Consider the following 48,666-nt stretch of genomic DNA (forward strand, 5'->3'; position numbering starts at 1 on the left):
GACCCACTACAACACTCGACGCGGCCACTCCGCCCTCGGCGGCCGACCACCCATCAGCCGGCTCGCCGCCTGACACAACCTGTCAGGTCACGACAACTAGGCCTGCTTGTCGACCGAGGCGCGGTAGATCTGCTCGACGGAGCGCTCCAGCTGTGCGGTGAACTCCTCGTCGCTCTGCTGGTCGGTGAGGCCGGCGAGCAGCGCCCGGGAGAAGCTGGCGATCATGGCCGGCTCCTTCGCCAGCCGTGCGCAGGCCTCGTCGCGGTCGTAGCCGCCGGACAGCGCGACCACCTGCAGCACCCGCGGGTCGTCGGCGAGATCGGCGTACCGGCCCGGCTGCGAGGGGATCGTCAGCTTGAGCATGATCGTGGTGTCCTGCGGCAGCTCGGCCAGCCGCTCGGCGATGCGATCGTGCAGCAGGTCCTCGGCCTCGGCCTTGTGCGGGCTGTCGATGCTCACCTCGGGCTCCAGGATGGGGACCAGTCCACCCGCGGCGATCCGGCGGGCGTACTCGAACTGCTGGTCGACGATCGCGGCGATGCCCGACTCGTTCGCGTCCTTGATCACCGAACGCATCTTGGTGCCGAGCATGCCGGCTCGCACCGCCCGCTCGATCAGCTCGTCCAGCGTGTCGATCGGCTTCATCAGCTGCACGCCGTCGGCCTCGTCGGCCAGGCCTTTGTCGACCTTGAGCAGGGGGACGACGTGCTTGGTCTCCCACAGGTAGGTGCCGGTGGGGACGCCGTCGACCTCGCGGTCCATGGTCTGCTCGAACAGGATCGCGGCGATGACCCGGGAGCCGTCGAAGGCGGGGCTCGTGACGACCCGGGTGCGCATCTGGTGCACGAGGTCGAACATCTCGGCCTCGGACGACCAGCGGTCCTCGTCGATCCCGTACTCGCCGAGCGCCTTGGGGGTGCTGCCGCCGCTCTGGTCGAGCGCGGCGAAGAAGCCCTGCCCGGCTCGGAGCTGGTCCCGTTGCGTGGTCTCGAGCGTGGTCGTCATGCCGTCATCCTGCCCACGTCACCGGGCCGGGGAACCGGGCCCGCGGACCGGCCGGCGAACCGGTCAGTCGACCCGGACGACCACCGCGTACGACCCGATTCCGACGAGGTCGGCGCCGGGGATCTCGCGCTCGCCGACGCGCAGCGTCAGCAGCGTGCCGTCCGCGGGGTCGAAGTCGACGTCGGCCACCTTGCCGAGCTCGTCGCCCTGCGCGGTCAGCACGCGCTTGCCCACCGCCCGGTGGTCCTTGCCCACGAGCTCGGCGACGCGGCCCTGCGCCTCGGTGACCGCCCCCGCGTCGGCGACGGTGACGGCGTCGGCCCCGACGGCGGTCAGGGCGGGCCACGCGAGCGTGTCGCCGTCGTCGGTCTTCTTCAGCCGGAACGCGACGACGGCACGGGCCCGGGGATCGACGACGAACTCGTCGACCTTGCCCACCGTCTCGGCCGTCGCGGTGCTGACGACCTTGCGGCCGTGCACGTCGGAGAACAGCATCAGCGTCCCCCTCGCAGCTGGCTGCGGAAGTCGTCGACCGCCGCGCCGAACCCGGCGAGGTCGCTGCCCACGAAGTCCTTCGCACTCGCCGGGACGATCAGGTGCTCGCCGGAGGCGGCGATGGTGTCGGGGAGGGGGATCAGCACCTTGGTGCCGCGCGTGCCGAGGGCCTCGGTGGCCTCGACCTCGTACCCCACGACGTCGCACTGGGCCCGGCCGCCGCCGCCGACCTCGACGACCACGTCGACGACCTCGCCGAGCTCGGTCCCGGCGTCGGTGAGGACGCGGGACTTCAGCACGTCGCCGCCGGAGCCGCCGCTGGCCGCGGACGCGTCGAGCACGGCCTGCTTGTCGCCCAGGGCCGACTCGTCGACGATCATCAGCGCGTCGGCGCCGAGCGCGAGCACCGAGCTCCACAGCAGCGACTGCTTGAGCGGCCCGGCGAACAACCCGCGGCCGGCGAGCGTGAAGCCACCGACCTCGCCACCGCCGGCGGCGAACACGATGTCCTTGACCTGGGCGACGTCCTCGCCGTCCAGCGTGACCACGGGCAGCTTGGTGATCTCCGAGGTGCGCATCAGGCGGCTCATCCGCGACCGCCCGGGCCCCGGGAGCGGGTGGGGTCGACGATGACGCCGCCACGACGCCGGCGCGCCTGCAACGCGATGAACCCGATCGTCAGCACGACGACCACCGCCACGATGACGATCAACCAGACGAGCCAACTCATGGTTCCGCGCTCCCGTGCCGCCCGCGGCGCCCGCCCTGTCGTCCTCGCGCCGTCGGCAGCAGCCTATCCGGATACGGCCGTGCGGAAACCCGGTGTGCGACCCCACGACAAGCTGTGTGCGCCGCGCCGGTTCCGCCGGTCCTCGGTAGTGTCGGTCCGGGATTTTTCGAGGCGAGGGGGGCACCGTGGCCGACGCCGGGTACCGCGTCAGCGGCCGCTACCGGCTCGACCGGCAGCTCGCGGTGGGCGGCATGGGCACCGTGTGGCTCGGCTACGACGAGACGCTGCGCCGGCCGGTGGCGGTCAAGCGGCTGCACCTGCAGCCGGGGCTGAGCGCCGCGCAGCGCGAGGAGGCCGTGGCGCGGGCCATGCGCGAGGGGCGCATCACCGCCCGGCTGCACCACCCGCACGCCGTCCAGGTCTGGGACGTCGTGGACGACACCGACGGTCCGTGCCTGATCATGCAGTACGTCCCGTCCCGCAGCCTGGCCACGGTGGTCACCGAGGACGGCCCGCTGCCCCCGCACGAGGTGGCCCGCATCGGTACGCAGCTCGCGGCCGCGCTGGCCGCGGCCCACCGGGTCGGCATCGTCCACCGCGACGTCAAGCCCGCGAACGTGCTCATCGCCGAGGACGGCACCGCCAAGATCACCGACTTCGGGGTCTCGCACGCGCTCGACGACGTCACCGTCACCTCCACCGGCATGCTCAGCGGCACTCCGGCGTTCCTCGCCCCCGAGGTCGCGCGCGGCGAGGCGTCCGACGCCGCCGCGGACGTCTACTCGCTGGGGTCGACGCTGTTCCTCGCCGTCGAGGGGGCGGCGCCGTTCGGCACCGACGCCAACCCGATGGCGACGCTGCACCGGGTCGCCTCGGGCCGGCCCGCCCCACTGCGGCGGGCCGGCGAGCTCGCCCCGGTGATCGAGGCCATGATGGCGCCGTCCCCGGCCGACAGACCCACGATGGTCCAGATCGCCGCCCGGCTGCCCGACCTGCACCCGCTCGCCGACGACGACGGTGCCGCGCCGGCCGAGTCGCCCACCCGGGTGCTGCGCCGCCCGCCGGCCGTGCCCGTGTCGCCCCCGTCGAGCACGGCGCCGACCGAGCGGACGCCCGCACCGGGGCCCGCCCCGTCGCCGACCCCGTCGCCCACGCCGCCCTCGGCGCCCGCGCCGCGCCCCGCGGCCAGGCCGACCGAGCCGCGGCGGAGCCGGCGCCGGCTGGCGCTGCCGCTCGCCGCGGCGGTCCTGGTGGTGGCCCTCGGGCTCGTGCTCGCCGTCGCGCTGCTGCGCGGCGGCTCGGACGGTGGCGACGACGCGGCCGCCCCGGCCGTCCCGTCGGCCAGCACGCGATCGGCCCCGAGCACCGCCCAGCCCACCGGCTCGACCTCGCCGACGCCGACGCCGACGACGACATCGTCGTCGCGATCGGCCACCTCGCCGGCCGCGACGCGCACGACCCGACCGCGCCGCACGTCGACACCGAGCGATGGGCAGCTCGCCGCCGCGGTGGTGTCGTACTTCCGTCTCGTGCCCGGTGACCTCGACGCGGGGTGGGCGCGGCTGAGCCGCTCGTTCCAACAGGGGCGGGCGAACGGCCGTGCGACGTACGACGACTACTGGGGCAGCGTCGAGCGGGTCGACGTCCGCAACGTGCAGGGCGACGCGCCCCGCTCGGCCTCGGCGATGCTCGTCTACCACTACTCCGACGGCCGGGTCGTCTCGCAGCAGACGACGTTCCGCTTCGTGCGGGAGGACGGCATGCTCAAGATCGACGCGCAGACCTGAGTCACGTCCGGGTGCCCTGGTGGAAGCGGAGCCGCCAGCCGCGCGGCGGGTCGTCCACCCAGATCGAGCTGCGCAGCGAACCGGTGGCGCCGAGCACCCGGTAGGTCAGCAGCACGACGCCGTCGCCCAGCAGCACCGGCCGGAACCCGGTGGCCTCGCCCGAGGCGTCCGGCGCCGCACTCAGGGCGGTGACGATCGCGGCGCGGTCCCAGACGCGTCCGGAGGCGCCGTACTCCACGAAGTCGGGGTGCAGCAGCTCGCGCACCCGGTCCGGTGACGCGCGCCGCGCCGGATCGAGCAGCTGCTGCTCGCGGCGGACGACCTCGGCGAGGGACTCGGCGACAGTCACGGGCGTCATCCTCCCGGCACGGTGGCCGCGCTCACCGCACCGGCGCGTCGAGCAGCGGGCGGTTCACCGCCGCGCCCGGTCCGTCGAAGTGCCACCACTCGCCGCGATACCCACTGATGCCGCCCGTGCGCATGGCTTTGCGCAGAATCGCGCGATGTCGCTCGGCTGCGGCGCCGACCCCCCTGTGGGCGTACGCGTGGGCGCGCGGCGTGAAGTCGTCGAAACCGGTGCCCATGTCGAGCCGGCAGTGACCGCTGATCAGCGGTGTCGCGCAGCGACCACCCGGCCGCGCCCGGGCGAGCGTGACGTCGACCGACCGGCCCGCCTCGTGACTGCGCGCGTACCGGGTGGGACGGGCGACCCACTCCGGGTCGGCGACCACCTCGAACATCCGCACCTGCACCGCGTGCGGGCGGTAGCAGTCCCAGAACACGAGCACGAGCCCGGCGCGCCGGAGGCGGTGGGCGGCCCGCGCGAGACCCGCGGCCAGGGACCGGTGCACCAGGCAGCGGGCGTCGGGCGGGTACAGCCGCACGTGGGTGAAGTTGTGCCGGGTCGCGTAACGCAGGTCGATCACGGCGTCCGGGACGATGCTGCGCACATCGCGCAACCCGGCCGCCCGCGCCCTGGCCGACGGTCGCGGCACGCGGGCCGCGGTGGCGCGGGTGGGTGCAGCCCGGGTGGCTGCGGTGGTGGTCGGTGCGGTGGTGGTCGGGACGGTCGTGCTCGGCACCGGTGCGGTCGACGGGGGTGACGGCGGGTGCCCGCTGCTGCAGGCGCCGAGCAGGGCGGTCGCGGCGAGGACCGTCAGCGACGTGGCGGCACGGCAGCGGCGCATCGGCGTTCCCCTCGTCGGGTGGGTCGCGAGGATCCTGTCATCCCCGCGTTGCAGGATGCAGGCATGGCGTACGACGCGTGGTCCGGGCCGGCCCGGGCGCTGGCCCGCGCGGTCGACACCGCGGTGCGAGCCGCGCTCGCCGACGACCTCGCCGGCTTCACGGACGTCGCCACCGAGCTGCGGCGGGTCGAACCGGAGGTGCTGGCCGTCCTGCTCGGCACGATGACGCAGGCCCTGCTCGAACGCACCCACCCCGACGGCCTCGACTCCGACGACGCGGAGCAGGTGCTGGCGGCCTGCGAACGCGCCGCGGTCTGGTACCCCGGTTACGAGCGCGACGTCGCCGTGCTGGCGCTCGTCGGCGCGCTGGGGGTCCACCCGGGCGACGACGGGCAGTCGGGCGGCACCCCGCGCGTCGCCCCCGCGGCGGTGGCCGAGCACGGCCTGCTGCTCGTCGCGACGCTGCTGCCCGCGCCGCGCGACCTCGCGCCGCTCGTCGACGCCGCGTTGCGCGAGCTCCACCGCGCGCAGACGGTCGAGCTGCCCTGAGCCTCAGACCGTCCGCCGGTCGCGGCCGTCCCAGTAGGGCGTGCGGAGATCGCGCTTGAGGATCTTGCCGGTCGGGTTGCGCGGCAGCGCGTCGAGGAGGTCGACCGAGCGGGGGCACTTGAACCGGGCCAGCGACGCGCGGCAGTGCGCGATCAGCTCGTCCTCGGTCGCGGTGGCCCCGGGGCGCAGGCCGACGACGGCCTTGACGACCTCGCCCCACCGCTCGTCCGGGACGCCGATGACGGCGACCTCCAGCACCGCGGGGTGCTCGGCGAGCACGCGCTCGACCTCGGGGGAGTAGACGTTCTCCCCGCCCGAGATGATCATGTCCTTGAGGCGGTCCTCGACGTAGACGTAGCCGTCGGCGTCGACCCGGCCGAGATCTCCGGTGCGGAACCAGCCGTCGGCGGTGACCGCCTCGGCCGTGTCGTCCGGACGGCCGCGGTAGCCCCTCATCACCTGCGCGGTGCGCAGCCACAGCTCGCCGTGCCCGCCGGGGGCCACGTCGTCGAGCGTGACCGGGTCGACGACCCGCAGCTCGACCCCCGGCAGCGGCCGGCCGGCGGAGACCAGCCGTTCGGGGTGGTCGGGGTCGCGGTGCTCGGCCGGCAGCAGGTGGGTCGCGACCCCGCACACCTCGGTCAGCCCGTAGACCTGGATGAACTCGGTGTCGGGCCACACCTCGATCGCGGTGCGCAGCAGCGGCAGCGGCATGGGGGACGCGCCGTAGGTGAAGGTCTTGAGGCGCCCGAACACCGCGATCGCCTCGTCGCCCGACTGCAGCACCTGGGCGAGCACCGCCGGCACGAGGAACACCCGGTTGGCGCCGGCCAGGATCGCGGCGGCGAGCGACGGGGCGTCGGGGTCGCGCGTCAGCACGCTCGGCACGCCGTCGTGGATCCCGAACAGGACGTAGGACGACCCGCCGACGTGGAACAGCGGCATCGCCACGAGGTTCTTGTCGCCCGGCTCGAACTCCCACCCGTCGTGGGCGGCGACGGTGTGCGCGACCAGGTTGCGGTGCGTGAGCATCACGCCCTTGGGCAGCCCGGTCGTCCCCGACGAGTACATGATCAGCGCGACGTCGTCGGGCTCGACCTCGGCCGACGGCTCGCGCGGCTCGGCCGCCGCCAGCAGCGCCTCGTAGGCGTCGCCGTCGGCGCCGTCGGGGGACACCGCGACGACGTGCTCGACGGCGGGCAGCCGGTCGCGGATCGACTCGACGAGCGGCACGAGCTCGGTGCCGACGACCAGCACCGTGGCGCCGGAGTCGTTGACGGCGTGGTCGACCTCGGCGCCGGCGAGGCGGAAGTTGACGATCGCGTTGGCCGCGCCGAGCGAGGCCGCCGCCAGCGAGAGCTCGACGCCGGCGACGTGGTTGCGGTCGAGGAAGGCGACGACACCGCCGCGGCCGACGCCGAACGCGGCCAGGGCGCCGGCGAGCCGGCGGATCCGCTCGTGCCACTGCCGCCACGTCCACGTCCGGCCCAGGTAGGCGACGGCCTCGGCGTCGGGGGTGCGGGCGGCCCAGTGGGCGACGCGGTCGGTGAGGAGCTCGGCCGGCGGGGCGACGGTCGCGGGAGCGGTGACGGTCATCGGCGGTCCTCTCGGCGGGGTCCTCGCGCGGCGGGGGACCACTGTGACACACCGCACAACGGTGCCGGCTGTGTCCCGGCGCGGCGCCGCCGGCGTCGGACCCCGCCCGTAGCGTGAACGCATGCCCGGACGCCGACTGACACTCATGGCGGTGCACGCGCACCCCGACGACGAGGCCACCGGCACCGGCGGCGTGCTTGCCCGGTACGCGGCTGAGGGCGTGCACACCGTCCTCGTCACCTGCACCGACGGCGGCTGCGGCGACGGCCCCGGTGGGGTGAAGCCCGGCGCGCCCGGGCACGACCCGGCGGCGGTCGTGCGCATGCGCGCCGCTGAGCTCGAGCGCAGCGCCGCGCTGCTCGGCATCGGCGAGGTCGAACTGCTCGGCTACGCCGACTCCGGGATGATGGGCTGGGCCGCGAACGACGCGCCCGGCTCGTTCTGGACGACGCCGGTCGAGCAGGCCGCGGGGCGGCTCGCCGAGCTCATGCGCCACCACCGGCCCGACGTCGTCGTCACCTACGACGCCTTCGGCTTCTACGGCCACCCCGACCACATCCAGGCGCACCGCATCACCATGGCCGCGCTCGAGCTGCTCGACGGGCCCGACCGGCCCGCCAAGGTCTACTGGACCACCGTCCCCCACTCGCAGCTGGCCGAGTTCGGCCGCGTCGCCCGCGAGCTCGGTGTCGAGTGGGACGAGCCCGAGGACGACACCGGCAGCGACCCGGTGCAGATCGGCCTGCCCGACGCCGAGGTCACCACCTGGGTCGACACGCGATCGTTCGGCGCGCAGAAGTTCGACGCGCTCGCCGCGCACGCCAGCCAGGAGGAGAACATCGTCTTCCTGCGCATGGGCCGCGAGCTGTTCACCGAGCTGATGGGCACCGAGACCTTCGTGCGGGTCCGGGACGCCACCGGCGCCGCCGTCCCCGAGGACGATCTGTTCGCCGGCCTGCGCTGAGCGCTCAGCCCCGGAAGCGCTGCGCGGCGTCCTCGAGCCGCTCCCGGTGGCGGGCGAGCTCGGTCGGATCGGTGACGCCCATGTTGTCGTTGTCGGCCCGCAGCCCGACGGCGCCGTCCACCGCCTCGCGCACGATGTCGGCGTGACCGGCGTGCCGGTTGGTCTCGGCGATGATGTGCACCAGGATGCGGTGCAGCGTCACCCGCCGCCGCGGCGCCGGCCACCACGGCACCTCGCCGACCGCGGCGAGGGGGAGCGCCGCGATCGTGGCGTCCGAATGCGCCCACACCCGGTGGTAGAGACCGATGACCTGCTCGCGGGACTCGTCGGGCGTGGCCCACATGTCGGCGTTCGGCTCGGCGGCCGGCCCCAGCCACGGCAGCGGCTCGCCGAACGGCCGGCCGAACACGTCGCCGAGGTACCCCGCCTCGACGCTCGCGGTGTGCTTCACCAGGCCGAGCAGGTTGGTGCCCGTGGGCGTCATCGGCCGACGGATGCCGTACTCGTCGAGACCGTCGAGCTTCCACAGCAGCGCCTCGCGGGCGAGCTGCAGGTAGCGGGACAGGTCGACCTTGGCGTCGTCGTCGTCGCCGTTGTCGTCGCCGTAGGTCTCGGTCGCGTCGCCGGCGGCGCGGCTGTCGTCGGTCACAGTGCCGACCCTGCCACCGGCCCCCGACAACGTGCACCCGGTATGACTCGACCCGTGACCTCCGATCCCGGTTCCGTGACCCGCCGGTTCGACGACGGCGACGTCGACCTGCTCTCGCTGCTCGATCTCGAGCGGGTCGACGCCGACCTGTTCCGCGCCGACTGCGTGTTCGTCGAGCAGTGGGACGAGCGGATCGGCGCGCCGGCGTCGCTGTACGGCGGGCAGGTCGCCGCGCAGGCGCTGCGGGCGGCCGGGGCGACCGTCGACCGGGAACGCGTCCCCCACTCGCTGCACGGCTACTTCCTGCGCCGGGGCGACGCCCGCGTCCCCACCGTCTACAAGGTCGAACGGGACCGCGACGGTGGCTCGTTCTCGGCCCGCCGGGTGGCGGCGGTGCAGAACGGCGAGGTCGTGTTCACGATGTCGGCGTCGTTCCAGGTGCCCGACGGGCAGCCCGTCGACCAGGTGGAGCGCATGCCGACGGTCGAGCGGCCGGAGCGGCTTCCCGAGACCGGGCTCTACCGCCTCGTGTCCACGACGGGCCGGCTGCCCGCGGCCCCCTTCGGCGATCGGCCCGCGTACCCGACCCGGTTCTGGGCCCGGGTGACCCAGCCGCTGCCGCCGGACCCGCTGCTGCACGCCTGCGCGCTCACCTACCTCTCCGACATCTCGACCGGCGTCCTGCCCTCGCCGGACCGGACGCTCGCGCCGGGTGCGAGCGTGGACCACGCGGTCTGGTTCCATACCGGCGTCGACATGAACGACTGGGTGCTCACCGACTACGTCCCGCGCATCACCGGCCACGGCCGGGGCTGGTACACCGGGTCGTTGTTCGACCCGGCGGGCACGCTGGTGGCGAGCGTCGCGCAGGAGGCACTGTTCCGTGCGGTGGCCCGGCCGTAGGTTGACGGGGTGCGTGCCGCCGACCTCGTCCTCGGCCTGAACGCCGCGGCCGCGCTCAACGCCGTCAACGCGCGGCGTCCCCTCGATCGCCGCCACCGGGCCTCGATACCGGCCTTCCTCGCCGGCTGGGCGACGTCCGAGCTGCCGCTGCAGACGCTGGGGGTGCACGCCGCCGCGAACGTCGCGGCCTTCGCCGCGGGCGGCAACCGTGGCCTGCGGGGCGCGGTGGGGCTCGGGCTGTCCGCGGTGACGGCCGGCGAGCTGCTCGCGACTCACCGCAGCGCCCGGCGCGCGGCGGACGTGTACGAGCGCGCCCTCGCCGCCGCCCTCGGCGCGGGGTACCGCGACGCCGTCGTGCAGCCGGAACACCCCGGCCCCGCCGCCGCGGATGCCCACGCCCCCGGCCTCGTGCGCATGACCCGCATCCGCCGGCGCTTCGCGCACCACGCCGACATCGCGTACGGCCCGGCGGGGCACGCGAACCTGCTGGACGTGTGGGCCCGCGACGACCTGCCCGCGGACGCGAACGCGCCCGTCCTCGTCCAGGTGCCCGGCGGCGCGTGGGTCACCGGCAACAAGCAGGCGCAGGCCTACCCGCTGATGAGCCATCTCGCCGAACGCGGCTGGGTGTGCGTCGCCGTCAACTACCGGCTCAGCCCGCGGGCGACCTGGCCGGACCAGATCGTCGACGTCAAACGCGCCCTCGCGTGGGTGAAGCGCACGATCCGCGAGTACGGCGGGGACCCCGGCTTCGTCGCGATCACCGGCGGTTCGGCGGGCGGGCACCTCAGCTCGCTCGCCGCGCTCACCCCGCACGAGCGGGCCTGGCAGCCCGGTTTCGAGGACGTCGACACCTCGGTGGCCGCGGCGGTGCCCTTCTACGGCGCCTACGACTGGGTGGACGCCGAGGACGTCGGGCACCGGGGGCTGCCCGGCTTCGTGGGCCGGCACGTGGTGAAGGCGAGCCCGCGGGCCGAGCCCGAGACCTTCCGCCGGGCGTCACCGCTCTACCGCGTCCACGCCGGGGCGCCGCCGTTCCTGCTCTCGCACGGCACGAACGACTCGGTGATCCCGGTCGAGCAGGGCCGGCTGTTCGCGCAGCGGCTGCGTGCGGTGTCGCGGCAGCCGGTCGCGTACGCCGAACTGCCCGGCGCCCAGCACGCGTTCGACTTCTTCGGCTCCACCCGCGCGAACCTGGCCGCCGAGGCCGTCGCCCGGTTCCTGGGATGGGTCTACGGCCGTCATCTCGCGGCGGCCGGCCGCGTCGGCTCCCCGTGAGCGCGACCCGCCGGACGCGGTCACCGCGCGCCGTCGGGGCGGGGTCTGCGTCATCGGCGCGCGATCCGGTCGTTGGACGTCATGACGTGCCCGATCGGCGAGTCGGCGGAACCGGTCGCGCGGGGCGTCGCGAACGACAGGTAAGGGTGCACCGCCGCGCAACACGCGCCACGATGCACCGCTCACACCCATGGGTGTGGACGACGATGCGGGGGCCCGTCGTGTCAGGGTTCGAGACGTTCACCAAGACGCTGGTCGCGCTGGGACGCGACCCGCAGGTGACGATCCAGAAGCGCGGCACCATCACGTTGAACGCCGCGGCGTACGCCGCGCTCCACGAGCCGCAGGCGGTCGAGCTGCTCTTCGATCGCGACGACCTGGTGCTCGGGCTGCGGCCGTGCGAGCCGCGACTGGGGCACGGTGTGTTCGTGCGCCCAGCGACGCGGTCGCCGAACGGCCCGTACGTCGTCTCGGCCATGGCGTTCCTGAAGTACTACGGCATCGACACCACCGTGGCCCGCAAGTTCCGGGCCGAGGTGCGGTGGCCGGTGCTATGTGCCGACCTCGCCGGGCCCTGCGCCGTCGTCAGCAAGCTGCCGCACTGAGCGCGCGTGCCGACCGTGGGCCCGGCGGGCCTACGGTGTGCCCATGAGCGCACCCGTGACCTACTCCTCGATCGAGGACATCGAGGCCGGCGTCGGGGTCGAGGTCGGCCCGACCGACTGGCTGACGATCGAGCAGTCCCGGATCGACGGCTTCGCCGACGACACCCTCGACCACCAGTGGATCCACGTCGACGCCGAGCGCGCCAAGAACGGGCCGTTCGGCGCGACGGTCGCGCACGGCTTCCTGACGCTGTCGCTGGTGCCCTACTTCAACAGCCGGCTGCGCACGGTCGAGAACGTCCGCATGGGCGTGAACTACGGGCTGGACAGGGTGCGCTTCCCCGCCCCGGTCCGGGTCGGCGCGCGGGTGCGCAGCCGGATGACCATCGTGGCGTGCGAGCGGATCGCCGAGGACGCCGTGCAGCTCGTGACGCGCGCGACCATCGAGGTCGAGGGCAGCGACAAGCCGGCCTGCATCGCCGACCTGGTGAGCCGGTACTACTTCGAGCGCTGAGTGCTGCAACAGATCCGGGGTCGCGCGCGTGGAGAGCACGTGATCCGGGAACTGTGCGTCGAGCGGGGGGCCGACCCGGTGCCCGACGCCGTGCCGGCCCGGCCCGCGGGCGACGACCGCGCGGGGGACGACCGCGCGGGGGACGCCGCGGCGTCCTTCGACGCCTACGTCCTCGCCCACCGGACGGCGCTGGTGCGCTACGCGACGTTGCTCGCCGGCTCGCCGGCCGTCGGCGAGGATCTCGTGCAGGACGTGCTGGTGAAGCTCTACCCGCGGTGGGGGCGGCTCGCCGACCCCCACCCCTATGTCCGGCGCTGCGTCACCAACGAGTTCCTGTCGTGGCGGCGTCGCTGGAGCACCCGCGCCGTCCGCGTCGTCCCCGACGCCGTGCTCGAACAGGTCGCCGACGCCGAGCGCGACGAGGGGCCCGACCCGCAGCTGTGGGCCCGGCTGGCGCGGTTGCCCGGCCAGCAGCGCGCCGCCGTCGTGCTGCGGTACTGGGAGGGGCTGGCCGACGCCGAGATCGGCGCGGTGCTCGGCTGCAAGCCCGCGACCGTGCGCGGGCACGTCAGCCGCGGGCTCGCCACCCTGCGCGCCGCGCTCGCGGCCCCCGCCCCGGAGGACGACCGATGACCGACGACGATCTCGAACGCCGGCTGCGCGACCTCCTCGACGACCGCGCCGGGCGGGTCGAACCGGTCCTCACCGGGCCGGCGCTGCGGCGCCGCGCCGCCGGTCGACCCGGGCGACGGCAGCGGGTCCGGCGCGCCGTACCCGTGGCCGCGCCGCTCGCCGCGGCGGCCTGCGTCGCGGCGGTCGCGGTGACGGTCGCGCTCGCGGCCGGCGGCGACGACGCGGCACCGCGACCGGTGCCGCCGGGCGGCGGCACGCACGCCTCGACCGTCCGGCCGCCGACGACCCGGCCGCCGACGACCCGGCCGACGCCGACCCCGGTCATCACGCCGGGGCCCGCGACGTCGGCCGTGCCGCGACCGCGCACGAGCGCGGCGACGCCGACCCGGCCCCGACCGGTGACGTCGACCCTCGGCCGCCCGCTGCCCCGACACGCCACCCGCACCACGACGCTCGGCGTGCCCGGCACGGAGCCGTCCGCCACCGCCGGCCGCTGACCGTCCTGCCGGAACCTGCCGGCGTCGTGAACCTGCCGGCGTCGTGAACCTGCGGGCGTCGTGCAACAGGACGTGCCCCGGCCGCGTGCAAGGGACGAGCGGACGCCCCGGCCGGCCGCCACCAGCACCGGAGGAACCATGCCCCGCACGTCCGTCACCGTCCCGTGCGTCACCGTCCCGTCCGCCACCGTCCCGTCCGTCGCCGGGGTCGCCGCCGCCGCTCTCGCCACCGCGGCGGGGCTGCTCGTCCTGGCCGGCCCGGCCGCCGCGGCACCGGCGCCGAGCTCGACACCCGCCCGCGCGACGCTGGTCGTGCCCGCCTCGAGCGTGCCCCGGCGGCCGGTGGTGGCCGCCCGCCCGACGACGGCGCCCTCACCGGTGCCCAGCTCGACCGCCGGCGGGAGCGGGCGACGCGTCGCGGTCCCGGCCGGCCGCGCCGTCCCCGCGCCGACGAGCACCACCGACGGCACGGGGGAGGCCCTGCTCGTGGCCCTGGCCTGCGGCGGTGCCGCGCTCGCGGCGGGCGGCGTCGTCCTCGTCGCGGCCCGCCGCCGCCCGTGAGCCAGGCCCGGGCCGCCACCGGGTGCGTCGCGGCGGGGCTCGCCGCCGTCGTCCTGGCGGCCGGCCTGGCCCTCGCGGGGGTCGGCCGGGAGGTCGTCACGGGACGCGGGGCGGTGGCCGCCCGCGACGTCGGCGCCCTGCCCCGTCCCGGTCGGACGGCGGCCCACGCTCCTGCGGTCCGGCGGGTCCCGGCGCCGGCGGCCGACGCCCGGCTGCGGTTGCCGCGGCTAGGGGTGGACGCGCGGATCGTCGGCGTCGGACTGCGGGGCTCGGTGATGCAGGTCCCCGGTAACCCGCGGGTCGTCGGGTGGTGGACGGCCGGGGCCGCGCCGGGTGCCGCCCGCGGCAGCGCGGTGATCGTCGGCCACGTCGACTACGGCGGCGAGACCGGCGCGCTCGCGGCGCTGCCCCGCGCCCGTCCCGACGACCGGGTGGTCGTCACCGGCCGGGACGGCGCCCGGCGGTTCCGGGTGGTCGCCGTGCGCACCTACGCCAAGACCCGCGGCATCCCCGCCGCCGCCTTCGCGACGGACGGCCCCGCGCAGCTAGTGCTCGTCACCTGTGGCGGTCCGTTCGACCCGCGCAGCGGCAACTACGAGGACAACGTCGTCGTCTACGCCGTGCCCGGTGCCGCCTGAACGGATCCGCCCGCCGACCGACCCGACCGTTACGAGCGGGCGAGCCGGTAGACGGCGCCGGCCTGGTCGTCGGTGATGTACACGGCACCGTCGGGCCCGCGGACCGCCGCGACCGGGCGGCCCCACCGCGAGCCGTCGCCGTTCTGGAACCCGCTGACCAGGATCTGCCGGCCGCCGAGCTTGCCCTTCGACCAGTGCAGGAACGTCACCGTCGGGGCGCGGGGCGGCGTCCGGTTCCACGACCCGTGCGTGGCGACCAGTGCGCCGGTGCCGAAGGGTTTGGGCAGCGTGGCGAACGCGAGTCCGAGCGGCGCCGAGTGCGCCGGGAAGCCGCGTTCGAGACGCCGCAGCTTCGCGCAGTCCAGCTTGCTGCCGGTCGGGTTCGTCTCCGCGTCCCGGATGAACGGCCGGTCGCCGAGGTCGAACTTGGTGCCCTTGCGGCCCGCCGACACGTCCGGCTGCGGCTGGCAGTACGGCCAGCCGAGATCGCGGCCCGAGCGGAGCTTGGCCAGCGCCTCCATCGGGTGGTCGTTGACGTAGGACGTGATGACCTTGCCGTAGTCGTCGCTGCCGTCGCCGTCGTAGTCACGGTGGTACGGGTACTCGATCTGGTCGCGGTTGTTGACCGCCGTCCACACCGCGCCCTTCGGGTCGAGCGCGAGGCCGGTGCCGTTGCGCACGCCGCGCGCGTAGACCTGCAGCTTCTTGGTGGTGGGCGACCACCGCATGATCGTGGCGCGCTGCGGGCTGGCGCTGCGGTCCTGCGCCGAGATGTTGCCGGTGCTGCCGATCGAGAGGTAGACGGTGCCGTTCGCCGCCACGGCCACGCTCTTGAGCGCGTGCGCGTACTGGCCGCCGAGCTCGGGGCTCTTCGCGTCGGGCAGACCACCGATGAGCTGACGCTTCCCGGTGGCCTTGCCCTTGGCGTACGCCACGGTGTCGATGCGGTTGCTCTCGGCCACGTAGAGGGTGTTGCCGCGGAAGGCGAGGCCGTGCGGCTGCCGCAGACCGGAGAGCAGGGTCCGCGCGGCGGGCGCCTTGCCCTTGCGTGGCGTGAGCACCTGGACGTCGCCGTGGCCGGGGCGTGAGACGAGCAGCCGACGGTCGGGGGTCCAGACCGCGAGCCGGGGCGCGTCGAGTCGCGCCCAGACCGACATCGTCCAGCCGCGGGGCACCACCACGGTGCGCTTCGTGTCGAACGGCGCGCCGCCGCGGCCGGCGGGCACCGACACGGTCACGCGGTGTTTCGTCTTGCTCGTGGCGGCCGGCGCGGACCGGTCGTCGGCGCCCGGCGACCCGCAGGCCGTGGCGACGAGAGCCAGGGCGGGCAGCGCGGCGAACAGCGTGCGGCGACGGGTCATGGTCATCGTGGCCTCCCGGGGGTGTCAGCCGTGCGACCCGCCCACCGTACGTCGGGGTGGCCCGACTGGCGAGTTGCGATGTCGACTGGCGGCTTGCGGGCCGACTGTCGACCTATAGGTCGACAGTCGGCGGAAAAGTCGCCAGTCGGCGGGGGAAGTCGCCAGTCGACGGGGGGCGGACGCCGGCCGATACGGTGAGCCCGCACATCCGCGACTGCCAGGGAGCCCGATGAGGACGTTCGACTCGGTGAGCGAGCTCGCCGCGATCACCGGCGAGCGGATCGGTGACAGCGAGTGGGTCACGGTCACGCAGCACGAGATCGACCTGTTCGCCGACGCGACCGGCGATCACCAGTGGATCCACGTGGACCCGGCGGCGGCGGCCGACGGCCCCTTCGGGACGACGATCGCGCACGGCTTCATGACCCTGGCCCTGCTGCCGCGGCTGTGGGCGGAGATGTACACCGTCGGCGGCGTGCGGATGGGCGTCAACTACGGCCTGAACAAGGTCCGCTTCCCGGCGCCGGTCCCGGTCGGCTCGCGGCTGCGCGCGAGCTCGGTCGTGGTGTCGGTCGAGGACCTGGGCCACGGCGCGCACCAGGTCACGCTCGCCACCACCGTCGAGATCGAGGGCGGCGACAAGCCCGCCTGCGTCGCCGAGAGCGTCGTCCGCTACCTCACCTGACCCGCGCCGGGCCGGTCGCGCCCCGCGGGTGAACAATCGGCGGATGGACGACCTCGCGCGCCGACTCCTCGCGGCCCACACCCGCTTCCAGGCCGATCGCCTGCGCGGCGACGACCTCGCGGAGCTGGTCGGTCGCGAGGTCGACCACGCGCTCGCCGTCGCGCGCCGGTTCACGCTCGACGACGTGGTCGACCGCGACGACGTCACCGACGTCGCGGTCAAGTACGTCGCCGCCTTCCGGTTGCCCGGCGCGATCCCCGAGCTCGCCGGCGACATCGCGATGCGCATCCGCACCCATCCCGCGAACCGGGCGCGCGTGGGCGAGGTGCTGCCGCGGCGCCACGTCGAGGCCGCACTCGACAAGTTCGGCGAGATGCACGACGTGCGCGCGCGACTGGCCGACCGGCTCGCGGACAACCCGGGCGTGCGGCTGTGGCTGACCGACTTCCTGCACTCGCTGACCACCGACGCCGTGCTCGCCAACCGCCGGCTGGCCGAGCGCATCCCGGGCGTCGCGGCGGCGCTCTCGATGGGCGACCGCGTCGCCGGCGGTGCGGTGCGCGAGGCCGATCGGCTGGGCCGGGCCGCGGCCGAGCGCGCCGCCGGCGGCATCATCGCCCGCTGGCGCGACTCCCTCGCCGGGACCGCCGGGCCCGACGACGAGCTCGTCGCGACGCTGCTCGACGTGTGGGACGACCTCGCGGAGCGGACCATGGCCGACGCGCTCGGCGGCGTCGACGACGACGACCTCGTCGACCTCGTCGTGGTCGCGTACGACTTCTGGCTCGAGTTCCGCGAGAGCCCCTACCTGCACTCGCTCGTGTTCACGGGCGTCGACTACTTCTTCGACACCTACGGCGGCTACCCGCTCGACGCGTTGCTCGCGGAGTTCGGGCTCGGCCGCGACGACCTCGTGGAGGAGGCGATGCGGTTCGCGCCGCGTGCCGTGCGAGCGCTGGACGAGGCCGGTGAGCTCGAGAACCTGGTCCGCCGCCAGCTCGCCCCGTTCTACGAGTCCGACGAGGCCCGGGCCCTGCTCGCCGAGGCGTCAGTCGAGTAGTCGGGCGAGGGCGCGCTCGGCGGCCTCGGCGCTCGCCCGGCGCCCGCGCCCCAGCGCGGTGAACCGGCGTCCCACGATGAGTGTCAGCGTGAGGACCGCGCGCAGCTCGGCCTCCTCGTCGTCGCAGAACTCGCCGTACGCCTCGCCGAGGCGGTCGAGCCACCGGCGGTCGACGCGGCGCAGTCGGCGCGCCACCGCCGGATCGTGCCGGGCCCAGTCCCGTACCGCCGGCTCGACCGTGCGCTCGGACGGGGTCGAGAACAGCCGCCGGACGCGTTCGCGGCCGTCACCCTCGACGTCGGGCGGGCCGGCGTGCTCCTCCCACGTGTCCAGGACGGCCGCGAGCAGCGCGTCGCGGTCGGCGAAGTGCCAGTAGAAGCTGCCCTTGGTCGCGCCGACGAGCCGGGCGAGCGCCTCGACCCGGACGGCCTGCGGGCCACCGCCCGCGGCGAGCGCTCGCGTCGCCGCGTCGACCCAGACCTCCCGGGGGGTACGAGCAACTGCCACATCCGTACGTTAGCGTACGGATGCGGCAGTCGCGTCGTGGACGGTTCGTCACTTCGCGCAGAGCGCGGTCTTCACCAGCCCCTCGGTGTCGTCGACCTCGGCCTGCGTCTCCTGCAGCCGGGTGACGGCGACGGTCACGGCACGCCCCCCGGTGGTGGCGTAGTTCGAGGTCGCGTAGCCGGGGACGTCCCCGCCGTGGCCCCACGCGAGGCCGCCGCAGGGCAACGACACGCTGATCAGACCGAGGCCGTAACGGGCGTCCTTGCCCAGGTCGGTCGCCGGGACGGTCTGCTGCATCTCCCGCAGCTGGGCCGCCGGCAGCAGGCGGCCACCGAGCAGCGCGGTCATGAAGCGGTTGACGTCACTGGGGGTGGCGACGATCGCGCCGGCCGCCCAGGCCCAGCCGGTGTCCTGCACGGTGACGTCGGTGAGCGGGGTCGTCGGGGTCTCCCGGTAGTAGCCGTGCGGGTGCCGGCCGTGGATGCGCTCGTCGCCGGTGTTCGGGAAGTACGTGTGGCGCAGGCCGATCCGGTCGATGACCCGGTCGGTGATGAGCTCGCCGAGCGGCCGTCCGGTGACCCGCTGGGCGATGAGGCCGAGCGTGACGTAGTTGGTGTTGCTGTAGGCCCAGCTCGTGCCCGGCGCGAACTGCGCCTTCTGGGTGAGCGCGATGTCGATCAGCTGGCGCGGCTCGAGGTATTCGTGCTGGTGCGGCAGGAAGTGCGTGCCGATCTCGTTGGTGTAGTTCGGCAGGCCGCTGGTGTGCTGCAGCAGCTGCCGCACGGTGATGTGACGCCCGTCGATGCCGTTGCCGCGCAGCAGCCCCGGCAGGTAGGTGTCGACCGACGCGTCGAGGCGGATCTGCCCCGACCCCACCAGCTGCAGGATCACGACCGCGGTGAACATCTTGGTGTTGCTGCCGATGCGCACCTGGCCGTCGCGGGGCACCGGCGCCTTCGTGCGCGCGTCTCCGACGCCCGCGGTGTAGTCGCGTTCGCCGTGCCCGACGCCGCTGACGGACGCGAGCGCGCCCGGGAAACCGTCCTTCGTCACGAGGCGGTCGAGACCGTCCTGGACGACGCCGCCGCGGGTCGTCCCGCTCGTCGGGGTGCCGCGGTCGGCGGGGCGGGCCGCCGCGGGTTGGACGGTCGCGGCGCCGACGGAGCCGGCGGCGATCACCGCGGCGGCCAGGGCGACGGCCCGCCGCCGCCAGGGCGCGGCCGTCGCTGTGGGGGTTCCGGTGTGAGATGTCATGCCCGAAACGCTAGGAATGCGTGGCCGGCGCGGCGAGGGCCCACGGCCGCCTCTTGGCGGTGGTGCTGGCACCACCGGTGGATGGGGTCCGTCGCCCACCGCGCCGGCGCCCGCGCTCGGCGATACTGACCCGATGGACGCACGCGGCCCCGCCCGGTGGCGTGCCGCCGCGGCGCGATGGCTGCGCGCGGTGCGCACACTGGTGGCCGCCGCGCTCGTGGACGTCGTGGGCGTGCTGCTCCTCCTCGCCCTGCTCGGCAGCGCCGTGCTGTGCCTCGTCGGCGTCGGTCTCCCGCTCGCCGACCGTGCCGCGGCGGGCGTGCGCGGGCTGGTCGACCGCCGACGCCGGCGCGCCGAGCCGCCCATCGCGTCGCCGTACCCGCCGCTGCCGGTCGAGCGGGGTCCCCGGCTGCGGCAGCTGGTGACGACGCCCGCCACGTGGCGCGATCTCGCGTGGCTCGCCCTGCCGCTGCGGCTCGTCGCCGCCGCCGGCCTGCTGGTGCTGACCTATCTGACGGTGCAGACGCTGCTGCTGTCGCTGCTGTGGCTCGTGCTGCCCGTGGAGCGGGTCGGCAGCCTCGGCATGGCGGTGACGGGGTTCGGCACCGCCGCGCTCGGCGTCGTCAACGCCGTCCTGCTCGGCATCGTCGCCGCGCTGGCCCCGACCGCGCTGCTGCGCGGCGACGCCTGGCTGGCCCGCTGGCTGCTCGGCGCCAGCGCCGCCACCCGGCTCACCGCCCGGGTCGAGTCGCTGGCCGCGGCCCGGCACGCGGCCGTCGACGCGTCCGCCGTCGAGCTGCGCCGCATCGAACGGGACCTGCACGACGGTGCGCAGGCCCGCCTGGTCGCCATGGGCATGACGCTGGGGATGGCCGAGTCCAGCTTCGACACCGACCCCGCGCTCGCGCGCGCCCTCGTGGGCGACGCGCGCGGCGAGATCCAGACCGCCCTGGGCGAGCTGCGCGACCTCGTCCGGGGCATCGCCCCGCCGCTGCTGGCCGAGCGGGGCATCGTCGGCGCGCTCGAGGCGATGACGCACACCAGCTCGATCCCGGTCGTCCTGGACGCGCGCCTCGGGCGGCGATTGGCCCGGCCGGTCGAGACGGCGGCGTACTTCACGGTCGTCGAGGCGCTCACCAACGCCGCCAAGCACAGCGGGGCGGACACGATCCGGGTGACGATCCTGGACCGGGGCGACGCGCTCGCGCTGCAGGTCCGCGACGACGGCCGCGGCGGCGCCGACCCGCTCGGCGGCAGCGGGCTGCGTGGCGTGCAGTCCCGCCTCGCGCCCTTCGACGGCACGCTGCGGATCTCCAGCCCGCCGGGCGGCCCGACCGTCGTCGACGTGGAGTTGCCGTGCGGGTCCTGATCGCCGAGGACCTCGCGCTGCTGCGCGCCGGGCTCGCCCGCATCCTCGCCGCGAACGGCTTCGAGGTGGTCGCCGAGCTCGCGGACGGGCACGGGCTCGCCGAGCGCATCGTCGAGGTGCGCCCGGACGTCTCGATCGTCGACGTGCGGCTGCCGCCCTCGTTCACCGACGAGGGGCTGCGGGCGACGCTCGCGGCCCGCCGGGCCGTCCCCGGTCTGCCCATCCTGATCCTGTCGCAGTTCGTCGAGCACGTGTACGCCACCGAACTGCTCTCCGACCGCTCCGGCGGCGTCGGCTACCTGCTCAAGGACCGGGTGGGCAACGTGGCCGACTTCGTCGACGCGGTGGTGCGCGTGGCCGACGGCGGGACGGCGCTCGACCCCGACGTCGTCGCGCAGCTGCTCGCCGGCACCCGGCAGCGGGCCCGCCTCGCCGCGCTCACGCCGCGCGAGCGGGAGGTGCTCGCCGTCATGGCCGAGGGCCGCTCCAACAGCGCGATCGCCGAGCGGCTGGTCGTCAGCGACAAGGCGGTCAGCAAGCACATCAACAACATCTTCGCCAAGCTCGACCTGCCGCCCTCCGACGAGCACCACCGTCGCGTGCTCGCCGTGCTCACCCACCAGCAGGAGTCGGCGCGGCAGCTGCCCGAGCCCGGCTGATCGTCAGCCCGGCGGGAAGACGAGCTGACGGAACTCGCTGGAGTGGAAGACGAGCGGCCGGCGCTGCGGGAACGACTCGATCTCGTGCACCTCGAGCAGCGCGATCACGTGGTCGCCGGCCGGGAACTCGGCGTGGACGTCGCACTCGAGCCACAGGCACGCGCCGTCGATCAGCACCGCACCCGAGGCCGGTGTCGTGGAGCGGACGTCGGCGAAGCGATCCCGGCCGCGCGCGGCGAACTGCCGGGCGAGGCGGTCCTGGTCGTCGGCGAGGACGCTGACGCCGAGCCGTTCGCCGGCGCGCAGCGTGGGCCACGTCGCCGACGTCCGGGCGAAGCAGACCGAGACCAGCGGCGGGACGAGTGACACCGAGGTGAACGAGCTGGCGGCCATGCCGACGGGCTCGCCGGCCCGCCGGGCGGCCACGACGGTGACGCCGCTCGGGAAGGCGGCGAAGGCCGCCCGCAGCACCTCGGCGTCGAAGCGCGCCGGGTCGATTCCGCCGTCACTGCCGTCGCCGCTCACGGCTCCGGTCTACCCGGCCGTCGCCGTCACCGGCAACGCGGTCTCGCTCACGGTGCCGCCCGCCGCCCGGGTGAGGCACCATCGACGGGGTGATGGACGCGCAGGCGGCGCCGTGACGGTCACGCAACCGAACCGGGCGCAGCGACGGCTCGCGGCCGTGCGCCGCGACGGCGGCACGTGCGTGTGGTGCGGCCGGCTGTTCGGCCCCCTGGTGCCGCCGACGACCGAGCACCTCGTGCCGCGGGTGAAGGGCGGCCCGTCCTGGGCCGAGAACGAGGTCGCCGCCTGCCGGCGGTGCAATGCCCAGCGCGGCCACCTCACCCCCGCGCACTGGATCGAGGAGTGCCGCGGCCGGGGATGGGAGCCCGACGTCGCCCGCGTCGCGGCCCGGCTCGCGGCGCTCGCGGCGGCGATCGCCGAGCGGGGCGGCCAGCGTCGGGCCCGGCCCTACGTCGCCGCGCAGCTGCGTCGGCTGGCCCGGCTGGCCGGCCCGGCGGGACCGTAGCGGTGCCCTAGAGTCCAGCCGTGCGCCTGATCCTCGTCCGCCACGCCCTGCCCGAGCGGGTCGAGACGGTGAGCGAGGCACCCGATCCCGAGCTCAGCGACACCGGCCGGCGGCAGGCCGCGGCGCTCGCGGCGACCCTTGCCGAGGAGCGGATCGACGCGGTGTGGGCGAGCCCGCTGCGCCGGGCCGTGCAGACCGCGGAGCCGCTGGCCGCCGCGCGCGGCCTCGACGTGCGCCGCCACGACGGCCTGGTCGAGTTCGACTTCGGCCACGGCGTCTACATCCCGGCCGAGGAGACCGCGCACCCCGTCGTCCGGCAGATGCGCGACCGCCTCGACGCGCAGGACGGCGACGAGGGGCTACGGCGGTTCCGCGCGACCGTCGCCGCCGCGATGGGCGACGTCGTCGCGTCCGGCCGCCCCGAGGACACCATCGCGGTCGTGTGTCACGGCGGCGTGGTCAACGCCTACGTCGCCGGCGTCGTCGGCACGCGGGAGACGATCTTCGCCGGCATCGCCTACACCGGGTTCTCCGTCCTCACCGTCGGGCGGGACGGCCGGGTGCGGCTGCGCTCGCTCAACGAGCACCACCACGTGCGGACGCTCGAGCGCGTCACCAGCTCCGGTTGACCGCCGAGGCGCCGTGCCGCGTGTGGAACTCGAAGGTCGCGTCGAGGCCGTAGGCGCGGTCGACGACGATCGGCGCGTCGCCCATGCGGTAGATCCACACGTAGTCGCAGCGGAGCGCGGGCAGGTCGCCGAGCACGAAGCGCTCGCTGCGCTGCCCGTCCGGGCCGATCATCGTCAGCTCGTCACCCGGCTGGATGGTGTGGATCATCAATCTCATGTCGAGCCCCCGCTCAGTCCTGCTTCACCGGGCACAACGACCCGGGACCCCCGTCGTTACGTAGTGTGGCCTGCCCGTCCAGTCCCGCGCGAGCGGGCGGCACCCCGGTGAGGGCGACACCACGGCGACGACGAGCCGCGGCGGGCGGTCCGGGGCACGCCGCGCGCGCCGCGGGCCGGGTGAGAAGGTGGGGCATGCATCCCGCCGCAGCGGCCTGGTTCGGCCGCCGCACGTCCGCGGCGGCGGACTGGCCGGTGGAGCGCGTCGCCCGGCTGCGGGCCGAAGCAGGCACCCGGGTGAGCGTGGTGATCCCCGCCCGGGACGAGGCGGCCTCGGTCGGGGCCGTGGTCGAGCGCATCCGCCGCGACCTCGCGCTCGACCACGACGTCGTGGCCGAGGTCGTCGTCATGGACTCGCTGTCGACCGACGACACCGCCGCCGTGGCCCGCGCCGCCGGGGCCGGCGTCCACTCGGTCGCCGACGTGCGGCCCGACCTGGGGGTGCACGGCGGCAAGGGCGAGGCGCTGTGGAAGTCGCAGTTCGTCACCCGCGGCGACGTCTGCGTCTTCGTCGACGCTGACCTCACCGAGTGGGGAACGCACTTCGTCACCGGACTGCTCGGCCCGCTGCTCGCCGACCCCGACGTGCGGCTCGTCAAGGGGTTCTACGACCGGGTGCTGGACGACGGCGGCCGGTCGAGCACGCAGGGTGGCCGGGTCACCGAGCTCGTGGCCCGACCGCTGCTCGCGAGCCGTTGGCCGCAGCTCGGCGCGGTCGTGCAGCCGCTCGCGGGGGAGTGGGCGATCCGCCGGGCGCACTTCGAGCGACTGCCGGTGCCCACCGGGTACGGCGTCGAGTTCGCGACGCTCGTCGACACCGTCGCCGCGGCCGGTCTCGACGCCGTCGCGCAGGTGGATCTCGGCAGCCGCGCGCACCGTCACCAGAACGTCCACGACCTGGGCGCCATGGCCCTGGAGATCCTGACCGTGGCCGACCGGCGCTCGTTCGGCGAGCGTGAGGTCGTCCCGGGCACGATCGCGCAGTTCGACCGCGCGGCACCGGGCCGGTGGCGCGAGCGCGTCGTGCCGGTCGACGAGCGGCCGCCTGCGGTGTCGGTCGCCGGGTACGCGCCGTGCTGAGGCTCGGGCCCCGTCGCTACGGCCCGGGTGACTTCGGGATCATGGCCATCGTCAACCGCACCCCTGACTCGTTCTACGACCGCGGTGCGACGTTCGCGTTCGACCAGGCCCTGGCGCGCGTGCACACCGTGGTGGAGCAGGGCGCGGACATCGTCGACATCGGCGGGGTGAAGGCCGCGCCCGGCCAGGTCGTCTCGGCGGCCGAGGAGATAGACCGCACCGCCGCGTTCGTGCGGGCCGTGCGCGACGCGCACCCGGACCTCGTCATCAGCGTGGACACCTGGCGTGCCGAGGTGGGGGAGGCCGTCTGCGCCGAGGGCGCCGACCTGCTCAACGACGCGTGGGGTGGCCACGACCCGGGGCTCGCCGAGGTCGCGGCCCGGCACGACGTCGGCCTGGTGTGCACGCACGCCGGTGGCGCCGAGCCGCGCACCCGACCGCACCGGGTCGCCTACGACGACGTGATGGCCGACGTGCTCGCCCGGACGCTCGCGCTGGCCGAGCGGGCCGTCGCGGTGGGCGTCGGCCGCGAGCGGGTGCTCATCGACCCGGCGCACGACTTCGGCAAGAACACCTATCACTCGCTCGAGGTCACCCGGCGGCTGCCGGAGATGGTGGCGACGGGGTGGCCGGTGCTCGTCTCGCTGTCGAACAAGGACTTCGTGGGCGAGACGCTCGGCGGCCTGCCCCCGGGCGAGCGGTTGACCGGCACCCTGGCGGCCACCGCCGTCTGTGCCTGGCTCGGCGCCGTCGTCTACCGCGTCCACAACGTCGTCGAGACGCGGCAGACGCTGGAGATGGTCGCCGCGATCAAGGGCGACCGGCCGCCCGCCCGGACGATCCGCGGCCTCGCCTGACCCGCCGGCCCCGCTCGGTGATCAAGAGGACGTCGCGGTCGCCCCGGCGGCCACTACCTCCGCTCGACCACGGGGCCGCTCGATCACGGGGTGGGTGCCTGGCAGGTGGGGCACCAGAACAGGTTGCGGGCGACGAGGACGGCGGCGGCGATCGGGGTCGAGCACACCCGGCACGGCAGCCCGGTGCGCCGGTAGACGTAGTGCGCGCGGTCGCGGGTGACCCGGCCGGCGGGGCGGTCCTCGGGCCGGGTGGTGACGATGCGCCCGGCCCGGACCCCCGCGCGCATCAGGGTGACGAGGTCGTCCCACATGCCGAGCCACAGCCGCTCGGGCACGTCGCGGCCGGGCCGCAGCGGGTGCAGCCGGGCACGGAACAGGACCTCGGCGCGGTACACGTTGCCGACCCCGGCGAGCACCGACTGGTCCATGAGCAGCGCGCCGATGGGCGTGCGGCTGCGCGCGACACGGCGGTACGCGGCGGCCGGGTCCTGCCGCGCCCGCAGCGGATCGGGACCGAGGCGGGCCAGCAGCGTCTCGACGGCGTCCGGGGTCAGGAGCTCGCACGCGGTGGGGCCGCGCAGGTCCGTCCACGCCGCGTCGTTGACCAGTCGCAGCCGTAGCGCGCCGCGCGGCTCGGGCGGCTCGCCCCGGCCGGTGGCGAACTTCCCGTACAGCCCGAGGTGGACGTGCAGGATGCGGCCGTTGCCGTAGTGGTGCAGCAGGTGCTTGCCGTAGGCCTCGGTGCCCGTCAGCAGCTGGCCGTCGAGCTGGGCCGCTCCCTCGGCGAAGCGGCCCTGCGGGCTGCTGGCCGCCACGACGGTGCCGCCGAAGAGGCGTTCCTGGTCGCGCGCGAGGCGGTGCAGCGTATGGCCTTCGGGCACGGCACCGATGCTACGAGGCGGACGCACCGGTGGTGCGGCGATCCCCGCGGCCCGGGACGGCGAACGGGTGCGGCACCGGCCGCTAGGCTCGGGGCGCCGCGGGGTGTGGCGCAGCTTGGTAGCGCACTCGCTTTGGGAGCGAGGGGCCGCAGGTTCAAATCCTGTCACCCCGACGCAGGCCGAGCGCCGACCGAGCTTGCTCGTGTCGGCCGAGGCCAAGGAAGGGGTTGACCGAGCGCAGCGAGGGAACACCCCGACGAGTGGCGCGCCGAGACCGAGCTCGCCCAAGTCTCCCGAGCACGAGGAAGGGTCGACCGAGCGCAGCGAGGGAACACCCCGAGGATCGAGGGAGCGGGATGACCACCGTGCGCCGGCTGCATCCGGACGATCGCGCCGCCTGGGAACGACTGTTCCGCGCCTACCTGGCCTGCTACGAGCGACACGACGAGCCGCAGGCCCTCTTCGACCGGGCGTGGGCGGAGTTCACCGCCGACGACCGGATGCACGCCCTCGTCGCCGAGGTCGACGGCCGGGTGGTCGGCCTCGTCCACTACCTGGTCCACGCGAGCACGTCCTCGCCCGACGTCTGCTACCTGCAGGACCTCTTCGTCGACGAGGACGCCCGCGGGCACGGCGCGGCACGCGCGCTCATCGCCGCCGTGGCCGACGCGGCCCGGGCGCGACACTGCGTGCGCGTCTACTGGCTGACCCAGCCGACCAACACGCGCGCGCGGCGGCTCTACGACCAGGTCGCCCAGGACCGCGGTTTCATGCAGTACGGGTTGCCGCTGTAGCGTCAAGGGTTGACCTGTACGTGGAGCCGACCTAGGAGTACCCGCACGTGAAGAGCACCGTCGAGAACCTGAGCCCGACCCGCGTCCGGCTCGCCGTCGAGGTGCCCTTCGACGCGCTGCAGCCGAGCCTCGACGCGGCCTACAAGACGATCGGCCAGCAGGTCCGCGTCCCCGGTTTCCGGCCGGGCAAGGTGCCCGCGCGCGTGATCGACCAGCGCGTCGGGCGCGGCACCGTGCTCCAGGAGGCCGTCAACGAGGTCCTGCCGCGGCTGTACAGCGAGGCCACCCAGGAGCACTCGCTCAGCCCGCTCGGCCAGCCCGAGATCGACATCACCAACCTCGACGACGGCGAGTCGCTGAGCTTCACCGCCGAGGTCGACGTCCGGCCCGAGATCACGCTGCCCGACCTCGACGGCATCGCCGTCACCGTCGACGACACCGAGGTGAGCGACGACGACGTCGCCGAGCAGGTCGAGGAGCTGCGCAAGCGATTCGGCACCCTCAAGGGCGTGGAGCGCCCCGTCGAGGAGGGCGACTACGTCTCGCTGGACCTCGCCTCGACCGTCGACGGCGAGGCCGTCGAGGGCGGCTCGGCCACCGGCCGCTCCTACGTCGTGGGCTCCGACGACTTCGTCGACGGCCTGGACGAGGCCGTCACCGGCAAGGCCGCCGGCGACACCGTCACCTTCACCGCGCCGCTGCGCCACGGCGAACAGGCCGGCACGGACGCCGAGGTGACCGCGACGGTCAAGTCGGTCAAGGTGCAGGAGCTGCCCGACCTCGACGACGAGTTCGCCCAGCTCGCCAGCGAGTTCGACACCGTCGACGAGCTGCGCGACGACCTACGTACCCGTCTCGGCCGCGTCCGGGTCATGGAACAGGGCGCCCAGGCCCGCGACAAGGTGCTGGAGCACCTCATCGAGACGGTCGACTTCCCGCTGCCGGAGTCCGCGATCAAGGCCGAGGTCGACTACCGCGAGCACGAGATCGTGCACCAGCTCGGCCACGACGACGCCCAGTTCCAGGCCTACCTCGACTTCCAGGGCAAGAGCCGCGAGGAGTTCGACACCGAGATGCGCGAGAGCGCCGAGAAGTCGGTGCGCGCGCAGTTCCTGCTCGACGCGGTCGCCGACCGCACCGACGTGCAGATCGGCGACGGCGAGCTCACCGAGTACCTCGTGCGGCAGGCGCAGCAGTACAACATGCCCCCGCAGGAGTTCGCGAACCAGATCGTCCAGGCCGGGAACCTGCCCATGCTCGTGGCCGACATCCGCCGCAACAAGGCGCTGGCCGAGATCCTGGAGAAGGCGACGATCACCGACGAGTCGGGCAACCCCGTCGACCTCGCGGCGTTGGACGCCGAGGCCGCCGAGGCCGCCGGCAGCGACGACGACACCGACGGTTCCGGCGACACCGACCAGCCGAACGCCTGAGCCACCGGCGCATCACGCCGAGAGCGAACGCGGCCCCTACCGGGAGTCACCGCGGACCGGCCTTCGTTAGGGTCGGTGAAGCACCCCGATTTCGACGAAGGAAGGTTCCAGTGAGCCACCCGGTCAGCCGCGCGCAAGGCGGCGGCATGAACCTGAACGACTCGGTCTACGACCGGCTGCTGCGCGAGCGGATCATCTTCCTGGGCCAGCCGGTGGACGACCAGATCGCGAACCAGATCTGCGCGCAGCTGCTGCTGCTCGCGGCCGAGCAGCCCGAGCGCGACATCAACCTCTACATCAACTCGCCGGGCGGCTCGGTCACGGCCGGCATGGCCATCTTCGACACCATGGAGCTCATCGACTGCGACGTGTCGACGTGGTCGCTGGGGCTGTCGGCCTCGATGGGGCAGTTCCTGCTCTCCGCGGGCACCCGCGGCAAGCGCTACTCGCTGCCGCACTCGCGCATCCTGATGCACCAGGGGTCGGCCGGCCTCGGCGGCACCGCGTCGGACATCAAGATCCAGGCCGAGCAGTGGAACCTCACCAAGCAGGAGATGGCCGAGATCACGGCCGAGCACACCGGCCAGACGGTCGAGCAGATCATCAAGGACGGCGACCGCGACCGCTGGTTCACCGCCCAGGAGGCGCTCGACTACGGCTTCATCGACCAGATCGTGAGCCGCGTGGGCCAGGTGTCCAACGGCAACGCCCCGGCCCCGGCCTGAACCGGCGAGAGGAACGCAGACCATGAGTGAGCTCCACGGGCCGCAGTCGCGCTACGTGCTCCCGTCCTTCGTCGAGAAGACGAACTACGGGATCAAGGAGTCCAACCCGTACAACAAGCTGTTCGAGGAGCGCATCATCTTCCTCGGCGCCCCGATCGACGACGTCGTCGCCAACGACGTCATGGCGCAGCTGATCGTGCTGGAGTCCACCGATCCCGACCGCGACATCCAGATCTACATCAACTCGCCGGGCGGGTCGTTCACGGCGCTGACCGCCGTCTACGACACGTTGCAGTACGTCCGGCCCGAGATCCAGACGATCTGCATGGGTCAGGCCGCCTCCGCCGCCGCCGTCCTGCTCGCCGCGGGCACCAAGGGCAAGCGCTTCGCGCTGCAGAACTCGCGCATCCTCATCCACCAGCCCTCGGGCGGGACCGAGGGGGCGCAGCAGATCTCCGACCTCGACATCCAGGCCAAGGAGATCCAGCGCATGCGCGACCTGGAGGAGGAGATCCTCGCCCGGCACACCGGGCAGGACCTCGAGACCGTGCGGGCCGACATCGAGCGCGACAAGATCTTCACCGCGCAGCAGGCCAAGGACTACGGCATGGTCGACGAGGTCATCACGAGCCGCAAGATGGTGCCGCAGGTCTGACGCCGGCCGTCGGGACGCCCGGCCGGGTTCGCCGGCCGGGCCCCGACAGGGGACGAGGTCGCACCACATCCCCGGCGCGTTCTCCGGCGACTTTCCCCGGGGGAACAGGTACCGTTCACGAATTGGCCCGCACGGGTCCGTCCCCCCGGACGGGTCCGTCCACGAGCAGTGTTGATAGGGAGTGTCGTCCGTGGCACCACGTGTCGGTGAGACAGGCGACCTGTTGAAGTGCTCGTTCTGCGGGAAGAGCCAGAAGCAGGTCAAGAAGCTGATCGCCGGCCCCGGCGTGTACATCTGCGACGAGTGCATCGACCTCTGCAACGAGATCATCGAGGAGGAGCTCGCCGAGACCAGCGAGTTCAGCTTCGACGAGCTGCCCAAGCCGAACGAGATCTACGAGTTCCTCAACGGCTACGTCGTCGGCCAGGACGTCGCGAAGAAGACGCTCGCCGTCGCGGTCTACAACCACTACAAGCGCGTCCAGGCCGGTGGCGAGAGCAAGCCGCGCAACGCCGACGCCGCCGTCGAGCTCGCCAAGTCCAACATCCTGCTGCTCGGGCCCACCGGATCGGGCAAGACGCTGCTGGCCCAGACGCTGGCGCGGATGCTCAACGTCCCGTTCGCCATCGCCGACGCCACCGCGCTCACCGAGGCCGGGTACGTCGGCGAGGACGTCGAGAACATCCTGCTCAAGCTGATCCAGGCCGCCGACTACGACGTCAAGCGGGCCGAGACCGGCATCATCTACATCGACGAGGTCGACAAGATCGCCCGCAAGGCGGAGAACCCGTCGATCACCCGTGACGTCTCCGGCGAGGGCGTGCAACAGGCGCTGCTGAAGATCCTCGAGGGCACCGCCGCCTCCGTCCCGCCGCAGGGTGGCCGCAAGCACCCGCACCAGGAATTCATCCAGATCGACACCACCAATGTGCTGTTCATCGTCGGTGGCGCCTTCGCCGGTCTCGACACGCTCATCGAGAACCGCGTCGGCAAGAAGGGCCTCGGCTTCGGCGCCGAACTGCACACCAAGTTCGACAAGGAGACGCGCGACGTCTTCGCCGACGTCATGCCCGAGGACCTCATCAAGTTCGGCCTGATCCCCGAGTTCATCGGCCGGCTGCCCGTCATCACCTCGGTCCGCCCGCTCGACCGCGACGCGCTCGTGCAAATCCTCACCGAGCCCAAGAACGCGCTCGTGCGGCAGTACGCCAAGATGTTCGAGCTCGATAACGTCGAGCTGGAGTTCACCGACGACGCCCTCGAGGCGATCGCCGACCAGGCCGTCATGCGGGGCACCGGTGCCCGCGGCCTGCGCGCGATCATGGAAGAGGTGCTGCTCTCGGTGATGTACGAGGTGCCCTCGCGCGAGGACGTCGCCCGCGTCGTGATCACCCGCGAGTCGGTGCTCGACCACGTCTACCCGACCCTCGTCCCGCGCGAGCCGGCCAAGCCGCAGCGCCGCGAGAAGAGCGCCTAGCGCGATCGTGGACCGATCTGCTCGCGCTGGCGGCATGTCGGTCCACTATCCGGGGTCGGACTAGGGTCGATCGGGTGACCGATCTGCACCCGCTGGAGCTCCCCGACACCGACTGGCACGCCTGGCTCGACGCGCGGGTCGACGCGCAGCTCGCCGAGGCTCGCCGCGTCCTGGACGAGGTGAAGGACGGCAGCGCGCGCGACGCGTCCACCGTCCTCGCGCGGTGGAACGACGCCGACATCGCGCTGCGCGGCGCCGACTCGCTGGCCGGGCTGGTGAGCGAGGTCCACCCCGACCCCGCCGTCCGCGAGCTCGCCGAGCAGCGCGCGCAGGAGATCGCCAAGGTGCTCACCGAGCGCGGTCTCGACCGCGAGCTCTACGCCGTCGTCGACGCCACCGATCCCGACGCGCTGGGCGACGACGCGGACGCGCTGCGGCTGCGCGAGCATGTGCTGCGTGACTTCCGACGCAGCGGCGTCGACCAGGGCGACGACGTCATGGCCCGGCTGCGGGAGATCTCCGAGCGGCTCACCGTGTTGGACCAGGACTTCTCGCGGGTCATCCGCGACGACGTCCGCTCGATCCGCATCACGCCCGACCGGCTGGCCGGGCTGCCGCAGGACTTCGTCGACGCGCACGAGCCCGACGACGAGGGGCTGGTCACCATCACGACCGACTACCCCGACTGGCTGCCGTTCCGGTCCTTCGCGCGGGACGCCGCGGCCCGCCTCGAGCTGGCCACGGCGTTCCTCAACCGGGGTTGGCCGGACAACGACGCCGTGCTGCAGGAGATGTTCGCGCTGCGCGACGAGCAGGCGCGCATCCTGGGCTACCGCACGTGGCCCGACTACGACACCGACGTCAAGATGATCGGGACGTCGGACGCCGTCGCCGAGTTCATCGAGCGCATCGCCGACGCCGCCGAGCCGTCCGGGCGCCGGGACGCGGCGATCCTGCTCGAGCGCCGCCGCCGCGACGAGCCGGACGCCGACGGCCTCGACGCCGCGAGCACGAGCTACTACAGCGAGCTGATCCGTCGCGAGCGCTTCGAGGTCGACGCCCAGGAGGTACGCCGCTACTTCGACTTCGCCAAGGTGCGCACCGGACTGCTCGAGGTCACCGGGCGGCTCTTCGGCATCGAGTACGTCCCGGTCGACGTCCCCACCTGGCACGCCGACGTCGCGTCCTACGACGTGCTCGTCGACGGCGTCCGCGCCGGGCGCATCCACCTCGACCTGCACCCGCGGGAGGGCAAGTTCAAGCACGCCGCGCAGTTCGAGCTCGCCAGCGGCATCACCGGCCGGCAACTGGCCGAGGGGGTGCTGGTCTGCAACTTCCCGACCGGGCTGATGCAGCACACCGACGTCGTGACGCTGTTCCACGAGTTCGGCCACCTCGTGCACCACGTTCTCGGCGGCGACCAGCGGTGGGCGCGCTTCTCCGGGGTCGCCACCGAGTGGGACTTCGTCGAGGCGCCCTCGCAGATGCTGGAGGAGTGGGCCTGGGACGCCGACGTGCTGCAGACCTTCGCCACCGACGCCGACGGCACGCCGATCCCGCGCGAGCTGGTGCAGCGCATGCGGGCCGCGAACGACTTCGGCAAGGGACTGTTCGTCCGCAACCAGATCTTCTACACGGCGTTGTCCTACGAGGCCCACCGCGACCGGCCCGCCGACCTGACCGAGCGGGTCCGTCTGCTGCAGGAGCGCTACGACCTCAACCGCTACCTGGAGGGCACCCACTTCCACGCGTCGTTCGGGCACCTCGGTGGCTACACGTCGGCGTATTACACCTACATGTGGTCGCTCGTGATCGCGAAGGACCTCTTCGCGGCCTTCGACCCCGGCGACCTGTTCGCCCCGGAGGTCGCGCACCGCTACCGCGACCGCATCCTGGCCCAGGGCGGCCGTCGCGACGCCGCGGATCTCGTGGCCGACTTCCTGGGCCGGCCCTTCGACTTCGCCGCGTTCGCCGCCTGGCTCGACCGCGCCCCCGAGGTCGCCGCGGGGCATTCCTAGAATCGTTCCGTGACCGACGAACCCACGCCGACCCCGAGCCTGCCGAGCCAGTTCCGCCCGGCGGAGGTGGAGGGGCCGCTCTACGAGCGGTGGGTCGAGCGCGGCTACTTCACCGCCGACCCGTCGAGCGACAAGCCGCGGTGGTCGCTCGTCATCCCGCCGCCGAACGTCACCGGCAACCTGCACATCGGCCACGCGCTCGAGCAGTCGATGATGGACGCGCTCTCCCGGCGCGCCCGCATGCGCGGTCACGACACGCTCTGGCTGCCGGGCATGGACCACGCGTCCATCGCGGTGAACAACCTGGTCGAGCGGCACCTGGCCGAGACCGAGGGCCGGAGCCGCTCGGACTACACGCGCGAGGAGTTCCTCGACAAGGCGTGGGAGTGGAAGAACCGCTACGGCGGCCAGATCCTCGGCCAGATGCGCCGCCTCGGCGACGGCGTGGACTGGAGCCGGGAGCGCTTCACGATGGACGACGGGCTCTCGGCCGCGGTCCAGACGATCTTCAAGCGGCTCTACGACGACGACCTCATCTACCGCGCCGAGCGCATCATCAACTGGTGTCCGCGCGACATGACGGCGCTGAGCGACGCCGAGGTCGACCACGCCGACGAGCCGGGGGAGCTCGTCAGCATCCGCTACGGCGACGGCGACGACGCGATCGTGGTGGCGACGACCCGCGCCGAGACCATGCTCGGTGACACCGCGGTGGCCGTGCACCCCGACGACGAGCGGTACCGCCACCTCGTCGGCACCGAGGTCGCGCTGCCGTTGACGAACCGGCGCATCCCGATCGTCGCCGACCCGCACGTCGACCCGTCCTTCGGCACCGGCGCGGTCAAGGTGACGCCGGCCCACGACCCCAACGACTTCGAGATCGGCCGCCGCCACGAGCTGCCGATGCCGACGATCATGGACGAGCGGGCCGTGATCACCGCCCCCGGCCCGTTCGCCGGCCTCGACCGCATGGAGGCGCGGTACGCGATCGTCGCCGCCCTGCGCGAGGAGGGGCGCATCGTCGCCGAGAAGCGACCCTACGAGCACGCCGTCGGGCACTGCTCGCGCTGCGACACCGTGGTCGAGCCGCGGCTGTCGCTGCAGTGGTGGGTGCGGGTCGAGACCCTGGCCCGGGCCGCGGCGGACGCCGTGCGCGACGGCCGCGTGCAGATCGAGCCCGCCTCGATGCGCAGCCGCTACTTCCAGTGGGTCGACGGGCTGCGGGACTGGTGCATCAGCCGGCAGCTGTGGTGGGGTCACCGCATCCCGGTCTGGTACTCGCCCGACGGCGACGACGTCTGCGTCGGCCCGGGGGAGGAGCCGCCCGCCGGCTGGACGCAGGACGACGACGTGCTCGACACCTGGTTCTCCTCGGCGCTGTGGCCGTTCTCGACGCTCGGCTGGCCCGACGACACCGAGGACCTGCGCGCCTACTACCCGACGACCGTCCTCGTCACCGGCTACGACATCCTCTTCTTCTGGGTCGTGCGGATGATGCTGTTCGGCCTCTACGCGATGGACGGCGAGGTGCCGTTCCGGACCGTCCTGCTGCACGGGCTCGTCCGTGACGCCAGCGGCAAGAAGATGTCCAAGTCGCGGGGCAACGTCGTCGACCCGCTGGTGTGGATCGACGAGTACGGCGCGGACGCGGTGCGGCTCTCGCTGCTGCAGGGTGCGAACCCCGGCGCCGACCAGGCCATCAACGAGGAGTGGGTGGTCGGGGCACGCAACTTCGGCACCAAGCTCTGGAACGCGACACGCTTCGCGTTGATGTCGGGCGCGACGGTCGAGGGCGACGTGCCGCGCGACGACACGCTGACCAGCGCCGATCGGTGGGTGCTCGGCCGGCTCGACGCGGTGCTCGCCGAGGTCGACGCCCTCTACGAGCGTTTCGAGTTAGCCAAGATCGCCGACACCCTCTACCACTTCGCGTGGGACGAGGTCTGCGACTGGTACATCGAGCTGGCCAAGCTGTCGCTGGCCGGGCCGGCGCCGGCCACGACCCGGCGGGTGCTGGGCGAGGTGCTCGACGCGGTGCTGCGGCTGCTGCACCCGATGACCCCGTTCATCACCGAGGCGCTGTGGACGACGCTCACGGCGGGCGAGTCGCTCGTGGTCGCCGACTGGCCGGTGGCCGGCGGCTGGCCCGCTCTCGACGATGCCGCGGACGAGGTGCGGGTCGTGCAGACCGTGGTGACCTACGTGCGCCGGTTCCGTTCCGACCAGGGGATCAAGCCCTCGCTCCGCGTCCCGAGCCGCCTGCGACACGTCGCGGAATCGGCGGAGGCGTCGATCCGTGCGCTCGCCCGCCTCGACGACCCGGGTGCGGACTTCACCGCGACCGCCACGCTCGAGGCCGGCTTCGGCGTGATCGTGCAGCTGGACCTCTCCGGCGCCATCGACGTCACGGCCGAGCGGGCCCGGCTGACGAAGGAGCGCGGCACCGCCGAGCAGGAGTTCGCGGCCAACTCGAAGAAGCTCGCGAACGACGCGTTCGTCGCCAAGGCGGCACCGGCCGCCGTCGCCAAGGTGCGCGACCGGCTCGCCGCCGCCGAGGCCGAGCTCGCGCGCATCGACGCCGCCCTCGCGGTCCTGCCCACGGCATGACGCCGCCGGCGGGGCGAGTGCACCGCGAGTTCGCGGTGACGCGCGAGACCGCCCGGCAAATGGCGCGGGTCGCCGTGCGCTACCGCATGACCAGCGCGTCGTTCCTCGTGCCGCTCGCGACGCTCGCACTCGGCGGCCTGCTGTGCGCGGGCACGGTGCTGTGGCCGCTCGCGGGCATGGCCGCGGTGGTGATCGTGACGATGCTGGGCGCGCCGTTCGTGCGGATGGGGCGGCTGGCCACGACCCTGCAGGCCCACGGTTTCGCACCCGGCACGACGATCGCCGTCGACTACGACGAGACGGCGTTCACCGTGACGACCTCGGTCGGCACGTCGCTCCACGAGTACGCACAGGTGCGGCGGCTGCGTTACCTGCTGGGCGGCGCGGGGATCCGGATCGTCCCCGGCAGTTACCTGCTCGTCCTGCCCGCCGCGCTGGTGCCGGCCGAGGTCCGGGAGCGGCTCCGGCCGAGCGCACCCCCGGTCGGACCGGAACCCACCCTGCCCTAGCCAGCACGCGAAGGTAAGGCTAACCTAAGCGCTCGTGTCGATCGACAGCACGGAGCGTCCCCCGGCCGCGCAGCCCCGCCCGCACTCCGCACGGGCGGGGCTGCGACGGTGGTGGCGCCGCCGCCCGGTCAACCGGGCGCTCGTGCTCCTGCACCGCTGGCCGGCGCTCGTCCTCGGCCTGTTCCTGGTGATCGAGTGCACCTCGGGCGCGGTCCTGCTCTACCACCGCGAGATCTTCCGGGTGACCAACGGCGAGCTCTACCACCACAGCGCGAGCGGCACCCCCGTGGACCAGCACCAGGCGCTGCAGCTCGTGCAGCGCGAGACGACCTTCCCCGCGTCGTGGGTGGGCAACCAGGACGGCGTCTACGTCGTCGGCGACAACACCTACACCGAGCTCTACTTCGTCGATCCGGGCAGCGGGCACATCAACGGCCACACGAACCTCGACCAGGGGGTCATGGGCTGGCTGGTCAACCTGCACGACTGCGCGTTCGCGTGCGAGGGGCTGCCCTGGTACTCCGCGTGGCTCGCTCATCCGGTGTGGACCAACGGACCGAGCTTCCTCACCGACATCACCTGGGCGAACGTCGTGCTCGGGGTGCTGGGCTGCCTGACGATCCTGCTCGTCCTCACCAGCCTCAAGATCTGGTGGCCGGGTCGCCAGCGGCTCGGGTCGCGCTTCACCGTCCGCCGGGGCAGGGGACGCTTCGCGCGCGACTACGACCTGCACAACGTGATCGGTGCGATCGGCCTGCCCTTCGTCCTCATGTGGGGCATCACGGGGGCGGCGTTCGCGTTCCCGGGGATCGAGAAGGGCTGGATCGCCGCGACCGGGGGTGACACCGACACGCCGGACTTCAGCATCAGGCCGACCAAGGTCGCCCCGGGGACCCCCGCGGTGACCTACGACCAGGCGACGAGCATCGCGCTGCGCAAGGTCCCGGGGCAGGTGACGATCGTCTACACCCCCACCGAGGACGTGCCGTACTACGAGATCGACGTCAGGACCGGTTATGCCGGGTCCGCAGGTCGCCTCGTCTACAACGGCGACGCCTACGTCCTCATCGACGGTCACGACGCGAACAACCTCCAGGTGATCGAGGCCGGCCACGGCGAGCCCGCGGGCAATCGGTTCTACGAGAAGTTCCTCGAACCGACCCACTTCGGCTGGAACGTCAACGGGTGGTGGCGCATCCTCTGGGCGGTGCTGGGCCTGACCCCCCTCGCCCTCATGGTCACCGGGGTCTCGACCTGGCTCTACCGACGCGGCGTCAAGAAGCGGCGCCGCAAGGCGGGGCGGGCGAAGCTCGCGGACGCGCAGCTCGATCCGGACGTGCTGGGCCGTGAGGGCGAGCTGGACGTCGCCGAGCTCGACCCCGGGGACACGCACGGCGGCACCGTGCCCGACGAGGGGCTCGTCGCCGACCGGCACGGCGTCCTGCACCCGGCCGAGGCCTCGGGCGAAGCGCAGCCGCGGACGTGATCGACAGCCTGGCGCTGGCGATCACCCTCACCTGCCTGCTCGTCGCGCTCGGCGCCCTCGCCGCGACGGTGACGGGGCGCTTCCGCGCGGAGCGGTTCGCGGGTGCGCTGCTCGTGGTCGAGACCGCCCTGGTGCTCCAGCTGATCGGCTCGATCGTCGGACTCCGCCGTGGGCACCGGCTGTCGGAGCCGGCGACCTTCGTGGCGTACCTCGTGTTCTCCGTGCTCGTCCTGCCCGTGGCGGTGAGCCAGGTGCGCGGGACGGTCGGGCGGTGGGCCGGCGGCGTCGTCGTCGCGGCCCTGGTCGTCCAGGCCGTCGTGGTGGTACGGCTGCAGACGGTCTGGCGCCACGCGTGAGCACCGTGGCCACCCCGACACGCACGATCGGCCCCGAGCGGGTGCTGCTGCTCGGGTACGGCGTGTTCGTCGTCGCGGCCGGGGCGCGCAGCGCCGTCCAGCTCGCGACCCACCCGGGCCGGGCGCCGCTGGCCTACGCGCTGTCGGCGCTCGCCGCCGCCGTGTACGCGATCGGCTTCGTGCTCGTGCGCCGCGCGGCGGCGGGGCAGGGTCGCCGCGTGGCGCGCCGGTTCGCCGCCGTCGAGCTCGCCGGCGTCCTGGTGGTCGGCTCGGCCAGCGTGCTGCGGCCGAGCGCCTTCCCGGACGCCACCGTGTGGTCGTGCTTCGGGGCGGGGTACCTCCTCCTGCCGCTGGCCGTCCCGGTGGCCGTGCTGCTGTGGCTGCGGGAGCGTCCGTAGGATCGACGGCCGTGGCCACCGACTACTCCGCCGAGCTGCGTTCCATCGAGGCCGCCATCTTCGGCCGCCGCGGCGAGGGTCACGTCCACCCGACCAACGAGCGGATGCAGGCGCTCGTCGACCTCCTGGGCGACCCGCAGCGGGCCTACCGGTCGGTGCACCTGACCGGCACGAACGGCAAGACGAGCACGGCCCGCATGGTCGACGAGCTGCTGCGCGGCTTCGGCATCCGCACCGGTCGCTACACCAGTCCGCACCTCACCAGCGTCACCGAGCGCATCGTGGTCGACGGTGAGCCGGTCAGCGAGCAGCGCTTCGTCGAGGCCTACCGCGAGCTCGAGCCCTACGTCGGCCTGATCGACGAGCGCTTCGACGTCCCGCTGTCGTTCTTCGAGATCGTCACCGCGCTCGGCTTCGCGATCTTCGCCGACGTGCCGGTCGACGTCGCGGTCGTCGAGGTGGGACTCGGCGGCGCCTGGGACAACACCAACGTGCTGGACGGCCAGGTCGCCGTCGTCACGCCGATCGGCCTCGACCACACCGAGTACCTCGGCGACTCCGTCGAGCAGATCGCGCGCGAGAAGGCGGGGATCATCAAGCCCGACGCCACCGCCGTGCTCGCGCTGCAGCCGGCCGAGGCGCAGCGCGAGCTGCTGCGCCGGACGGTCGAGGTCGACGCCACCGTGGCCCGCGAGGGGATGGAGTTCGGCGTCGTCGAGCGGCGCGTCGCCGTGGGCGGGCAGTTCCTCGCGCTGCAGGGGCTCGGCGGCGTCTACGACGAGATCTTCCTCCCGCTGCACGGTGCCCACCAGGCCCAGAACGCCGTCGTCGCGCTCGCCGCGGTCGAGGCCTTCCTCGGTGCCAGCCGCTCGAGCGGGCCGGTCGACCTCGACGTCGTGCGCGAGGCGTTCGCCGCCGTGCGTTCCCCCGGCCGCCTCGAGCCGATCCGCTCCGCCCCGACCGTCCTGCTCGACGCCGCGCACAACCCGTCCGGGCTGCAGGCGACGCTCGCCGCCGTGGCCGAGGCGTTCTCGTTCCGCCGGCTCGTCGCGGTCGTCGCCGTCATGGCCGACAAGGACGTCACCGGCATGCTCGAGCTGCTGGAACCCGCGGTGGACGAGATCGTGGTGACCGAGGTGTCCGGCACCCGGCGCATGGACGTGGACGACCTCGCCGCGCTCGCCGAGGACGTCTTCGGCCGTGACCGCGTCACCGTCGAACCCCGCCTGGACGACGCGATCGAGTCGGCGGTGCGGCTCGCCGAGCGCAGCGACGACCCGGTCATCTCGGGGGCGGGCGTCCTCGTCACCGGCTCGGTCGTGACCGTCGGCGAGGCGCGCATCCTGCTCGGCCGGCAGCGGTGAGCACGATGGAGGACATCCCCGAGGACGCCCCGGCCGCCCCGACCCCCGAGCAGTACGCCGCGCGGGCGCGCCGGGCGAACAAGGCCACCCGGGGCGCGCTCGCCGCGGTCCTCGCGCTCGAGGCGCTGGTGATCCTGCTCGTGCCGCGGGCGATCAAGTTCACCTCCGGCCTCGGCACGACTCGCACCGTCGTGCTGTTCGTCCTCGCCGCCCTGCTCGTGGTCGGCGCGGCGAGCACACGCCGGTCCTGGGGTGTCGGCTTCGGGTCGGTCCTGCAGCTCGCCTTCGTCGCGACCGGCTTCTTCCTCGGCTCGCTCTTCCTCGTCGGCGCGATCTTCGCCGCGATCTGGCTGCGGATCCTCATGCTGCGTCACGAGGTCGTCGGCACCGCCGGCGGCCTGCGCATGCTCGTCGAGTGAGCGCCGGTAGGGTTCGGGCCGTGAACGCGCCCGCCCAGGACACCGCCGTCGAACGCACCCTCGTGCTCGTCAAACCCGACGGCGTCGCCCGTGGGCTGTCGGGCGAGGTGATCCGGCGCATCGAGACCAAGGGGTACCGCGTCGTCGCGCTGCAGCTGACCACGGCGACGCCCGAGCTGCTCGCGCAGCACTACGCCGAGCACGAGGGCAAGCCGTTCTACCAGCCGTTGGTCGACTTCATGCTCTCCGGCCCGGTCGTCGCCCTGGTCGCCGAGGGCGAGCGCGTCATCGAGGGGTTCCGGTCGCTGGCCGGCGCCACGGACCCGACCGCCGCGGCGCCGGGGACGATCCGCGGCGACCTGGGTCGCGACTGGGGTCTCGCCGTGCAGCAGAACATCGTCCACGGCTCGGACTCGGCCGAGTCCGCCGCGCGCGAGATCGGGCTGTGGTTCCCGGCCTCCTGAGACCGCGTCGTCGCGTCGCGGCCGGCGGCTGAGACGCGACTTAAGGCAAGTCACACGAGTAACACCAGTCCCGCGCGTCGCAGCGGGGTCCGGCGTCTCGCCGACCCTACGATCCGGGGGTGACCAACACCCCGCTGGCCAAGCGCGCCGTCGTCTCGCGCGTCACGCAGCGCGGCGGGGACCTGCTCGGCGGCGATCTCGCGATCGATCTCGGGACCGCCAACACCCTCGTCTACGCCCGCGGCCGCGGCATCATGCTCAACGAGCCGTCGGTGGTGGCGGTCGACACCTCGTCCAACGACGTCGTCGCCGTAGGCGCCGAGGCCAAGCGCATGATCGGGCGCACTCCCGACCACATCCGCGTCGTCCGGCCGCTGCAGGACGGTGTCATCGCCGACTACGACGTGACGTCGGAGATGCTGCGCTACTTCGTGCGCAAGGTGCTGCGCCGCCGCGGCGCGTTCACCGGGCCGCGCATCGTCGTCTGCGTCCCGTCCGGCATCACCGGCGTCGAGCAGCGCGCGGTCAGCGAGGCGGCGTACGCGGCGGGTGCGCGCAAGGTCCACATCATCTCCGAGCCGATGGCGGCCGCGATCGGCGCCGGGCTGCCGGTCAACCAGCCCTCGGGGTCGATGGTCGTCGACATCGGCGGCGGGACCACCGAGGTCGCGATCCTCGCCCTCGGCGGCATCGTCGCCGCGACGAGCGTCCGGGTGGCCGGCGACGCGCTCGACCTCGCCATCGTCGACCACGTCCGGGCCGAGTTCTCGCTGCTCGTCGGCGAGCGGACGGCCGAGGAGCTCAAGATCTCGGTCGGCTCGGCCTTCCCGACCTCGGGGCCGAAGAGCGCCGAGATCCGCGGCCGCGACGTCGGCACGGGGCTGCCGCGCAACGTCACGATCTCCGGCGACGCCCTGCGCAAGGCCATGGACGGCCCGCTGGCCCGCATCGTCGCGGCGGTACGCGCCACGCTCGACCGCTGCCCGCCCGAGCTCGCCGGCGATCTCGTCACCCGCGGCATCGTCCTCACCGGGGGCGGCGCGCTGCTGCGCGGCATCGACGCCCGGCTGCAGCACGAGCTCGGCGTCCCGGTGCTCGTCGCCGACCGACCGCTCGACTCCGTCGTCCTCGGCAGCGCGACCGTCGTGGAGCACTTCGAGGCGCTGCAGAAGGTCGTCGTCGACGGCCACCGACGCTGATCGCCGGTTGCCGTGCGCACCCTGACGCGACGACAGCGCCGAGCCGCCATCGCCCTGGTCGCGGTGGCCCTCTGCTTCCTCACCCTCGACCTCGGGGGCGGCAGCCTGCGGGACGCGCACTCCGGGGTCCGTGGCGCGTTCGGCTCGCTCTACCGCGGCACCGACACCGTGGTCGGGCCGGTGCGGCGGTGGGTGCAGGGCGTCCCGTCGGCCGGCAGTCACGAGTCCGAGATCCGCCGGCTGCGCGCCGAGAACGAGGCGCTGCGCGCGCGGCTCGACGCGCTCGGGTCCGACACCCGCACGGCGCGCCAGCTCGCGACGCTGCAGCGTGCCGCGGCGAGCGGTCGGCACCGGATCGTGCCCGGCCGTGTCATCGCCTTCGGCCCGGGCCAGGGCTTCGACTGGACCGTCACCGTCGACGCGGGCAGTGACGACGGCGTGCGCGCCGGTCAGACCGTGACCGAGGGGGCGGCCCTCGTCGGCCGCGTCCTGCACGCCGACGCGCACAGCGCAGTGGTCCTGCTGGCCGCCGATCCGGGCTCCGGCGTGGGCGCGCGGGACGCGCGCTCGGGCGAGCTCGGCGTCGCCACCGGGGCCGGCCGCGGCGGCTTCACCTTCGCCCCGCTCAACCCCGACGCGTCGCTGCGGGTGGGCGACGCCCTGGTGACGGGCCCGGTCCGCGCGAGCAGCTTCGTCGCCGGGCTGTCGGTGGGGCGCATCACCGCCGTCCGGCACGGGGCCGACGGCACGCAGACCGCGACCGTCGCGCCGACATCGTCGGCCACGTCGGTCGACCTGCTCGGCGTCATCACCGCGACGACGACGTCGACCGCCTCGCGGCCCGCCGTCACGCCGGGGACGAGCGGCTCGCCGACGGGGCACAGCCGGTGACCCGCGCGCGGGTGGCGGCGGCGATCGCCGGCATCGTCACCGCCGTACTGCTGCAGGCGACGCTGATCGGGCCGGCGTTCGCCCCCCTCGCGGTCAGCCTGCCCGCGCTCGTCGTCGCCGCCGTCGCGCTCGTCGACGGGCCGGCCGTCGGCATGTCCTTCGGGTTCGCGACGGGGCTCGCCACCGACCTCGCGTCGCGGCACCCCGCCGGGCTGCTCGCGCTGTGCTGGCTCGGTCTCGGGCTGGTGTGCGGAGCGCTCGGCGAGCGTCGCAGCCGACCCCGTGACGCCGCGACCGCCGGGGCCGCCGCCGCGCTCGCCGGCAGCGCGGCGACGCTGCTGCTCGTCGCCGTCGACGGCGGCGGGTCGGCCCGCGACGCCGTGGTGTGGCTGCTGCCGACCGCATTCGTGGGGACCGTCCTCGGCCTCGGCATCGTGCCGTTCGTGCGGGCGATGCTGCACACCGAGTACCTGCGCGCGCCGCAGCCGGTCTACACCGAGCTCGTCCTGGGGCCGTCCCGTGGTCGTTGATCTCGACCGGCCGGCGTCACGGCACACGCCGCCGAGCCGGCGCCGGCTCACCATCGTGATCGCCCTCGTGGCGTCGATGATGCTGACGCTGTTCGCGCGGCTGTACTACGTGCAGCTGCTCGACCCGGACAAGCCGCAGCAGAGCGCGCACCTGACCCACGACGCCAAGATCGTGATCCCGGCCCCACGCGGGTTGATCGTCGACGCCAATGGGACGCCGCTGGTCGCCAACACCTCGGTGCAGCAGGTGACCGTCACCCGCGACGTCCTGCAGCGTCGGGCCGACAAGGGCCGCGCGGTGCTCGCCCGGCTCGCGTCGCTGCTCGACACCTCGGCCGCCCTGCTCGCCAAGCAGATCACGCCGTGCTCGCCGAAGGTGCCCGCGCCGTGCTCCACGGGCAAGCCGTTCGCCCCGGTCACGGTGTCGCAGCGCGCGCCGCAGCGGGTCGTGCTGGCGATCAGCGAGCACCGGGAGGACTATCCGGGCGTCGCCGTGCAGACGGTCAGCGTCCCGTCGTACCCGAACGCCTCGCTGGCGGCTCACCTGCTCGGCTACACCAGTCAGATCACCGCGGCCGACAAGTCGCGAAACTCCGCGCTCGACGACGTCGACACGATCGGCGTCAGCGGGCTCGAGGAGCAGTACGACGCGGCGCTACGCGGCATCGACGGCGAACAGGTCGTGCGCCTGAGCCCGCAGGGGCTTGCGGTGGGGACGGGCGCCACGACGCGCGCGCAGCAGGGCGACACCCTCGTCACCAGCATCGACGGCCGGCTGCAGGCGCTCGCGGAGAAGTCGCTCGCCCAGCAGATCAAGGACTCCCGCAAGGCGGGCAAGGCCGCCCCGTCCGGCGCGGTCGTGATCATGGACCCGCAGACCGGACGCATCGTCGCGTCGGCGAGCTACCCGACCTACGACCCCACCGTGTTCGTCGGCGGCGTGTCGAACCGCGAGTACGCGAAGCTGACCTCGACCGCGGCCAACACCCCGCTGCTCAACCGGGCCATCGCCGGGCAGTACGCCCCGGGCTCGACGTTCAAGCTCATCACCTCGTCCTCGCTGGTCGAGCACGGCCAGATCAACCTCACCGACCGCTACGGCTGCCCGGGGTCGCTGACGATCGACGGCCGGGTGAAGACCAACTTCGAGAGCGAGTCCCTCGGCCCGATCGACCTGCGCGACGCGCTCGGCTACTCGTGCGACACGTTCTTCTACCGCCCGACCGCCGGCGAGTACTACGCCGACCAGAAGCGCGTCGCCAAGGACGAGAAGCCGCGGGAGTGGCTGCAGGCCATGGCGCGGGCGTACGGCGTCGGGACGTCGCCCGGCGTGGACCTGCCCGCCGGTGAGCAGAGCTCGGGCGGGTACGCCGACCGCGAGTCGCGCCTCGCCCGGTGGAAGGCCAACCGCGCCACGTACTGCGCGAACGGCCGGCGCGGGTACCCCGAGGTCAAGGACGCCAAGCAGCGCGCCTACCTGACGCTGCTGGCGAAGGAGAACTGCACCGACGGGTGGCGGTACCGCGCCGGCGACAACGCCGACATGTCGATCGGGCAGGGCGAGACCACGATGTCGCCGCTGCAGCTCGCCGCCGCCTACTCCGCGCTCGTCAACGGCGGTCGGCTGTTCGAGCCGACGCTGGGCAAGGCGGTCGTCGACGGTCACGGCAAGGTCGTGAAGTCGATCGACGCGAAGGTCCGGCGCACCGTGCCGGTGTCGCAGCAGACGCTCGACTACATCGCGCGGTCGCTGAACTTCGGTCGGGGCTACGCGGTGTCGGGCGCGTTCGCCTATCTGAAGTCCGGTTACAAGGGACGTATCGGCGGCAAGACCGGCACCGCCGAGGTCGAGGGCAAGCAGGACACCTCGTGGCTGGCGAGCTGGGGGCCCACCTACAGCAAGGGCGGCCACGTGCGCGCCCGCTTCGTCATGGTCGGCATGGTCGAGCAGGCCGGCACCGGCGCCACCGCCGCCGGTCCGATGCTCAAGCGGATCTGGGACGGCATCTTCGGCGTCGGCAGCACGCCGGTCGTCGCGCACGAGCGGCCGCGCACGACGCTGCCGAAGGTCGAGGCGGGCCGATGACCGACCTGCTGCACCGCGACCCGGTCGCGTCGGACGCGCCGCGCCCACCCCGGGCCCGTGATCCGCGCGCGCCGTTCGAGCTCACCCGCCCGGTGCTGCCGCCGCCGCGCGCGACCCGCGGCTACGACCTCCCGCTCGCCGGTATCGCGTTGGCCCTCTCGCTCGTCGGTGCGGTGCTGGTCTGGGCCGCGACCCGCGAGCAGCAGGTGTCCGCCCATGCGGACCCGCAGGCGTTCCTCTACCGGCACCTCGTCAACATCGTGATCGCGGCCGGGTTGATGCTCTTCGCGTCACGGCTGGACTCGCGGCTGCTGCGACTCTTCGGCCCGGTCGTCTACGTCGGCGGCATCCTCGGTCTGCTGCTGGTCTTCGTCGCGGGATCGACGATCAACGGCGCGCACGCGTGGATCGTGCTGCCCGGTGGGTTCGAGCTGCAGCCCTCGGAGTTCTGCAAGCTCGGCCTGATCGTCGGCATGGCGGTGATGTTCACCCATCGCACCGACGACTGGGACGGCAGCGAGCTCGAGCCGACGACCCGGGACGTGCTGCGGGCGATCGGGCTGCTGGCGGTGCCGTTCGCGCTCATCATGCTGCAGCCCGATCTCGGTTCGGCGATGGTGCTGGCGTGCGCCGCGTTCGGCGTGCTGGTGACCGCGAACGTCCCCGCGCGGTGGACGATCGGGCTGCTCACCCTGGGCATCGTCACCGCCGTCGTCGCGGTGAAGATCGGCGTGCTCGCCGACTACCAGCTCGCGCGATTCACGATCTTCACGAACCCGGACGCGGACGTGCAGGGCGTCGGGTACAACTACCACCAGGCCTGGATCGCCATCGCCAACGGTGGCCTGTTCGGCACGGGCCTGTTCGACGGTCCGCAGACCAACGGCGGCTTCGTCCCCGAGCAGCAGACCGACTTCGTCTTCTCGGTGGCGGGGGAGGAGCTGGGTCTCGTCGGCGGCGCCGCGATCATCGTGCTCGTCGCGCTGCTGTGCTGGCGTGGCCTGCGCATCGCCCGGCACGCCGACGCGGGCGGCCGGCTGGTCGCCGCCGGCGTCGTCTGCTGGATCGCGTTCCAGTCGTTCCAGAACATCGGCATGAACCTCGGCCTGACGCCCATCACCGGCGTCCCGCTGCCCTTCGTGTCCTACGGCGGTTCCTCGATGTTCGCCCAGGGGCTCGCGCTGGGGCTGCTGCAGGCCGTGCACCGCCGCTCCCGCCTCGGCTGAACCGGTCCCGCGCGCTGCTCAGCGGTACAGGGTGCGGGTCCAGACGGTGGCGAGGGTGGCCGTGACGGCGGCCGGGTCGGCGAACGGACGCCGGCCGAAGGAACGCAGCAGGTAGCGCTCCATCATCGCGCTGAGCGCACGCGACATCTCCTCGGCGTCGTCGACCTGGGTGTGCCCGTTGGCGACGTCGCGCCGGATGCCGTCGGCGGTGGCGGCGACGATCCCGGCGGCGAGCTGCTCGTAGGCGGCGGCGACGTCGGGCTCGCTGACCGCGGCGTCGAAGACCGCCTGCAGCAGTCGACCGTGCTCGAGGTAGAGGTTCGTCAGCGCGGCCAGGCTCGCGCGGTGTTCCGCCGCGGGGTCCTCGCCGCCGTGCATCCACGTGTCGCCGACGTGGGCGAGGTCCTCGGCAAGCGCCCCGAACAGCGTGAGCAGCAGGTGCTGCCGGTCGCCGAAGTGCTGGTAGAACGCGGTTCGCGACATGCCGGCGCCGGTGGTGATGTCGTCGATGGTGATCTCGGGCCAGGGGCGACGCTCCAGCAGCCCGTGCGTCGTGTCGAGCAGGCTCTGGCGAGCCTGGTCCCGTCGGAGCATGCGGAGGGCGCGATCGGCGGGCACATCCCACATCATGGGGGCACGCGGGCGACACCGCGACGCGAGGTGGTCCCCGTCCCGCCGCGAGCTGTGTCCGGGCGGGATGCAACGGGAGCGGGCACCACGCCGTCTTCCTGGGTGACGGCCCGACCGGGCCCCGACGGGAGGACGACCCGACATGACCCAGACCGCTCTTCGCCCCCGCACGCTGCGTCTGACGCGCCGCCACGCCGGCACTGCCGCCCTGCTGGTCGCCGTCGTGGGCGGCACGCTCGGCGCCACCACGCTGCTCACCGACGACTCCGCGACGGCGGCCACGGCCACCCGCGCGGTCGTGGTCCGGCCGGTCACCCACGCCGGGCGGGCCGCGGCCGGCTACCGCGTCGTCGCCGACCACCGCGCGCCCATCGAGTGCACGGACCGCGCCGCGGCAGCCGTGGACGACGACATCGCGTTCTGCGGCTCGTCGGCCGACTACACGGTCGCCTGCTGGCCGGCCGCGACGGCCCACCGGGTGCTGTGCCTGACCGATCCGTTCACCCGCACGCTGCGCCGCATCCGGCTCGCGGGCGCCTTCCCGGCCGTCACCGCGCCGCGGCACCCGTCGCCGCAGGCCCTGCAGCTCGCCGGCGGCACGCGGTACCTGGTGCGGGACGGCGGCGCGGCTGGTTCGGTGCGCGAACACCCGACGTGGGTGCCGTTCTACTACCAGCGCCACGGCACCCGCGCGGTGTGGGGCCCGCTCGGCGGTGACGGCGTGAACCGTCATCACGCCCGGTGGGCCGTCACCGTCTACCGTGACGACCGCGGCCACGGCGTCCGGCACGGCGTGACGCGCGCCTACTACGTCGGCACGGCGCGCTGAGCGTTCCCGCGCGGTCATTCGGGCTCGACCCGGGCGTTCCGGCGGGGGTGCTGGCGAGGGTCGAGCCAGGGTGGGGGGAGCCAGGCGGGTCGGCCGTCTTTGATGACGGAGTGCCAGCCTTGTCGTTGGTGGTGTCGGTGGTGGTGGCCGCAGACGAGGGCGCCGTTGGCGATGGTCGTCGGCCCGCCGTTCGCGTGGTCGATCACGTGGTGGGCTTGGGTCCAGGCGGGCGGGGTGTCGCAGCCGGGGAAGGTGCAGCCGCCGTCGCGGGCGATCATCGCGAGCCGCTGGGTCTCGGTGAACAGCCGGCGGGTGTCGGTGTGAGTCAGGA

At 73.7% G+C, this 48,666-nt stretch carries 55 protein-coding genes and 1 tRNA gene; 40 read left to right on the top strand and 16 right to left on the bottom strand.

Going from position 1 to position 48,666, the window contains the following annotated elements:
* Window positions 1–96: 96 nt before the first annotated feature.
* From BUE29_RS20940 to BUE29_RS22935, 4 genes are all read right to left on the bottom strand, one after another.
* The gene (locus BUE29_RS20940) at window positions 97–1,005 is read right to left on the bottom strand and encodes a fructose bisphosphate aldolase (RefSeq protein ID WP_073392433.1); all 909 of its coding nucleotides are present in this window, start codon (window positions 1,003–1,005) and stop codon (window positions 97–99) included.
* 63 nt (window positions 1,006–1,068) lie between these two features.
* Window positions 1,069–1,500 (bottom strand): PRC-barrel domain-containing protein, encoded by a 432-nt coding sequence (locus BUE29_RS20945; protein ID WP_073392435.1) that lies wholly within the window; start codon window positions 1,498–1,500, stop codon window positions 1,069–1,071.
* Window positions 1,500–2,090: a PRC-barrel domain-containing protein gene (locus BUE29_RS20950; protein ID WP_073392437.1), complete on the bottom strand. Its 591-nt coding sequence runs from the start codon at window positions 2,088–2,090 to the stop codon at window positions 1,500–1,502. Before BUE29_RS20950 ends, BUE29_RS20945 begins: the two co-directional genes overlap by 1 nt.
* Window positions 2,087–2,230, bottom strand: a complete 144-nt coding sequence (locus BUE29_RS22935; RefSeq protein ID WP_200800363.1) for a hypothetical protein — start codon at window positions 2,228–2,230, stop codon at window positions 2,087–2,089. The genes BUE29_RS20950 and BUE29_RS22935 overlap by 4 nt, the downstream gene beginning before the upstream one ends.
* Window positions 2,231–2,415: 185 nt before the next feature.
* Between BUE29_RS22935 and BUE29_RS20955 the strand changes: the two genes are divergently transcribed.
* A complete protein-coding gene (locus BUE29_RS20955) occupies window positions 2,416–4,017 on the top strand; it encodes a serine/threonine-protein kinase (RefSeq protein ID WP_073392439.1) in 1,602 nt (533 codons plus the stop codon).
* Window position 4,018: 1 nt separating this feature from the next.
* Here BUE29_RS20955 and BUE29_RS20960 read toward each other — a convergent pair whose 3' ends face one another.
* Window positions 4,019–4,366, bottom strand: coding sequence for a nuclear transport factor 2 family protein (locus BUE29_RS20960; RefSeq protein WP_159440922.1), 348 nt, complete (start codon window positions 4,364–4,366; stop codon window positions 4,019–4,021).
* A gap of 31 nt (window positions 4,367–4,397) precedes the next feature.
* The gene (locus tag BUE29_RS20965) at window positions 4,398–5,204 is read right to left on the bottom strand and encodes a M15 family metallopeptidase (protein ID WP_073392443.1); all 807 of its coding nucleotides are present in this window, start codon (window positions 5,202–5,204) and stop codon (window positions 4,398–4,400) included.
* A gap of 63 nt (window positions 5,205–5,267) precedes the next feature.
* Between BUE29_RS20965 and BUE29_RS20970 the strand changes: the two genes are divergently transcribed.
* The gene (locus tag BUE29_RS20970; protein WP_073392445.1) at window positions 5,268–5,753 is read left to right on the top strand and encodes a hypothetical protein; all 486 of its coding nucleotides are present in this window, start codon (window positions 5,268–5,270) and stop codon (window positions 5,751–5,753) included.
* 3 nt (window positions 5,754–5,756) lie between these two features.
* Here BUE29_RS20970 and BUE29_RS20975 read toward each other — a convergent pair whose 3' ends face one another.
* Entirely contained in the window at window positions 5,757–7,349 is a 1,593-nt protein-coding gene (locus BUE29_RS20975) for a long-chain-fatty-acid--CoA ligase (protein ID WP_073392448.1), read from the bottom strand.
* 121 nt (window positions 7,350–7,470) lie between these two features.
* Here BUE29_RS20975 and BUE29_RS20980 point away from each other — a divergent pair, with 121 nt between their 5' ends.
* Window positions 7,471–8,313, top strand: coding sequence for a PIG-L family deacetylase (locus BUE29_RS20980; RefSeq protein ID WP_073392464.1), 843 nt, complete (start codon window positions 7,471–7,473; stop codon window positions 8,311–8,313).
* 4 nt (window positions 8,314–8,317) lie between these two features.
* On the opposite strand, the gene BUE29_RS20985 is transcribed toward BUE29_RS20980, so the two are convergent.
* Window positions 8,318–8,878, bottom strand: a complete 561-nt coding sequence (locus BUE29_RS20985; protein ID WP_073392518.1) for a DinB family protein — start codon at window positions 8,876–8,878, stop codon at window positions 8,318–8,320.
* A gap of 138 nt (window positions 8,879–9,016) precedes the next feature.
* Here BUE29_RS20985 and BUE29_RS20990 point away from each other — a divergent pair, with 138 nt between their 5' ends.
* The 8 genes from BUE29_RS20990 to BUE29_RS22675 all read left to right on the top strand — a co-directional run bounded on the left by BUE29_RS20990 (window position 9,017) and on the right by BUE29_RS22675 (window position 14,591).
* Window positions 9,017–9,865, top strand: a complete 849-nt coding sequence (locus BUE29_RS20990) for an acyl-CoA thioesterase (RefSeq protein ID WP_234971542.1) — start codon at window positions 9,017–9,019, stop codon at window positions 9,863–9,865.
* A gap of 9 nt (window positions 9,866–9,874) precedes the next feature.
* Window positions 9,875–11,143: an alpha/beta hydrolase gene (locus BUE29_RS20995; RefSeq protein WP_073392468.1), complete on the top strand. Its 1,269-nt coding sequence runs from the start codon at window positions 9,875–9,877 to the stop codon at window positions 11,141–11,143.
* 221 nt (window positions 11,144–11,364) lie between these two features.
* Window positions 11,365–11,748, top strand: coding sequence for a hypothetical protein (locus BUE29_RS21000; protein WP_073392469.1), 384 nt, complete (start codon window positions 11,365–11,367; stop codon window positions 11,746–11,748).
* A 43-nt stretch (window positions 11,749–11,791) separates the two neighbouring features.
* Window positions 11,792–12,262 carry a MaoC family dehydratase gene (locus BUE29_RS21005; protein WP_073392472.1) on the top strand — a complete coding sequence of 157 codons (471 nt, stop codon included), beginning with the start codon at window positions 11,792–11,794 and terminating at the stop codon, window positions 12,260–12,262.
* A 39-nt stretch (window positions 12,263–12,301) separates the two neighbouring features.
* Window positions 12,302–12,895: a SigE family RNA polymerase sigma factor gene (locus BUE29_RS21010; RefSeq protein ID WP_200800364.1), complete on the top strand. Its 594-nt coding sequence runs from the start codon at window positions 12,302–12,304 to the stop codon at window positions 12,893–12,895.
* Complete coding sequence (locus BUE29_RS21015; protein WP_073392474.1) at window positions 12,892–13,392, top strand: hypothetical protein; 501 nt, start codon at window positions 12,892–12,894, stop codon at window positions 13,390–13,392. The genes BUE29_RS21010 and BUE29_RS21015 overlap by 4 nt, the downstream gene beginning before the upstream one ends.
* 138 nt (window positions 13,393–13,530) lie before the next feature.
* Entirely contained in the window at window positions 13,531–13,953 is a 423-nt protein-coding gene (locus BUE29_RS22670) for a hypothetical protein (RefSeq protein WP_073392477.1), read from the top strand.
* On the top strand, window positions 13,950–14,591 hold the full coding sequence (locus tag BUE29_RS22675; protein WP_073392478.1) for a class F sortase: 642 nt from the start codon (window positions 13,950–13,952) through the stop codon (window positions 14,589–14,591). The genes BUE29_RS22670 and BUE29_RS22675 overlap by 4 nt, the downstream gene beginning before the upstream one ends.
* Before the next feature lie 29 nt (window positions 14,592–14,620).
* Here BUE29_RS22675 and BUE29_RS21030 read toward each other — a convergent pair whose 3' ends face one another.
* Entirely contained in the window at window positions 14,621–15,958 is a 1,338-nt protein-coding gene (locus BUE29_RS21030; RefSeq protein WP_073392479.1) for a PQQ-dependent sugar dehydrogenase, read from the bottom strand.
* Between the two features lie 223 nt (window positions 15,959–16,181).
* Between BUE29_RS21030 and BUE29_RS21035 the strand changes: the two genes are divergently transcribed.
* Complete coding sequence (locus tag BUE29_RS21035) at window positions 16,182–16,637, top strand: MaoC family dehydratase (protein WP_073392481.1); 456 nt, start codon at window positions 16,182–16,184, stop codon at window positions 16,635–16,637.
* 43 nt (window positions 16,638–16,680) lie between these two features.
* Window positions 16,681–17,697, top strand: a complete 1,017-nt coding sequence (locus BUE29_RS21040) for a hypothetical protein (protein ID WP_073392484.1) — start codon at window positions 16,681–16,683, stop codon at window positions 17,695–17,697.
* Here the strand turns inward: BUE29_RS21040 and BUE29_RS21045 are convergent.
* Together BUE29_RS21045 and BUE29_RS21050 are read right to left on the bottom strand one after the other, a co-directional pair.
* On the bottom strand, window positions 17,686–18,204 hold the full coding sequence (locus tag BUE29_RS21045) for a TetR/AcrR family transcriptional regulator (protein ID WP_073392486.1): 519 nt from the start codon (window positions 18,202–18,204) through the stop codon (window positions 17,686–17,688). The genes BUE29_RS21040 and BUE29_RS21045 overlap by 12 nt on opposite strands.
* 48 nt (window positions 18,205–18,252) lie before the next feature.
* Window positions 18,253–19,458: a serine hydrolase domain-containing protein gene (locus tag BUE29_RS21050; RefSeq protein WP_084181616.1), complete on the bottom strand. Its 1,206-nt coding sequence runs from the start codon at window positions 19,456–19,458 to the stop codon at window positions 18,253–18,255.
* Window positions 19,459–19,591: 133 nt separating this feature from the next.
* Between BUE29_RS21050 and BUE29_RS21055 the strand changes: the two genes are divergently transcribed.
* Both BUE29_RS21055 and BUE29_RS21060 read left to right on the top strand, forming a co-directional pair.
* Window positions 19,592–20,827 (top strand): sensor histidine kinase, encoded by a 1,236-nt coding sequence (locus tag BUE29_RS21055; protein ID WP_159440923.1) that lies wholly within the window; start codon window positions 19,592–19,594, stop codon window positions 20,825–20,827.
* Window positions 20,815–21,486 carry a response regulator transcription factor gene (locus tag BUE29_RS21060; protein ID WP_073392487.1) on the top strand — a complete coding sequence of 224 codons (672 nt, stop codon included), beginning with the start codon at window positions 20,815–20,817 and terminating at the stop codon, window positions 21,484–21,486. The genes BUE29_RS21055 and BUE29_RS21060 overlap by 13 nt, the downstream gene beginning before the upstream one ends.
* A 3-nt stretch (window positions 21,487–21,489) precedes the next feature.
* Here the strand turns inward: BUE29_RS21060 and BUE29_RS21065 are convergent, their stop codons facing one another.
* Window positions 21,490–22,011 carry a flavin reductase family protein gene (locus BUE29_RS21065; RefSeq protein ID WP_234971543.1) on the bottom strand — a complete coding sequence of 174 codons (522 nt, stop codon included), beginning with the start codon at window positions 22,009–22,011 and terminating at the stop codon, window positions 21,490–21,492.
* A gap of 112 nt (window positions 22,012–22,123) precedes the next feature.
* Here BUE29_RS21065 and BUE29_RS21070 point away from each other — a divergent pair, with 112 nt between their 5' ends.
* Window positions 22,124–22,516 (top strand): HNH endonuclease, encoded by a 393-nt coding sequence (locus BUE29_RS21070; RefSeq protein ID WP_073392489.1) that lies wholly within the window; start codon window positions 22,124–22,126, stop codon window positions 22,514–22,516.
* Between the two features lie 20 nt (window positions 22,517–22,536).
* Window positions 22,537–23,145, top strand: coding sequence for a histidine phosphatase family protein (locus tag BUE29_RS21075; RefSeq protein ID WP_073392490.1), 609 nt, complete (start codon window positions 22,537–22,539; stop codon window positions 23,143–23,145).
* Here the strand turns inward: BUE29_RS21075 and BUE29_RS21080 are convergent.
* Entirely contained in the window at window positions 23,129–23,353 is a 225-nt protein-coding gene (locus BUE29_RS21080) for a hypothetical protein (RefSeq protein WP_073392491.1), read from the bottom strand. The genes BUE29_RS21075 and BUE29_RS21080 overlap by 17 nt on opposite strands.
* A gap of 203 nt (window positions 23,354–23,556) precedes the next feature.
* Here BUE29_RS21080 and BUE29_RS21085 point away from each other — a divergent pair, with 203 nt between their 5' ends.
* The gene (locus tag BUE29_RS21085) at window positions 23,557–24,501 is read left to right on the top strand and encodes a glucosyl-3-phosphoglycerate synthase (protein WP_073392494.1); all 945 of its coding nucleotides are present in this window, start codon (window positions 23,557–23,559) and stop codon (window positions 24,499–24,501) included.
* Window positions 24,495–25,358 (top strand): dihydropteroate synthase, encoded by an 864-nt coding sequence (folP, locus tag BUE29_RS21090; RefSeq protein WP_073392496.1) that lies wholly within the window; start codon window positions 24,495–24,497, stop codon window positions 25,356–25,358. The genes BUE29_RS21085 and folP overlap by 7 nt, the downstream gene beginning before the upstream one ends.
* 83 nt (window positions 25,359–25,441) lie before the next feature.
* Here the strand turns inward: folP and BUE29_RS21095 are convergent, their stop codons facing one another.
* Window positions 25,442–26,239 carry an Fpg/Nei family DNA glycosylase gene (locus tag BUE29_RS21095; protein WP_073392498.1) on the bottom strand — a complete coding sequence of 266 codons (798 nt, stop codon included), beginning with the start codon at window positions 26,237–26,239 and terminating at the stop codon, window positions 25,442–25,444.
* Window positions 26,240–26,338: 99 nt separating this feature from the next.
* On the opposite strand from BUE29_RS21095, the gene BUE29_RS21100 reads away from it, so the two are divergent.
* From BUE29_RS21100 to BUE29_RS21195, 20 genes are all read left to right on the top strand, one after another.
* A tRNA-Pro gene (locus BUE29_RS21100) sits at window positions 26,339–26,412 on the top strand.
* A gap of 183 nt (window positions 26,413–26,595) precedes the next feature.
* Window positions 26,596–27,033: a GNAT family N-acetyltransferase gene (locus BUE29_RS21105; protein ID WP_073392500.1), complete on the top strand. Its 438-nt coding sequence runs from the start codon at window positions 26,596–26,598 to the stop codon at window positions 27,031–27,033.
* Window positions 27,034–27,080: 47 nt separating this feature from the next.
* Window positions 27,081–28,466: a trigger factor gene (gene tig, locus BUE29_RS21110; protein WP_073392501.1), complete on the top strand. Its 1,386-nt coding sequence runs from the start codon at window positions 27,081–27,083 to the stop codon at window positions 28,464–28,466.
* Between the two features lie 146 nt (window positions 28,467–28,612).
* Complete coding sequence (locus BUE29_RS21115) at window positions 28,613–29,191, top strand: ATP-dependent Clp protease proteolytic subunit (protein ID WP_073392523.1); 579 nt, start codon at window positions 28,613–28,615, stop codon at window positions 29,189–29,191.
* A 22-nt stretch (window positions 29,192–29,213) separates the two neighbouring features.
* The gene (locus BUE29_RS21120; RefSeq protein ID WP_073392503.1) at window positions 29,214–29,846 is read left to right on the top strand and encodes an ATP-dependent Clp protease proteolytic subunit; all 633 of its coding nucleotides are present in this window, start codon (window positions 29,214–29,216) and stop codon (window positions 29,844–29,846) included.
* Window positions 29,847–30,036: 190 nt separating this feature from the next.
* Window positions 30,037–31,323 carry an ATP-dependent Clp protease ATP-binding subunit ClpX gene (clpX, locus tag BUE29_RS21125; protein ID WP_073392524.1) on the top strand — a complete coding sequence of 429 codons (1,287 nt, stop codon included), beginning with the start codon at window positions 30,037–30,039 and terminating at the stop codon, window positions 31,321–31,323.
* A gap of 74 nt (window positions 31,324–31,397) precedes the next feature.
* Entirely contained in the window at window positions 31,398–33,341 is a 1,944-nt protein-coding gene (locus BUE29_RS21130) for a M3 family metallopeptidase (protein ID WP_073392505.1), read from the top strand.
* Between the two features lie 9 nt (window positions 33,342–33,350).
* Entirely contained in the window at window positions 33,351–35,948 is a 2,598-nt protein-coding gene (locus BUE29_RS21135; protein ID WP_073392506.1) for a valine--tRNA ligase, read from the top strand.
* Window positions 35,945–36,457 (top strand): hypothetical protein, encoded by a 513-nt coding sequence (locus BUE29_RS21140; RefSeq protein WP_143168313.1) that lies wholly within the window; start codon window positions 35,945–35,947, stop codon window positions 36,455–36,457. Before BUE29_RS21135 ends, BUE29_RS21140 begins: the two co-directional genes overlap by 4 nt.
* A 34-nt stretch (window positions 36,458–36,491) precedes the next feature.
* On the top strand, window positions 36,492–37,943 hold the full coding sequence (locus BUE29_RS21145) for a PepSY-associated TM helix domain-containing protein (protein ID WP_073392508.1): 1,452 nt from the start codon (window positions 36,492–36,494) through the stop codon (window positions 37,941–37,943).
* Window positions 37,940–38,299 carry a hypothetical protein gene (locus tag BUE29_RS21150; protein WP_073392509.1) on the top strand — a complete coding sequence of 120 codons (360 nt, stop codon included), beginning with the start codon at window positions 37,940–37,942 and terminating at the stop codon, window positions 38,297–38,299. Before BUE29_RS21145 ends, BUE29_RS21150 begins: the two co-directional genes overlap by 4 nt.
* Window positions 38,296–38,697, top strand: a complete 402-nt coding sequence (locus tag BUE29_RS21155; RefSeq protein WP_073392510.1) for a hypothetical protein — start codon at window positions 38,296–38,298, stop codon at window positions 38,695–38,697. The genes BUE29_RS21150 and BUE29_RS21155 overlap by 4 nt, the downstream gene beginning before the upstream one ends.
* Window positions 38,676–40,061 (top strand): bifunctional folylpolyglutamate synthase/dihydrofolate synthase, encoded by a 1,386-nt coding sequence (locus tag BUE29_RS21160; protein WP_407657352.1) that lies wholly within the window; start codon window positions 38,676–38,678, stop codon window positions 40,059–40,061. Before BUE29_RS21155 ends, BUE29_RS21160 begins: the two co-directional genes overlap by 22 nt.
* Window positions 40,062–40,066: 5 nt before the next feature.
* Window positions 40,067–40,480 carry a DUF4233 domain-containing protein gene (locus tag BUE29_RS21165; protein WP_143168314.1) on the top strand — a complete coding sequence of 138 codons (414 nt, stop codon included), beginning with the start codon at window positions 40,067–40,069 and terminating at the stop codon, window positions 40,478–40,480.
* 20 nt (window positions 40,481–40,500) lie between these two features.
* Window positions 40,501–40,944 carry a nucleoside-diphosphate kinase gene (gene ndk / locus BUE29_RS21170; RefSeq protein WP_073392512.1) on the top strand — a complete coding sequence of 148 codons (444 nt, stop codon included), beginning with the start codon at window positions 40,501–40,503 and terminating at the stop codon, window positions 40,942–40,944.
* Between the two features lie 182 nt (window positions 40,945–41,126).
* Window positions 41,127–42,143, top strand: a complete 1,017-nt coding sequence (mreB, locus tag BUE29_RS21175) for a rod shape-determining protein (RefSeq protein ID WP_073392526.1) — start codon at window positions 41,127–41,129, stop codon at window positions 42,141–42,143.
* A gap of 12 nt (window positions 42,144–42,155) precedes the next feature.
* Window positions 42,156–43,034 carry a rod shape-determining protein MreC gene (gene mreC, locus BUE29_RS21180; RefSeq protein ID WP_073392513.1) on the top strand — a complete coding sequence of 293 codons (879 nt, stop codon included), beginning with the start codon at window positions 42,156–42,158 and terminating at the stop codon, window positions 43,032–43,034.
* The gene (locus BUE29_RS21185) at window positions 43,031–43,564 is read left to right on the top strand and encodes a hypothetical protein (RefSeq protein ID WP_073392514.1); all 534 of its coding nucleotides are present in this window, start codon (window positions 43,031–43,033) and stop codon (window positions 43,562–43,564) included. Before mreC ends, BUE29_RS21185 begins: the two co-directional genes overlap by 4 nt.
* Complete coding sequence (locus tag BUE29_RS21190) at window positions 43,554–45,650, top strand: penicillin-binding transpeptidase domain-containing protein (RefSeq protein WP_084181626.1); 2,097 nt, start codon at window positions 43,554–43,556, stop codon at window positions 45,648–45,650. Before BUE29_RS21185 ends, BUE29_RS21190 begins: the two co-directional genes overlap by 11 nt.
* Window positions 45,647–46,876 carry an FtsW/RodA/SpoVE family cell cycle protein gene (locus BUE29_RS21195; protein ID WP_073392515.1) on the top strand — a complete coding sequence of 410 codons (1,230 nt, stop codon included), beginning with the start codon at window positions 45,647–45,649 and terminating at the stop codon, window positions 46,874–46,876. Before BUE29_RS21190 ends, BUE29_RS21195 begins: the two co-directional genes overlap by 4 nt.
* Before the next feature lie 18 nt (window positions 46,877–46,894).
* On the opposite strand, the gene BUE29_RS21200 is transcribed toward BUE29_RS21195, so the two are convergent.
* Window positions 46,895–47,494 carry a TetR/AcrR family transcriptional regulator gene (locus BUE29_RS21200; protein ID WP_073392516.1) on the bottom strand — a complete coding sequence of 200 codons (600 nt, stop codon included), beginning with the start codon at window positions 47,492–47,494 and terminating at the stop codon, window positions 46,895–46,897.
* A gap of 154 nt (window positions 47,495–47,648) precedes the next feature.
* Between BUE29_RS21200 and BUE29_RS21205 the strand changes: the two genes are divergently transcribed.
* On the top strand, window positions 47,649–48,335 hold the full coding sequence (locus BUE29_RS21205) for a hypothetical protein (protein ID WP_073392517.1): 687 nt from the start codon (window positions 47,649–47,651) through the stop codon (window positions 48,333–48,335).
* Between the two features lie 14 nt (window positions 48,336–48,349).
* Here BUE29_RS21205 and BUE29_RS22680 read toward each other — a convergent pair.
* Window positions 48,350–48,666, bottom strand: a 317-nt coding sequence (locus tag BUE29_RS22680; RefSeq protein ID WP_200800365.1) for an HNH endonuclease signature motif containing protein, incomplete at its 5' end; no start/stop codon positions are given.

This window comes from Jatrophihabitans endophyticus, from assembly GCF_900129455.1.
Taxonomy (GTDB): Bacteria; Actinomycetota; Actinomycetes; order Mycobacteriales; family Jatrophihabitantaceae; genus Jatrophihabitans; species Jatrophihabitans endophyticus.

Bases quoted from the DNA above. Each gene is read 5' to 3' on its own strand.
- BUE29_RS21035 (WP_073392481.1), top strand. From the start codon at position 16,182: ATGAGGACGTTCGACTCGGTGAGCGAGCTCGCCGCGATCACCGGCGAG.
- BUE29_RS22670 (WP_073392477.1), top strand. From the start codon at position 13,531: ATGCCCCGCACGTCCGTCACCGTCCCGTGCGTCACCGTCCCGTCCGCC.
- BUE29_RS21195 (WP_073392515.1), top strand. From the start codon at position 45,647: ATGACCGACCTGCTGCACCGCGACCCGGTCGCGTCGGACGCGCCGCGC.
- BUE29_RS21050 (WP_084181616.1), bottom strand. From the start codon at position 19,458: ATGACATCTCACACCGGAACCCCCACAGCGACGGCCGCGCCCTGGCGG.
- BUE29_RS21165 (WP_143168314.1), top strand. From the start codon at position 40,067: ATGGAGGACATCCCCGAGGACGCCCCGGCCGCCCCGACCCCCGAGCAG.
- BUE29_RS21030 (WP_073392479.1), bottom strand. From the start codon at position 15,958: ATGACCATGACCCGTCGCCGCACGCTGTTCGCCGCGCTGCCCGCCCTG.
- BUE29_RS20945 (WP_073392435.1), bottom strand. From the start codon at position 1,500: ATGCTGTTCTCCGACGTGCACGGCCGCAAGGTCGTCAGCACCGCGACG.
- BUE29_RS21120 (WP_073392503.1), top strand. From the start codon at position 29,214: ATGAGTGAGCTCCACGGGCCGCAGTCGCGCTACGTGCTCCCGTCCTTC.
- BUE29_RS21105 (WP_073392500.1), top strand. From the start codon at position 26,596: ATGACCACCGTGCGCCGGCTGCATCCGGACGATCGCGCCGCCTGGGAA.
- BUE29_RS21015 (WP_073392474.1), top strand. From the start codon at position 12,892: ATGACCGACGACGATCTCGAACGCCGGCTGCGCGACCTCCTCGACGAC.
- BUE29_RS21080 (WP_073392491.1), bottom strand. From the start codon at position 23,353: ATGATCCACACCATCCAGCCGGGTGACGAGCTGACGATGATCGGCCCG.
- BUE29_RS21005 (WP_073392472.1), top strand. From the start codon at position 11,792: ATGAGCGCACCCGTGACCTACTCCTCGATCGAGGACATCGAGGCCGGC.
- BUE29_RS20965 (WP_073392443.1), bottom strand. From the start codon at position 5,204: ATGCGCCGCTGCCGTGCCGCCACGTCGCTGACGGTCCTCGCCGCGACC.
- BUE29_RS21040 (WP_073392484.1), top strand. From the start codon at position 16,681: ATGGACGACCTCGCGCGCCGACTCCTCGCGGCCCACACCCGCTTCCAG.
- BUE29_RS22935 (WP_200800363.1), bottom strand. From the start codon at position 2,230: ATGAGTTGGCTCGTCTGGTTGATCGTCATCGTGGCGGTGGTCGTCGTG.
- BUE29_RS20980 (WP_073392464.1), top strand. From the start codon at position 7,471: ATGCCCGGACGCCGACTGACACTCATGGCGGTGCACGCGCACCCCGAC.
- BUE29_RS20940 (WP_073392433.1), bottom strand. From the start codon at position 1,005: ATGACGACCACGCTCGAGACCACGCAACGGGACCAGCTCCGAGCCGGG.
- BUE29_RS21055 (WP_159440923.1), top strand. From the start codon at position 19,592: ATGGACGCACGCGGCCCCGCCCGGTGGCGTGCCGCCGCGGCGCGATGG.
- BUE29_RS20950 (WP_073392437.1), bottom strand. From the start codon at position 2,090: ATGAGCCGCCTGATGCGCACCTCGGAGATCACCAAGCTGCCCGTGGTC.
- BUE29_RS21115 (WP_073392523.1), top strand. From the start codon at position 28,613: ATGAACCTGAACGACTCGGTCTACGACCGGCTGCTGCGCGAGCGGATC.
- BUE29_RS21205 (WP_073392517.1), top strand. From the start codon at position 47,649: ATGACCCAGACCGCTCTTCGCCCCCGCACGCTGCGTCTGACGCGCCGC.
- BUE29_RS20970 (WP_073392445.1), top strand. From the start codon at position 5,268: ATGGCGTACGACGCGTGGTCCGGGCCGGCCCGGGCGCTGGCCCGCGCG.
- BUE29_RS21140 (WP_143168313.1), top strand. From the start codon at position 35,945: ATGACGCCGCCGGCGGGGCGAGTGCACCGCGAGTTCGCGGTGACGCGC.
- BUE29_RS20975 (WP_073392448.1), bottom strand. From the start codon at position 7,349: ATGACCGTCACCGCTCCCGCGACCGTCGCCCCGCCGGCCGAGCTCCTC.
- BUE29_RS21085 (WP_073392494.1), top strand. From the start codon at position 23,557: ATGCATCCCGCCGCAGCGGCCTGGTTCGGCCGCCGCACGTCCGCGGCG.